Source organism: Pseudomonas sp. MF08817 (genome assembly GCF_059862705.1).
This window is the reverse complement of record NZ_JCBCUY010000019.1, coordinates 1-57,671: the sequence shown is the minus strand read 5'-3', so window position 1 is coordinate 57,671 and position 57,671 is coordinate 1. Positions and strand designations below refer to the sequence as shown.

Sequence of the window (57,671 nt, the reverse complement as noted above, 5' to 3'; positions counted from 1 at the left end):
CGATGACCAAGGGCGAACGGTCGACGATGGCCGGGAAGATCACGCTGCACAAGGCGGGCGCGTCCACCACGTTGACCGGCACGCAGCGCCCTGTAGCGTCGCTGGACACCTGGGCGTTGAGTGGTTCGTCGTCGGTGGCGGCGATCACCAGCACGCAGCCATCGAGGTCGGCCTCCTGGTAACCACGCAACAGCACTTCACCGCCACTGCCCTGCACCAGTTCACGCAACTGGGTTTCGACCTGGGGAGCAACCACCCGCAGCACCGCGCCGGCCTCGGCCAGCAGGCGGGACTTGCGCAAGGCAATCTCCCCGCCGCCGACCACCAGCACACGCCTGCCACGCAGGTTATGGAACAGTGGCAGATAGTTCATTTAGCCGATGACCTCGATGCCGCCCATGTAGGGCTTGAGTACTGCTGGCACACGGATCGAGCCGTCGGCCTGTTGGTAGTTTTCCAGCACCGCCACCAGGGTGCGGCCCACCGCCAGGCCGGAGCCGTTGAGGGTGTGCACCAACTCAGGCTTGCCGGTTTCCGGGTTGCGAAAGCGCGCCTGCATGCGCCGGGCCTGGAAATCGCCGCAGTTGGAGCACGAGGAGATTTCGCGGTACTTGTCCTGGCTCGGGATCCACACTTCGAGGTCGTAGGTCTTGACCGCGCTAAAGCCCATGTCGCCGGTGCACAGGGCCAGGGTGCGGTAAGGCAGCTCCAGCAGTTGCAGGACTTTCTCGGCGTTGGCGGTGAGGCCTTCTAGGGCCTGCATGGAGGTGGACGGCTCGACGATCTGCACCATCTCCACCTTGTCGAACTGGTGCTGGCGGATCATGCCGCGGGTGTCACGCCCCGAAGCGCCCGCTTCACTGCGGAAACACGGCGTGTGGGCGACGAACTTCAACGGCAACTGCTTGGCGTCGATGATCTCGCCGGCGACGATGTTAGTCAGCGACACTTCGGCGGTGGGGATCAGGTACAGGTCGGCTTCGCCTTCGCGGCTGATCTTGAACAAGTCTTCCTCAAACTTGGGCAACTGACCGGTGCCTTGCAGGGCCGGGGCCTGGACCAGGTAAGGCGTGTAGGCCTCTTCGTAGCCGTGTTCGTTGATGTGCAGGTTAATCATGAACTGCGCCAGGGCGCGGTGCAGGCGCGCAATCGGCCCGCGCAGCAAGGCGAAACGGGCGCCGGAGAGCTTGGCGGCGGTCTCGAAGTCGAGCCAGCCGAACTGCTCGCCCAGGGCCACGTGGTCTTTGATCGGGAAGTCGAAGACCGTCGGCGTGCCCCAGCGGCGCACTTCGACGTTGTGGTCTTCGTCGGCGCCAACCGGTACCGACTCATGGGGCAGGTTGGGGATGTTCAGCAACATGGCGTCCAGGGCGTTCTGGATTTCATCCAGTTCGACCTTGCTGGCACTCAACTGGTTGCCCATGTTCTCGACGTTGGCCATCAGCGGCGCGATGTCTTCGCCGCGCTGCTTGGCCTGGCCGATGCCCTTGGAGACTGCGTTGCGCTCGGCCTGGAGTTTTTCGGTCAGGGTCTGGACGGTCTTGCGCTGTTCTTCCAGCGCTTCGATGCGGGCCACGTCCAGGACAAAGCCCCGGGAAGCCAGGCGATCCGCTACGTCCTGCAGGTTGCTACGTAACAGTTTGGAATCGAGCATGTCGGTCTCTCGTCTATCAAAGTTTGGTCAGGGACAGGCCAGCCCAGGTCGCGAGCAGCCCGCCGAATACGCTGATTGCCGCGTAGCCCAGGGCCAGCGGCGCTTGCCCGGTTTCCAGCAAGCGCACCGTATCCAGTGAAAAGGATGAAAACGTTGTGAGGCCGCCCAGAAAGCCGACCATCAACCCGGCACGTACCTCGACGGGCACCTCCGGGCGAATCAAAAACAGACCGTATAGGACGCCGATCAGCAGACAGCCGACGATATTAACGGCCAGCGTCGCCGTATAGAAGTGCCGCGGCCAATTGGCGCTGACCCAATTGCCGGCGGCAAAGCGCAATAAGGTGCCGGCCACGCCGCCCGCCGAGACGGCAAGGACCAGGGGGATCACGGTTTTCTCCGTTGCCGGGGGCTGGCCTGGTCCTGGGCCGCGAGGTGGCGCAGCTTCTCGCCGATCTTCAGTTCCAGGCCCCGGGGCACGGGTTGGTAGAAGGGTTGCGGCGCCAGTTCATCGGGAAAGTAGTCTTCGCCGGCGGCGTAAGCGTCCGGCTCGTCGTGGGCGTAGCGGTACTCGTCGCCATAGCCCAGTTGCTTCATCAGCTTGGTCGGGGCATTGCGCAGGTGCAGTGGCACTTCCAGGGAGCCATGCTCGGCGGCGCTGCGCATCGCTGCCTTGAAGCCCATGTACACCGCGTTGCTTTTCGGCGCGCAGGCCAGGTAAGTGATGGCCTGGGCCACCGCCAACTCGCCTTCCGGGCTGCCCAGGCGCTCCTGCACGTCCCAGGCCGCCAGGCATAGGCTCAGGGCACGGGGGTCGGCATTACCGATGTCTTCGCTGGCCATGCGCACCACGCGGCGCGCCAGGTACAGCGGGTCGCAGCCACCGTCGAGCATGCGGGCGAACCAGTACAGGGCGCCGTCCGGGTTGGAGCCGCGCACGGATTTGTGCAGCGCCGAGATCTGGTCGTAGAAGGCCTCGCCGCCCTTGTCGAAGCGCCGCCGTGTGTCGCCCAGCAGGCTTTGCAGCAAGTCTTCGTCGATCTGCGTGCCGTCTTCGGCCAGGTCGGAGGCGTTTTCCAGCAGGTTGAGCAGGCGCCGGCCGTCACCGTCGGCGGCGGCCAGGAGCATCTTGAAGCCTTCGTCGCTCAGGCTCAGCCGACGCTGGCCCAGGCCTTTGTCCTCGCTGAGGGCACGCTGCACCAGTTTGTGCATAGCGGCCTCGTCCAGGCTTTTAAGCACATAGACCCGGGCGCGGGAGAGCAAGGCATTGTTGAGCTCGAACGAGGGGTTTTCGGTGGTAGCACCGATGAAAATCAGCGTGCCGTCTTCGACATAGGGCAGGAACGCGTCCTGTTGGGACTTGTTGAAGCGGTGCACTTCGTCGACAAACAGGATGGTGCGCTTGCCGTATTGCCCGGCCTGCTGCTTGGCCACGTCCACCGCCTGGCGGATTTCCTTGACCCCGGCCAGCACCGCCGAGACGGTTTCGAAGTGGGCGTCAGAGACCTGCGCCAGCAGCCGCGCAAGGGTGGTTTTGCCGACCCCAGGCGGCCCCCAGAAGATCATCGAGTGCAGCGCGCCCTGCTCCAGCGCCTCGCGCAGGGGTTTGCCGCGCGCCAGCAAGTGCTCCTGGCCGACGTACTCGTCCAGGTTGGTCGCGCGCAGCCGCGCGGCCAGTGGCTGGGCGATCGGGTCACTTCGAAACAGGTCCATCACTACTTAGCAAACCTCGCTGGGTACGGGTGGCAGGTGCCCACAGGGCCTGCGCCTTACTCCTGGATCACATCGGCACCCTTGGGGATGTCGAACTTGAACTTGGACGCGGGGATCGGTTCATTGGCCTTGACCGCGGTAAACAGGATGTTGGTGCGCTGGCCGACGCTGTCGATCAGCTGCATGTCGTTGACCAACCCATTGCGAAACGACAGGCGCAGGCTGTCGAACAGGGTGTCCTTGGTCTTGGGCTTGAGGGTGAAGTCGATCACCCCGCTTTGTTCCTTGGCGCTGATCTCGAAGCTTTCGCTGATCTTGGACACGTCGCCGGAGAGCAACAGGGCCGGGGTCTGGGTCAGGCGCTGGTCGAGTTTTTTGATGGTCACCTGCTCCAGGTCCGGGTCCCACAGCGAGACCTTCTGGCCATCGGAGACCATCAGTTGTTCTTGCGGCGCATCGGTGTGCCAGTAGAACAGCCCCGGGCGCTGCAATGCCATCTGGCCGGCGGTTTCCTGCAACTGGGTGCCGCTGCCATCGAGGGTCAGTTGGGAGAACCGCGCCGTCAGGGTCTGGGACTTTTCCAGCAATTGGGTCAAGCGTGCCACGTCCTTGTCATCGGCGTGGGCGGTCAGCGTGGTCAGGGCCAGTACCGGCAGCAACAGCATGCGGATCAGACGCATGGGAGTCCTCATAGAATTCGTGGGAAGGCGAACGGCGTGCTGGCACGCCGCCCTGTGGCAAATCAGTGCTTAGTCGCGCGAAGGGCCCGGGGCCAGGACTTCACGCGAGCCGTTGGTGTTCATGGAGGTCACGACCCCGGCCATTTCCATGGCCTCGATCATACGCGCGGCACGGTTGTAGCCTATTTTCAGCTTACGCTGCACGGCAGAGATGGAGGCGCGACGGCTTTCGAGCACGAACTGTACCGCTTCGTCGTACAAGGCGTCGGTTTCGGCATCTTCTTCCCCGCCACCACTGCCGCCATCAAAACCGCTGCCGGCCTCTTCGATGCCATTGAGAATGTCATCGTTGTATTCCGGTGCGCCGCGCAGTTTCCAGGCCTCTACCACGCGGTGCACCTCGTCATCGGAGACGAAAGCGCCGTGCACGCGGATCGGCAGACTGGTGCCGGGCGGCATGTAGAGCATGTCGCCGTGGCCCAGCAGTTGCTCGGCGCCACCCTGGTCGATAATGGTGCGCGAGTCGATCTTGCTCGATACCTGGAATGCCATGCGCGTGGGGATGTTGGCCTTGATGAGGCCGGTAATCACGTCCACCGAAGGACGCTGGGTGGCGAGGATCAGGTGGATACCGGCGGCACGGGCCTTTTGGGCGATACGGGCGATCAGCTCTTCGACCTTTTTGCCGACGATCATCATCATGTCGGCGAATTCATCGACCACGACCACGATGGTCGGCAGCTTGGTCAGCAACGGCGCTTCGTCGTGGATGCTCTGGCGGTTGTACAACGGGTCGGTCAGCGGCGTGCCTGCGTCCTGAGCTTCCTTGACCTTATGGTTGAAGCCCGACAGGTTGCGCACCCCCATCTTCGCCATCAGTTTGTAGCGCCGCTCCATCTCGGCCACGCTCCAGCGCAGGGCGTTGGCAGCGTCCTTCATGTCGGTGACCACCGGGCACAGTAGGTGCGGGATGCCTTCGTAGATCGACAACTCGAGCATTTTCGGGTCGATCATGATGAGCTTGGCGTCTTCAGGGCCGGACTTGAACAGGATCGACAGAATCATCGCGTTGACGCCCACCGACTTACCGGAGCCTGTCGTACCGGCCACCAGCAGGTGGGGCATCTTCGCCAGGTCGGTGATAACCGGTTTGCCGCCGATGTCATGGCCCAGGGCCAGGGTGACCGGGGATTTCGCGTCGTCGTACTCCGGTGTCGACAGCACCTCGGAGAAGCGCACGATCTGGCGGTCTTCGTTGGGGATCTCGATGCCGACGGTGGTCTTGCCGGGAATCACTTCCACCACCCGCACACTGGTCACGGCCAGGGAACGGGCCAGGTCCTTGGCCAGGTTGGAGATGCGGCTGACCTTGACACCTGCGGCGGGCTGGATTTCGTAGCGGGTAATCACCGGGCCTGGGTGAATCGAATCCACAGAAACTTCAACACCAAACTCCTTGAGTTTGATTTCCAGCAAATGACCGACGGCGGCCAAAGACTCGGGGGAATAATTGAGTTGCTTCTTTTCAGCCGGGTCCAGGATAGAGATTGGTGGCAAAGTGCCTTCAACTGCACTGTCGACAAACAACGGTGCCTGTTTCTCTTTTTGAACACGCTTACTCGGTTCCGGCGTTTTGGCCGGAGCCGGTGCAATAACCGGCGGAACTTGTTTTTCCCGCTCGGACATATGCTTACTCAAGGCTTGTTCACGCTCGATCAAACGCTCTTTGACCTTGGCTTGTTCGCGCTTATCGGTGACCGTAGGCGCCACCACTTCGTTGACCCGGGTATCGACCTCGCGCAACTGCGCAACCAGTTGTTTGCGTTCGACACGGGCCGCCCACCAACGGTTGGCCGCGCCCTGGAACAACTCGAAGAGGTCCAGGGTGATCTTGCCGGTCACGTCCATGACCTTGAACCACGAAAGGTCGGTAAATACTGTCAGGCCGAATAGGAACAACGCGATGAACATCAGCGTACTGCCCTGGATGTTCAGCGCGTTCTTCGCGAGGTCGCCCAGGCTCTCGCCCAACGCACCGCCGGCCCCAGCCGGCAAGCCGGTGGGCGCGTGAAAGTGGATGTGGGCCAGGGCTGCGCCCGACAGCACAAGGAACACCAGGCCGATCAGGCGCCAGGAAAACAGCCAACCGCTCCACAGCCAGGGTTCGTGGCGCTGGCGAAATATTTGGTAGGTCTTGATGGCCAATAACAACGGGAAGATATAGGCGAAGTAACCCAGGATCATGAACAGGATATCGGCGCTATAAGAACCGGCGGGGCCGCCGAAGTTCTGCACGTCATCAATCTTGCTGTTATGGCTCCAGCCCGGATCGTCCTTGCCGTAAGTCAGCAATGCCATCATCAGAAACAGGCACAATGCGCCAATGGCAATCAGTGCACCTTCCTTTAACCGGTAGTGCAATTGCTGGCGCCAGAGAGGAACTACTGCTTTAGGTGCTGCCGTGGATTTCTTCAAAACGCGTCTTTTCCTGCGCCGTAGCGCGACCAACTGTTGATTGACTATAAAAACTGCCCAATCCGGGCAGGCAACAAGTTAACAAGCATAACTGAAACTATTTTTAACACTGTGCTCTTCATTCTTGAAGCAAAGTGCGCGCCGAATGGCCATTGTACGGGTTTGCACGGGCGATGCCACGTCGCGACGGCTTGGGTGTAGCATAGCCAGCAGGCCGGCAGATGCGGGCCAATTTGAGCACGCATTGTCTTTTGTGACAAAGGCTTATGAGAGGTTTTATGAACGGGGCAGAGCATTTGCGCCGGATCCCGGGCCCTGAAGTGCCAGTACCGTACTACCGCCTCGAAGCCACCCCGAGTTCGACCCTGATGGCCGTGTAGAGTTGCAGATACCCAACAACCCTCGTCTTCGCCGACACAGCCCCTACTGTCTGTATCGGCCCTGCTATAAGCCTGAATGCCATGCTGACCTGGTTACAACGCAACTCCCTCGCCTTCCCGCCGCTGGAAAAAGCCATGCGCGAGCCCAACGGCCTGCTGGCCGCCGGCGGCGACCTGAGCGCCGATCGCCTGATCCAGGCTTACCGCCATGGTTGCTTCCCATGGTTCTCCGAAGGCCAGCCCATCCTCTGGTGGTCGCCAGACCCGCGCACCGTCCTATTTCCGAGCGAACTACATATTTCCCGCAGCTTGGCCAAGCTGCTGCGCCAGCAACGCTACCAGGTAACGTTCGACCAAGACTTCGCTGCCGTCATCCAGGCCTGCGCAGCGCCCCGGGAATATGCCGACGGCACCTGGATCACCGAGGCGATGCAGAACGCCTACGTGGAGCTGCACAAGCGCGGGTATGCCCACTCGGTCGAGGTCTGGGACCAGGGCGTGCTCGTCGGCGGGCTCTATGGGCTGGCGATGGGGCAACTGTTTTTTGGCGAGTCTATGTTCAGCCGCGCCGACAACGCCTCCAAGTTCGGCTTCGCCACCCTGGTCAAGCACCTTGAGCGGTCAGGCTTTGTCCTCATCGACTGTCAGATGCCCACCGAACACCTGCACAGCCTCGGCGCCCGTGCCCTCCCCCGCCGCGAGTTCGCAGGCTACCTGGCCCGCCATCTTGACCAGCCCAACAGCGCCACCTGGGTTCCCTAGGCGCCTTTTACCAAGCTGGCTTACACTTACCCAAAGCTTATTCCGAGGGTTGACCATGACCGAGTTGGCGCGCCTGAAGTTCTATGCCACTCAGCCTCACTCTTGCAGCTACCTGCCCGAAGAGCAGGCGACTACGCTTTTTCTCGACCCTAGCCAGCCCATGGATGTGCATGTGTATGCCGACCTGTCGGAGATGGGCTTTCGCCGCAGCGGCGACCACCTCTACCGGCCCCACTGCCAGAACTGCAACGCCTGCGTCCCCGCACGCATCCCCGCAGCGCAATTTTTGCCCAACCGCCAGCAGAAACGCATCTTCAAGCGCAATGCGGATTTGCATGTGCAACCGGCCAAGCCCACGTTCAGCGAAGAATACTTCGACCTTTACCAACGCTACATCGAGCAACGTCACGCCGACGGCGACATGTACCCACCCAGCCGCGAACAGTTTTCAACCTTTCTGGTCCGCGAACTGCCCTTCTCCAGATTCTATGAGTTCCGTCTTGACGGTCGCCTACTCGCGGTAGCGGTCAGCGACCTACTGCCCAACGGGCTCTCGGCGGTGTACACCTTTTATGAGCCCAAGGAAGAGCGGCGCAGCCTCGGGCGCTATGCCATCCTCTGGCAAATCGCCGAGGCCCGGCGCCTGGAGCTGGATGCGGTGTACCTCGGCTACTGGATCAAGAACTGCAAAAAGATGAACTACAAGACCCAATATCGCCCCATCGAGCTGCTCATTAATCAACGTTGGGTGACCATGAGTTAGAAGCCCTTGGCTTAAACCCCATTTTTCGGGCACAATGCACGCCGCTTTTGCCTGGCGCAGTTGCACCGGGCCATTCATTGGATACCGAGGGCTTTACTGCATGTCGAAAGAAGACAGCTTCGAAATGGAAGGCACTGTCGTCGACACCCTGCCCAACACCATGTTTCGCGTGGAGTTGGAAAATGGGCACGTCGTAACCGCGCATATCTCCGGCAAGATGCGCAAGAATTACATTCGTATTCTTACCGGTGACAAAGTGCGCGTCGAGCTGACGCCCTATGACTTGAGCAAAGGTCGCATCACTTACCGCGCTCGCTAAGCAAGTCAATACAAGACGCCCGGTTCATACCGGGCGTTTTTGTTTGCGCAAATTAACAGACAACAAAAAGGCGCATTCAAGCGCCTTTTTGTTTTACTGCCCGCTCACTATCAAGCCATTTCAGCCGTGGTTTCGAACTCGAAGGTCAGCTCGCCATCCTTCAGATCGATATGTACCACGCCGCCATGCTCGGCCAACTCGCCAAAGAGAATCTCTTCGGCCAGGGGGCGCTTGATCTTGTCCTGGATCAAACGAGCCATCGGGCGGGCACCCATTTGCACATCGTAGCCACCCTCGGCCAGCCACCCCCGCGCCGCATCCGTCACCTCCAACAGCACACGCTTGTCCTCCAACTGCGCCTGAAGCTCGGTAAGGAATTTGTCCACCACACTTTTGATGACTTCGTGGCTGAGGCGACCGAACTGGATAATGGTATCCAGGCGGTTGCGGAACTCCGGCGTGAAACTCTTCTTGATCGCTTCCATGGCGTCAGAAGAGTGATCCTGGAAAGTGAAGCCAATAGACGCGCGCGCTGCCGTTTCCGCACCCGCATTGGTTGTCATGATAAGGATCACATTACGGAAATCTGCCTTGCGCCCGTTGTTGTCCGTCAGCGTCCCGTGGTCCATGACCTGCAACAACAGGTTGAAGACTTCCGGGTGCGCCTTCTCGATCTCATCGAGCAACAACACGCAATGCGGTTGCTTGGTGATAGCCTCGGTCAACAAACCGCCCTGGTCGAAACCGACATACCCGGGAGGTGCGCCGATCAAGCGGGACACGGTATGCCGCTCCATGTACTCGGACATGTCGAAGCGCACCAACTCGATACCCATGGCCTTGGCCAACTGCCTGGCAGCTTCGGTCTTGCCAACACCGGTCGGCCCCGCGAACAGGAAGGAGCCTACGGGCTTGTCGGGCGATTTGAGCCCTGCGCGAGACAACTTGATCGCGGTCGACAATGAATCGATAGCGGCATCCTGGCCGAACACGGTGAGTTTCAGATCCCGTTCAAGATTGCGCAGCAGTTCCTTATCAGAACTGGTGACATGCTTAGGCGGAATACGAGCGATTTTGGCCACAATATCTTCAACCTGCGGCACCTCAATACGCTTCACGCGCTTCTCGACCGGTTGCAGGCGCTGATAGGCGCCCGCCTCGTCGATAACGTCGATGGCTTTGTCGGGCATATGCCGATCATTGATGTAGCGCGATGCCAGCTCGGCAGCCGCGCGCAATGCCTCATCGCTGTACTCGATATTGTGATGCTGCTCAAAACGCCCTTTAAGGCCGCGCAAAATTCCAATGGTGTCTTCTACCGAAGGCTCTGACACGTCAACCTTCTGGAAGCGCCGCGCCAAGGCGCGATCCTTCTCGAAAATACCGCGAAACTCCTGAAACGTAGTGGAACCGATGCAACGAATGTCGCCCGAAGACAACAACGGCTTGAGCAGATTCGAGGCATCCATCACGCCACCAGAGGCCGCACCAGCACCAATGATGGTGTGGATCTCATCAATAAAAAGGATGGCCTGCGGACGTTTTTTCAGCTCACCCAACAACGCTTTGAAACGCTTCTCGAAATCGCCGCGGTATTTGGTCCCGGCGAGCAGCGCCCCCAGGTCCAGGGAGTAGACAACGCTGTTAGCCAGCAGGTCTGGCACCTGATTATCGACAATGCGCTTGGCCAAGCCTTCAGCGATCGCGGTTTTACCCACACCCGCCTCGCCGACCAACAGAGGATTGTTCTTGCGTCGACGCGCCAGTATCTGGGCGACGCGCTCCACTTCCAGCTCACGCCCTACCAGCGGGTCGATACGACCCTGACGCGCGAGTTCATTGAGGTTGCTGGCGTACGCATCCAGAGGATTGCCTGAAGAGGAAGACTCACCGCCCTCATCGTCCTGCATATCTTGCTCACCTTCAGAGTGATCGCCATGCCCCGGCACTTTTGAAATGCCATGGGCGATGTAGTTGACGACATCAATGCGCGCAACGCTCTGCTGCTTGAGCAGAAACACGGCCTGACTCTCTTGCTCACTAAAGATGGCGACTAGCACGTTGGCGCCAGTCACTTCCCGCTTGCCCGAGCTCTGTACATGGAAGACAGCACGCTGCAGAACCCGCTGAAACCCCAGGGTTGGCTGGGTTTCGCGATCCTCGTCATGGACAGGGATCAACGGAGTGGTGGAGTCGATGAACTCCTGCAGATCGTGCTTGAGTTTGTCGAGGTTGGCGCCGCACGCACGTAACACAGTGGCGGCGGCCTCGTTATCCAAAAGGGCCAACAAAAGGTGCTCGACCGTCATGAACTCATGACGCTTTGAGCGAGCCTCCTTGAAGGCGAGATTGAGAGTGACTTCGAGCTCGCGGTTTAACATAGCTTCACCTCATACCCAAGTGGTCGGAGTTAACCGTCCTTCTCGATTTCACAGAGTAGCGGATGCTGGCTTTCCCTGGCGTACTGGTTGACCTGCATGGCCTTGGTCTCGGCGATGTCGCGGGTAAACACTCCACATACTGCCCGTCCTTCTGTATGAACGGCCAGCATGACCTTGGTCGCCAGCTCGCGATTCAGGTTAAAAAACACCTCGAGCACTTCGACGACGAAATCCATCGGTGTGTAGTCATCATTGAACAAAACCACCTTGTACATCGGTGGCGCCTGTAGGGCAGGCTTAGCCTCCTGTACAGCAATGCCTGCGGAATCGTCGTCGTGTAGGTCCGGGCGATCCTGATTGAATGTTAGTCGAATCTGGCTGATTGCATGCATGGAAAGAAAGGTTCGTCAGTTGTGCAAATACAGTGGTGGGGGCTCCCCGGGAGGATTTCAACTCCATCCGCCCAGTCACCTTGACTATCAGCAAAACGGTGTTACAACCAATAGGAGCCCACATTGGGTAATAAAGGTCCGCACCGTCAACCGGATTTTCCGTTTTGAGTGCAGATTAACTGGATGATACTCCAGTGATGGAGTCTGTTGCAGAGGGATATGAGTATGGCAAGCGGCAAGGTCAAATGGTTTAACAATGCCAAGGGGTATGGATTTATCAACGAAGAAGGCAAGACAGAAGACCTGTTTGCCCATTATTCAGCTATCGAGATGGATGGATACAAGACCCTGAAAGCGGGTCAGCCAGTGAAGTTCGAAATCATCCAGGGCCCCAAGGGACTGCATGCCATCAAAATCAGCGCCAATATCGATACCCCCAACGCCGGCACAAGCAGCCCGACACCAAGAAAAGAAGCCGCTGCAACCTAAGAACAACCAAACATTCAGATATAAAAAACCGGCCATATCAATCAAATGAAATGGCCGGTTTTTGCTTAGCGCAGATCAGCTCACATATGAGAGATCAGGGCATCGCCGAACGCAGAAGACGACAGCAGTTTGGCACCGTCCATCAGGCGTTCGAAGTCATAGGTCACAGTCTTGGCCGAGATGGCGCCATTGGTGCCCTTGATGATGAGGTCGGCCGCTTCGGTCCAGCCCATGTGACGCAGCATCATTTCCGCCGACAGGATCAGCGAACCCGGGTTCACCTGGTCTTTGCCTGCGTACTTCGGGGCCGTACCGTGGGTGGCTTCGAACATGGCGATGGTGTCAGACAGGTTGGCGCCCGGAGCGATACCGATACCGCCCACTTCCGCCGCCAGGGCGTCGGACAGGTAGTCACCGTTGAGGTTCAGGGTGGCGATCACATCGTACTCGGCCGGGCGCAGCAGGATCTGCTGAAGCATGGCGTCGGCAATGGCATCCTTGACGATGACGTTCTTGCCGGTTTTTGGGTTCTTGAACTGCATCCAAGGACCACCATCAAGCAGGGTCGCGCCGAATTCTTCAGCCGCCACTTCATAGGCCCATTCCTTGAAGGCACCTTCGGTGAACTTCATGATGTTGCCTTTGTGCACGATGGTCAGCGAGTCACGGTCGTTATCGACTACATACTGCAGTGCCTTGCGAGCCAGACGCTTGGTGCCCTGCAGGGAAACCGGCTTGATACCGATGCCGCAGTTTTCGTCGAAACGGATCTTGGTCACGCCCATTTCGTCTTTCAGGAACTTGATGACCTTGGTCGCTTCCGGCGAACCCGCCTTCCACTCGATACCGGCATAAATGTCTTCGGAGTTTTCGCGGAAGATCGTCATGTCGACGTCGCCAGGCTTCTTGACCGGGCTAGGCACGCCTTCAAACCAACGCACAGGGCGCAGGCAAACGTACAGGTCCAGTTGCTGGCGCAGGGCCACGTTCAGGGAACGGATACCGCCGCCGACTGGCGTGGTCAACGGGCCCTTGATGGAGACAACGTAGTCTTTGACGGCGTCCAGGGTTTCCTGAGGCAGCCAGGTGTCCTGATCGTAGACCTGAGTGGCCTTCTCACCGGCGTACACTTCCATCCAGGAGATTTTGCGCTCGCCACCGTAAGCTTTCTTAACAGCCGCATCGACAACCTTAATCATGACCGGGCTGATATCGACGCCAATGCCATCACCTTCGATAAAAGGGATGATCGGGTTGTTAGGAACATTGAGAGAATGGTCTGCATTGACGGTGATTTTGTCGCCGACTGCTGGAACCTGAATCTTCTTGTATCCCATGCTGGACTCCGTTGTGTGGATTGAACATCTGGCTGCGCAGGAGCGTAACCCAGTTGAATCTGGACGGGAACCTTATGTTCCACTCATCTGGGACCGAACCTGTACTTTTGGCGCCCTACAAGCTGCAAAGCAACGAGGGAACCGACAAAGTGCAGCACCAGGGCGCGCAGTGTAAGGCCCCCACCGGGCACGAGCCTTTAGACCAAAGGACAACCCCCCGCCCGCATTCGCCGCCAGCGTAGTACTAAAGACCTATGTATAATGCGCCGGTGACCACTGGGTCACAGAACACAACCCTGTCAGGAATGAGACTTTCAGCCCTGAAGAGGCCGCGCTGCTACCGCAAACCGGCCGTCCGACGTTTGATTGATGCACCCAACATCATCGCGAAGAAACCTCGACTTTCGGCTCATGGATGACTTTGAACGAAAGCGCCTATCACGCGCATCTCGAGTTTCCGAGCACGCTTAGCCAGAAGAGAGTTAATCCGAATATGCCCACCCGCTCGAAGATCATCTACACCTTCACCGACGAAGCTCCCGCCCTCGCCACTTACTCCCTGCTCCCGATCATCGAAGCCTTCACCGCTTCGGCCGATATCGCCGTGGAAACCCGTGACATCTCTCTTGCAGCACGCATCCTCGCCAGCTTCACCGAGCAACTGAGCACGGACAAAGCGGTGTCGGACGACCTGGCAGAACTGGGCGACCTGGCCATCACGCCAGAAGCCAACATCATCAAGCTGCCCAACATCAGTGCTTCGGTCCCCCAGCTCAAGGCTGCGATCAAGGAGCTCCAGGCCAAAGGCTTCGAGCTGCCGGACTACCCGGAAGCGCCGGCCAACGACGCCGACAAAGAAACCCGCGCCCGCTACGACAAGATCAAGGGCAGCGCCGTGAACCCGGTGCTGCGCGAAGGCAACTCCGACCGCCGCGCCCCGCTGTCGGTCAAGAACTACGCCCGCAAGCATCCGCACAAAATGGGCGCCTGGGCTGCGGACTCCAAGTCCCACGTGGCCCACATGAGCAACGGCGACTTCTACGGCAGCGAAAAAGCCGCACTGATCGAAACCAAGGACAGCGTCAAAATCGAACTGATCGCCCAGGACGGCAGCGTCAGCGTCCTTAAGGAAAAGACCGCCGTGCAAGCCGGCGAGATCATCGATTGCGCCATCATGAGCAAAAAGGCCCTGCGCGCCTTCATCGCCGCGCAAATTGAAGACGCCAAAAAACAAGGCGTACTGCTGTCGGTGCACTTGAAAGCCACCATGATGAAAGTCTCCGACCCGATCATGTTCGGCCAGATCGTTGCCGAGTTCTATCAGGACGCCCTGAGCAAGCACGCTGATGTGCTGCGCGAAATCGGCTTCAACCTGAACAACGGCATCGGCGACCTTTACGCGCGCATCAAGGCCCTGCCGGTGGAGCAACAAGCCCAGATCGAAGCCGACATCCAGGCTGTGTACGCAGTCCGCCCGGCACTGGCGATGGTCAACTCCGACAAAGGCATCACCAACCTGCACGTACCGAGCGACGTGATCGTCGACGCCTCGATGCCCGCCATGATCCGTGACTCCGGCAAGATGTGGGGCACCGACGGCCAGTTGCACGACACCAAGGCCGTGATCCCGGATCGCTGCTACGCCACCATCTACCAAGCGGTAATCGAAGACTGCAAGCAACACGGCGCCTTCGACCCGACCACCATGGGCAGCGTGCCGAACGTGGGCCTGATGGCGAAAAAGGCCGAAGAGTACGGCTCCCACGACAAGACTTTCCAGATCAAGGCTGACGGCGTGGTTCGCGTCACCGACAGCAAAGGCAACCTGCTGTTGGAGCAAGCGGTCGAGGCCGGTGACATCTTTCGCATGTGCCAGACCAAGGACGCACCGATCCAGGACTGGGTCAAACTGGCGGTCAACCGTGCCCGCGCCAGTGCAACCCCGGCGATTTTCTGGCTGGACCCGATGCGCGCCCATGATGGCGTCGTGGTCGAGAAAGTTCAGGCCTACCTGAAGGATCACGACACCTCGGGCCTGGACATCCGCATCATGTCGCCGGTCGAGGCGATGGCGTTCACCCTCAAGCGTATCCGCGCGGGGCAGGACACCATCTCGGTCACCGGCAACGTACTGCGCGACTACCTGACCGACCTGTTCCCGATCATGGAACTGGGCACCAGCGCCAAGATGCTGTCGATCGTGCCGCTGATGAACGGTGGCGGCCTGTTCGAGACCGGCGCTGGCGGCTCCGCGCCCAAACATGTGCAGCAACTGCTGGAAGAGAACTTCCTACGCTGGGACTCCCTGGGTGAGTTCCTCGCCCTGGCCGCTTCCTTGGAGCACCTGGGCACCACCTACGACAATCCCAAGGCGCAGGTGCTGGCCAAAACCCTGGACCAAGCCACCGGTAAGTTCCTGGACAACAACAAGTCGCCTTCGCGCAAAGTCGGCAACATCGACAACCGCGGCAGCCACTTCTACCTGGCGCTGTACTGGGCCCAGGCCCTGGCCGCCCAGACCGAAGACAGCGCCCTGCAAGCGCAATTCGCCACCCTGGCCCAGACCCTGGCCGAGAACAAGGCAACCATCGTTGCCGAGCTCAACGCGGTCCAGGGCAAGCCAGTGGATATCGGCGGCTACTACCACGCCACCCCGGCGCTGTTGCGCAAGGCAATGCGTCCAAGCAAGACCTTCAACGACGCCATCGCGGCCCTGGTATCGGACAGCCTGGCTGCCTGATTGCCCCCCCCCCGCGCCGCCACCACAAACCCCGGCCCCGTGCCGGGGTTTGTGCTTTGCGGACCTTGATTGCCCTACATGAACGAGCTTGCGCGTGATAACGGTTTATCATCCCGCAGCGGTATCGGCCGGCACATTGCTATCGCCTGCAGGTTCACCCCACAAAAAGTCCACCTAACATCCCCTGCATAAACCTGAAATCGAGGAAGTTCTATGGATTGGCAGCCCCACATCACCGTCGCCACCATCGTCGAAGACAACGGCCGCTTCCTGATGGTCGAAGAGTCCAAGGGCGGCCGCGCCGTGCTCAACCAACCCGCCGGCCATCTGGACCCGAACGAAACCCTGATTGAGGCCGCCGTTCGCGAAACCCTGGAAGAAACCGGCTGGGACGTCGAACCCACCGCGGTGGTTGGCCTCTACCTCTACACCGCCCCCAGCAACGGCGTGACCTACCAACGTGTGTGCTTCGCCGCCAAGCCCCTCAAACACCACCCCGATTATCAACTCGACGACGGCATCATCGGTGCCCGCTGGCTGACCCGCGACGAATTGATAGCCCGACGCGAGCACTGGCGCAGCGAGCTGATTATCCGCTGCATCGACGATTATCTGGCCGGCTCGCGCCACAGCCTGGCGCTGATCCGCCCTTCTCTTTAGCCTTGCGGGCTACGGCCTGCTAGAATCGCGTCCTTTTTCAAGACACCCGTTGAATTCCTATGCGTGAGCCAGCCCCTTCTGACACACAAAAGAAGCGCGTCATCGTCGGCATGTCCGGCGGCGTGGATTCTTCCGTTTCCGCCCTCCTGCTGATCGAGCAGGGCTATGAGGTGGAAGGCCTGTTCATGAAGAACTGGGAAGAAGACGATGGAACGGACTACTGCACCGCCATGGACGACCTGGCCGACGCCCAGGCCGTTTGCGACAAGATCGGCATCAAGCTGCACACCGCCAACTTCGCCGCCGAATACTGGGACAACGTGTTCGAGCACTTCCTGGCCGAATACAAGGCCGGGCGCACGCCTAACCCGGACATCCTGTGCAACCGCGAAATCAAGTTCAAGGCGTTCCTCGACTACGCCTTGATGCTGGGTGCCGACCTGATTGCTACAGGCCACTACGTGCGCCGCCGCGATATCGATGGCCGTACCGAGCTGCTCAAGGGCCTGGACCCGAACAAAGACCAGAGCTACTTCCTCCACGCCGTGGGTGGCGAGCAGATCGCCAAGACCCTGTTCCCGGTCGGCGAGCTGGAAAAACCCGCGGTGCGCGCTATCGCTGAAAAGCACGAGTTGGCCACCGCCAAGAAAAAGGACTCCACCGGGATCTGCTTTATCGGCGAACGCCGCTTCAGCGACTTCCTCAAGCAGTACCTGCCCGCACAACCGGGCGAGATCAAAACCACCGAAGGCGAGGTCATCGGCCGCCACCATGGCCTGATGTACCACACCATCGGCCAGCGCCAGGGCCTGGGCATCGGCGGCCTAAAAGATGCAGGCGATGAGCCCTGGTACGTACTGGTCAAGGACCTGGAGCACAACGAACTGATCGTCGGCCAGGGCAACAATCACCCCTGGCTGTTTTCAGGCGCCCTGCTCGCCTCCGACATCTATTGGGTCAACCCGATCGATCTGAGCGCACCGCGCCGGCTCACCGCCAAAGTGCGCTATCGCCAGAGCGATCAGCCCTGCACCCTGGAAAAAACCGCCGATGGCTATCGCGCTACCTTTGATGAACCGCAACGGGCGGTCACACCGGGGCAATCGGTGGTGTTCTATGACGGTGAAATCTGCCTGGGTGGCGGCGTGATCGAAGTCGCCGAACCCTGGAGCAACCCGGCATGAGCCCGACTCAGGAGCAACTGACAGCCCTGGGCGGCGTGTTCCTTGCCGCGGTACTGGTGGACAAGATTGCCAAGACCGGGCAGGTCACCGAGGCGGGCCTGAGCTGCATGCTCGGCAGCCTGCTGATCCGCGACCCCAAGGACACCCTGGAAGTCTACGGCGGCGATGACCTGAACCTGCGCGAAGGTTACCGCGCCCTCATCGGCGCCCTTGAGCGCGACCCTAACACCTTGCAGCGCGAGCCACTGCGCTACGCCCTGTCCATGCTGGGTCTGGAGCGGCAACTGGCCAAGCGCGACGACCTGCTGGAAACCATCGGCAAACGCCTGCCGCAGATCCAGGCGCAGGTAGAGCATTTCGGCCCCGCCCATGAAAATGTCATCGCTGCGTGCGGCGCGCTGTACCAGGACACCCTGAGCACCCTGCGCCAGCGCATCCAGGTGCACGGCGACATGCGCAACCTGCAGCAGCCCAGCAATGCCTCGAAGATCCGCGCCCTGCTCCTGGCCGGCATTCGCTCGGCGCGCCTGTGGCGGCAACTGGGTGGGCATCGCTGGCAACTGGTCATCAGCCGACGCAAGCTGCTCAAAGAGCTCTACCCGCTGATGCGCAGTAGCTGAACCTGTATTTGTAGCCCTTAACGCGTAATACGTCGGTCAGTTGGCAACGGACCGACGATTTTTTTCATGTATGATACGCGCCCCATTTCGTTGCCCGACTGTCCGAGAACACCCCATGCAGCTCTCTTCGCTCACTGCGGTTTCCCCTGTTGACGGCCGCTACGCCGGCAAAACTCAGGCCCTGCGCCCTATTTTCAGCGAGTACGGCCTGATCCGCGCCCGCGTCCTGGTTGAAGTGCGTTGGCTCCAACGCCTGGCCGCCCATCCCGCCATCAGCGAAGTGCCGGCGTTCTCCGCGCAAGCCAACGCCGTGTTGAACACCCTGGCGGAAAATTTCTCCCTGGAACACGCCGAGCGTGTGAAAGAGATCGAGCGCACCACCAACCACGACGTTAAAGCCATCGAATACCTGCTCAAAGAGCAAGCGGCCAAGCTGCCGGAACTGGCCCAGGTCAGCGAGTTCATCCACTTTGCCTGCACCAGTGAGGACATCAACAACCTGTCCCACGCCCTGATGCTGCGCGAAGGCCGTGATGACGTGATGCTGCCCCTGATGCGCCAGACCGCCAATGCCATCCGCGAACTGGCGATCCGCTTCGCCGACGTGCCGATGCTGTCGCGCACCCACGGCCAACCGGCTTCGCCGACCACCCTGGGCAAAGAGCTGGCCAACGTCGTGTATCGCCTGGAGCGCCAGATCGCCCAGGTTGCCGCCGTGCCGCTGCTGGGCAAGATCAACGGCGCCGTGGGCAACTACAACGCCCACCTGTCGGCCTACCCCGAGATCGACTGGGAAGCCAACGCTCGCGCCTTCATCGAAGACGAACTGGGCCTGGGCTTCAACCCCTACACCACCCAGATCGAACCTCACGACTACATCGCCGAACTGTTCGATGCCATCGCCCGCTTCAACACCATCCTGATCGACTTCGATCGCGATATCTGGGGCTACATCTCCCTGGGCTACTTCAAGCAGCGCACCATCGCCGGCGAAATTGGCTCCTCGACCATGCCCCACAAGGTCAACCCGATCGACTTCGAGAACTCCGAAGGCAACCTGGGCATTGCCAACGCGCTGTTCCAGCACCTGGCGAGCAAGCTGCCGATTTCCCGCTGGCAGCGCGACCTGACTGACTCCACCGTACTGCGTAACCTGGGCGTCGGCTTTGCCCACAGCGTGATCGCGTACGAAGCGAGCCTCAAAGGCATCAGCAAGCTGGAACTCAACGAGCAGAAAATCGCCGCTGACCTGGACGCCTGCTGGGAAGTCCTGGCCGAGCCGATCCAAACGGTCATGCGTCGCTACAACATCGAAAACCCGTATGAAAAACTCAAAGAGTTGACGCGCGGCAAAGGCATCAGCCCACAAGCGCTGCAAACTTTCATCGATGGCCTGCAAATGCCGGCCGCCGCGAAAGCCGAACTCAAGCTGCTGACGCCGGCCAACTACATCGGCAACGCCGTGGCCCAAGCCAAACGCATCTGATCGCCGCTTGACCCCTTGAGACGCCCGGCAGCGCCGGGCGTTTTTATTCCCGTCTGAAAAGTGCTTTTTTTCAATAGGTTACACATGAATCCTGATATTCCTCTTCAACTTCTGGGCGGCATCACGGCACGGGAATTCCTGCGCGACTACTGGCAGAAGAAGCCCCTGCTGATCCGCCAAGCCATCCCCGATTTCGAAAGCCCGATCGACGCCGACGAACTGGCCGGCCTGGCCCTGGAAGAAGAGGTCGAATCGCGCCTCATCATCGAGAACGGCGAACGCCCCTGGGAATTGCGCCGCGGCCCTTTCGCCGAAGACGAATTCAGCAAACTACCGGAGCGCGACTGGACCCTGCTGGTGCAAGCAGTCGACCAATTCGTACCGGAAGTCAGCGAACTGCTGGAACACTTCCGCTTCCTGCCGAGCTGGCGCGTGGACGACGTGATGATTAGCTTCGCCGCGCCGGGCGGCAGCGTCGGCCCGCATTTCGACAACTACGACGTGTTCCTGCTGCAAGGCCACGGCAAGCGCAACTGGAAAATTGGCCAGATGTGCACCTCCGAAAGCCCGATGCTGCAACACGCCGATCTGCGCATCCTGGCCGAATTTGAAGAAACCGACGAATGGGTCCTGGAACCAGGCGACATGCTCTACTTGCCGCCGCGCCTGGCTCATTGCGGCGTGGCCGTGAATGACTGCATGACCTACTCCGTGGGTTTCCGCGCGCCAAGCGCCGCCGAAGTGCTGACCCATTTCACCGACTTCCTCAGCCAGTTCCTGCCTGATGAAGATCGCTACACCGACGCCGACGCGCAACCGGTCAGCGACCCGCACCAGATCCAGCACGACGCCCTCGACCGCCTCAAGGGCCTGCTGGCCGAGCACATGAGCGACGAACGCTTGCTGCTGACCTGGTTCGGCCAGTTCATGACCGAGCCACGCTACCCGGAACTGGTGGCTGGCCCCGAGGATCTGGAGGAGGAAGAGGTGCTCAACGCCCTGGAACAAGGCGCCATCCTGATCCGCAATCCAAGCGCACGCCTGGCCTGGTCGGAAGTCGACGACGATCTGCTACTGTTCGCCAGCGGTCAGAGCCGTTACCTGCCAGGTAAATTGCGCGAACTGTTGAAAATGATCTGCGCCGCCGATGCCCTGCACGCCGACAACCTCGGCCCATGGCTGAGCGACGAAGATAGCCGCGGCCTGCTGTGTGAACTGGTCAAGCAAGGAAGCCTGGGGTTTGCCGATGAATAAGATTCACGTACGTGTCGCAGACTGGCAAAAGGACAACGCTGAGATCCGGCGCATTCGTGAAGCGGTGTTCATCGCCGAGCAATCCGTCCCGCCAGAACTGGAATGGGACGCTGATGACAGTGGCGCGGTGCATTTCCTGGCCTACGAGGGCGACTTCCCCATCGGCACCGCCCGCTTGCTGCCCAGCGGCGAGATTGGCCGTGTATCGGTGCTCAAGGACTGGCGCGGGCTGAAGGTGGGCGATGCCCTGATGGAAGCGGTAATCGGCGAAGCCGAGAAACGCGGGCAGACCAAGCAGACCCTCAGCGCACAGGTGCACGCTGCGCCGTTTTATGAGCGCCTGGGCTTCAACATCGTCAGCGAAGAATTCCTAGAAGTAGGCATTCCTCACGTCGATATGGTGCGCGAAGCCTGACCCGCCACGCGATTGCCTTCCCACGCCCGCCCAAAAACACCCTGCTATCCACCGATGCCAGGGTGTTTTGCGTTCTACGATTCAACTTGCCCCCTCGCAGGCCGACAAACTGGCAGAATCAGCCTTTGAATCGCAGAGATAACGGACATGTCCCTACGCACCCTATTCACCGCCGCGCTCCTGGCCGCTAGCTTTTCGGTGATGGCCGCCACCGAAGTCCTGCCATTGAACAATCGCACCAGCGCCGACCTGCTACCGGTGGCGCAGAACTTCCTTGGCAAGGAGGGCACCGTCAGCGCCTACGGCAATCAACTGATCGTCAATGCCGAGCCAGAAAAAATCCAAGGCCTGCGCACCCTGCTCGAGCAGTTGGACACACCGGCCAAGCGCCTGCTGATTACCGTCGACACCAGCGAAAACAGCCAACAGACCAGTACCAGCCAGACCCGTATCATCACCCGCAGCACCGCCAGCCGTGACGGCGGCGTGCAGCAAATCCAGGCCAGCGAAGGCGTCCCGGCCTTGATCCAGACTGGCCAAAGCGTGCCGCTGACCAGCACCCAGACCGATGCCTATGGCCGCCTGCAAAGCCAGACCGAGTACCGCAACGTCACCCAGGGCTTCTACGTCACTGCCAGTGTCACCGGCGACACCGTGCACCTGGCCATCAGCACCAACCGCGACCGTATGAGCCAGGAGCGCCCGGATGTAGTGAACGTGCAGAGCACCGACACAACCGTCAGTGGGCGCCTGGGCGAATGGATCACCCTGGCCGGAATCAACCGCCAGACTCAAGCCGATATTCAAGGCCAGACCCGCAACTACGGGACCCAAGGCCGGGATGACATGAGCCTGCGGGTTAAAGTCGAGACTTTGGACTAGAACATCGAAACCTGACTGATTAGTCGTATTAGACCAAAGATGTAGTGCCGCAAAAAAAGCACTACAAAATGTTTGACGAGGCAAAAAACCAAAGGCATGATGGCCTCGCTCCCGCTAATCAGAGGCCCTGGCAAGGGCCTTCGGATCGATGCTCACACCTTACCGACCTGAGCCGATTCGTGTCTGTACCGCCCACAAGGTGTGTTTGACGAGGTTGCGACTGGAACGAAGTTGTCCCGAGGGACGGAAGCGTAACTAGGTAACCCGGCATCACACTGACAAACGTATAAAGGCCCACGACGCCCGAATGCGCTCGCCAGAACGCCTTTACCTGCTCACTTCCTCCTCGAGCCCATCGTTCATCCCGTCGCCTTCCCCGCCAGACCCGACTTGACTACCTAAGCTTCTGGTCAGCGAGCAGCATGAATTTTCCACCCAAGAACGACTTTCAACAAAGACGCGACGAGGTTTATCTCCATGGCACTGACACGCGAACAGCAAATTGCAGCCCTCGAAAAAGATTGGGCTGAAAACCCACGCTGGAAAGGCGTGACACGCGCTTACTCCGCTGCTGACGTCGTGCGTCTGCGTGGCTCGGTTCAGCCTGAGCACACCCTGGCACGCATGGGCGCCGAAAAGCTGTGGAACCTGGTTACCCAGGGCGCCAAGCCTTCCTTCCGCCCTGAGAAAGATTTCGTCAACTGCATGGGCGCCCTGACTGGTGGCCAGGCTGTGCAACAAGTCAAGGCCGGCATCCAGGCGATCTACCTGTCGGGCTGGCAAGTAGCCGCAGACAACAACTCCGCCGAGTCGATGTACCCGGACCAATCGCTGTACCCGGTTGACTCGGTTCCAACCGTGGTCAAGCGCATCAACAACTCGTTCCGTCGCGCCGACCAGATCCAGTGGAAAGCCGGCAAGAACCCAGGCGACGCTGGCTACATCGACTACTTCGCGCCGATCGTTGCCGACGCTGAAGCCGGTTTCGGCGGCGTTTTGAACGCTTACGAGCTGATGAAGAGCATGATCGAAGCAGGCGCCGCTGGCGTTCACTTCGAAGACCAACTGGCCTCCGTGAAAAAATGCGGCCACATGGGCGGCAAGGTACTGGTTCCAACCCAGGAAGCCGTGCAGAAGCTGACCGCTGCCCGCCTGGCGGCCGACGTTGCCGGCACCCCGACTATCATCCTGGCACGTACCGACGCGAACGCGGCTGACCTGCTGACTTCCGACTGCGACCCGTACGACCAGCCATTCGTGACTGGCGAACGCACCCAGGAAGGCTTCTACAAAGTACGCGCCGGTCTCGACCAGGCGATCGCTCGCGGCCTGGCCTACGCGCCTTACGCTGACCTGATCTGGTGCGAAACCGCCAAGCCAGACCTGGAAGAGGCTCGTCGCTTCGCCGAAGCGATCAAAAAGGAATACCCAGACCAACTGCTGTCGTACAACTGCTCGCCTTCCTTCAACTGGAAGAAAAACCTGGACGACGCGACCATCGCCAAATTCCAGCGCGAACTGTCCGCCATGGGCTACAAGCACCAGTTCATCACCCTGGCCGGCATTCACAATATGTGGCACAGCATGTTCAACCTGGCGCACGACTACGCCCGCAACGACATGACCGCCTACGTGAAGCTGCAAGAGCAGGAATTCGCTGACGCCGCCAAGGGTTACACCTTCGTGGCTCACCAGCAGGAAGTGGGCACTGGCTACTTCGACGACATGACCACCGTGATCCAGGGTGGCACCTCTTCGGTTACCGCACTGACCGGCTCCACCGAAGAAGAACAGTTCCACTGATTGGTTTCACCTGAGCAAACGGCCAGGGCATAACGTATAGAAAGCTAACTGCCCTGCTGCATCTCTGACGCCCCGACTGGTTCGGGGCGTTTTTTTTGCCTACAGATTGGTCCAAGCGACCATGCAGGAACGCTGACCTGGCAAGCAATACGCAAAAATCGCCATCCAGAATTGATCCAACGCAGTATTTGCCAGCGCAAAACAGGCTAAAACGAGCGTGCCCACAACTTGCTGTTGCGGGCATATAAAGACAACTTCCCGGCTACTTCCCCGATTAACAGTTTAAAAACCATCACAAATAGTATTGATTATCATTTAGCGGCAAATCCATTCATTACAACCTCTACAAAACATAATTAACGAAATCCGTTGTAATGCCCGCCACACATGGCTTTGCGGACCTCTGAGGTGAGCTATGTCCTTATTCCAATGAATAATTTCGCTATAGGAATTTTACTTGCTCGGTGTTTAGCCATAAAATCACCGCGATTGATTGCGCTGCGACATATCGTCACTGCTTTATTTCTTTATCAAGCTCAGAGACCTTTGCTCTCTGTTAAGGATTACCAGCATGCCCGAAGCGACAGGACTCATGGCCCACAACTGGGGCTTTGCCATTTTCCTTCTTGGGGTTATCGGCCTCTGTGCCTTCATGCTCGGCGTATCCAGCCTCCTGGGGTCAAAAGCCTGGGGTCGCAGCAAAAACGAACCGTTCGAGTCCGGCATGCTACCTACAGGTGGCGCCCGCTTGCGGCTCTCAGCCAAATTCTATCTGGTCGCGATGTTGTTCGTGATCTTCGATATCGAAGCCCTCTTTCTCTTTGCCTGGTCTGTGTCCGTCCGCGAAAGCGGCTGGACCGGATTCGTCGAAGCCCTCGTTTTCATAGCAATTCTGTTGGCAGGCCTTGTCTACCTATTCCGAGTGGGCGCCCTTGACTGGGCTCCGGAAGCTCGTCGTAAGCGGCAAGCGAAGCTGAAACAATGAGGCTTTGGCGATGCAATACAATCTCACCAGGATCGACCCGGATGCTCCTAACGAGCAGTACCCGATCGGCGAACGGGAAACCGTTTCCGATCCGTTAGAAGATCAAGTCCACAAAAACATCTTCATGGGCAAGCTCGAGGACGTGCTCAACGGCACCGTCAACTGGGGCCGCAAGAACTCCCTGTGGCCGTATAACTTCGGCCTCTCGTGCTGCTACGTGGAAATGACCACCGCCTTCACGGCACCCCACGATATCGCACGCTTTGGCGCCGAAGTGATCCGGGCGTCACCGCGCCAGGCTGACTTCATGGTCATTGCCGGCACCTGCTTCATCAAGATGGCGCCGATCATTCAGCGTCTCTACGAGCAAATGCTCGAACCGAAGTGGGTTATCTCCATGGGTTCGTGCGCCAACTCCGGCGGCATGTACGACATCTACTCCGTGGTTCAAGGAGTGGACAAGTTCCTGCCCGTGGACGTCTACGTGCCTGGCTGCCCGCCTCGCCCAGAAGCGTTCCTGCAAGGTTTGATGCTGTTGCAGGAGTCGATCGGACAGGAGCGTCGCCCACTTTCCTGGGTGGTCGGGGATCAAGGCGTATACCGCGCCGAGATGCCGTCCCAGAAGGAACAGCGCCGCGAACAGCGTATTCAGGTGACCAACCTGCGCAGCCCAGACGAAGTCTGATCCAGCTCTAGCTTCTCTAATAGAAACGAGAACCTGGCTTCATTCTTTACGTTGACCCAAAGCGATAAAAAACCATGACTACAGGCAGTGCTCTGTACATCCCGCCTTATAAGGCAGACGACCAGGATGTGGTCGTCGAACTCAATAACCGTTTTGGCCCCGAGGCGTTCACCGCCCAGGCGACCCGCACCGGCATGCCGGTGCTGTGGGTTGCCCGCGCCAAACTCGTCGAAGTCCTGACCTTCCTGCGCAACCTGCCCAAGCCGTACGTCATGCTCTATGACCTGCATGGCGTGGACGAGCGCCTGCGCACCAAGCGTCAAGGGCTGCCCAGCGGCGCCGACTTCACCGTGTTCTATCACCTGCTGTCGATCGAACGTAACAGCGACGTGATGATTAAAGTCGCCTTGTCCGAGGGTGACCTCAGCCTGCCGACCATCACCAGCATCTGGCCGAACGCCAACTGGTACGAGCGGGAAGTGTGGGACATGTACGGCATCGATTTCGCCGGCCACCCGCACCTGACGCGCATCATGATGCCGCCGACCTGGGAAGGTCACCCGCTGCGCAAGGACTTCCCGGCGCGGGCCACCGAATTCGACCCCTACAGCCTGAACCTGGCCAAGCTGCAGCTTGAAGAAGAAGCCGCACGCTTCAAGCCCGAAGACTGGGGCATGAAACGCTCCGGCGCTAACGAGGACTACATGTTCCTCAACCTGGGCCCCAACCACCCTTCGGCCCACGGTGCCTTCCGCATCATCCTGCAGCTGGACGGCGAAGAAATCGTCGATTGCGTCCCGGACATCGGCTACCACCACCGTGGCGCCGAAAAAATGGCCGAACGCCAGTCCTGGCACAGTTTCATCCCGTACACCGACCGTATCGACTACCTCGGCGGCGTGATGAACAACCTGCCGTACGTACTCTCGGTAGAAAAACTGGCCGGTATCAAGGTGCCGGAGAAGGTCGACACCATCCGCATCATGATGGCCGAGTTCTTCCGCATCACCAGCCACCTGCTGTTCCTGGGCACCTATATCCAGGACGTGGGCGCGATGACGCCGGTGTTCTTCACCTTTACCGACCGGCAGAAAGCCTACACCGTGATCGAAGCCATCACCGGTTTCCGCCTGCACCCGGCCTGGTACCGCATCGGTGGCGTCGCCCACGACCTGCCGCGCGGCTGGGAAAAACTGGTCAAGGACTTCATCGAATGGATGCCCAAGCGCCTGGACGAGTACCAGAAAGCCGCGTTGGACAACAGCATCCTGCGGGGCCGTACCATCGGTGTCGCCGCCTACAACACCAAAGAGGCCCTGGAGTGGGGCGTCACTGGTGCGGGGCTGCGCTCCACCGGTTGCGATTTCGACCTGCGCAAGGCACGCCCATACTCCGGCTACGAGAACTTCGAGTTCGAAGTGCCGCTGGCAGCCAATGGCGACGCCTATGACCGTTGCATCGTGCGCGTCGAAGAAATGCGCCAGAGCCTCAAGATCATCGAGCAGTGCATGCGCAACATGCCAGCCGGCGCGTACAAGGCGGATCACCCGCTGACCACGCCGCCGCCCAAAGAGCGCACCCTGCAGCACATCGAGACCCTTATCACGCACTTCCTGCAGGTTTCGTGGGGCCCGGTCATGCCGGCCAACGAGTCCTTCCAGATGATCGAAGCGACCAAGGGCATCAACAGTTATTACCTGACGAGCGATGGCGGCACCATGAGCTACCGCACCCGGATTCGCACCCCAAGCTTCCCGCACCTGCAGCAGATCCCTTCGGTGATTAAAGGCAGCATGGTCGCGGACTTGATCGCGTACCTGGGTAGTATCGATTTCGTTATGGCCGACGTGGACCGCTAAGCATGAACAGCACGCTTATCCAGACAGACCGTTTCGCCTTGAGCGAAACCGAGCGCTCGGCCATCGAGCACGAGCTGCATCACTACGAAGACCCGCGCGCGGCGTCAATCGAAGCGCTGAAAATCGTCCAGAAGGAACGTGGCTGGGTGCCTGACGGCGCGCTCTACGCCATCGGCGAGATCCTTGGCATCCCCGCCAGTGACGTCGAAGGCGTGGCCACCTTCTATAGCCAGATCTTCCGCCAACCGGTGGGCCGCCACATCATTCGCGTCTGCGACAGCATGGTCTGCTACATCGGCGGCCATGAGTCCGTAGTCAGCGAAATCCAGAACACTCTCGGGATTGGCCTGGGCCAGACCACCGCCGACGGTCGTTTCACCCTGCTGCCTGTCTGCTGCCTCGGCAACTGCGACAAGGCACCGGCGTTGATGATTGACGACGACACTTTCGGTGATGTCCAGCCTACTGGCGTCGCCAAACTGTTGGAGGGCTACGTATGACCCTGACTTCCTTCGGCCCGGCCAACCGCATCCAGCGCTCGGCCGAAACCCACCCGCTGACCTGGCGCCTGCGTGACGACGGCGAAGCCGTATGGCTGGACGAGTACCAGGCCAAGAACGGTTATGCGGCCGCCCGCAAGGCGTTTGCCGACATGGCCCAGGACGATATCGTCCAGACCGTGAAGGACGCCGGCCTCAAGGGCCGCGGCGGCGCCGGCTTCCCTACGGGTGTGAAGTGGGGCCTGATGCCCAAGGACGAGTCCATCGATATCCGCTACCTGCTGTGCAACGCGGATGAAATGGAACCCAACACCTGGAAAGACCGCATGCTGATGGAGCAACTGCCCCATCTGCTGATCGAAGGCATGCTCATCAGCGCCCGCGCGCTGAAAACCTACCGCGGCTACATCTTCCTGCGCGGCGAATACACCACCGCCGCCAAGCACCTCAACCGTGCCGTACAGGAAGCCAAGGCCGCCGGCCTGCTGGGCAAGAACATCCTCGGCTCAGGTTTTGATTTCGAGCTGTTCGTGCACACCGGTGCCGGGCGCTACATCTGCGGTGAAGAAACCGCCCTCATCAACTCCCTCGAAGGCCGCCGCGCCAACCCTCGCTCCAAGCCGCCCTTCCCCGCCGCCGTGGGCGTGTGGGGCAAGCCCACGTGCGTAAACAACGTCGAAACCCTGTGCAACGTGCCGGCGATCATTGCCGACGGCGTGGACTGGTACAAATCCCTGGCCCGCGAAGGCAGCGAAGACATGGGCACCAAGCTCATGGGCTTCTCCGGCAAGGTCAAGAATCCGGGCCTGTGGGAACTGCCGTTCGGCATCACCGGCCGCGAGCTGTTCGAGGACTACGCCGGCGGCATGCGCGACGGCTTCAAGCTCAAGGCCTGGCAGCCTGGTGGTGCCGGTACCGGGTTCCTGCTGCCGGAACACCTGGACGCGCAAATGTACGCCGGCGGCATCGCCAAAGTGGGCACCCGCATGGGTACCGGCCTGGCGATGGCGGTAGACGACAGCGTCAACATGGTTTCGCTGCTGCGCAACATGGAGCAGTTCTTCGCCCGTGAATCCTGCGGTTTCTGCACCCCTTGCCGCGATGGCCTGCCCTGGAGCGTCAAGCTGCTGATGGCCATCGAGAAAGGCGAAGGCCAGCCCGGCGACATCGAGACCCTGCTGGGTCTGGTTGGTTTCCTCGGCCCAGGCAAGACCTTCTGTGCTCACGCACCGGGCGCCGTGGAGCCATTGGGCAGCGCGATCAAATACTTCCGTCCAGAGTTCGAAGCCGGCATCGCGCCCACCAGCGCCGCCGTCCCGCCCCTGGCAAGGCCGATCGTAGTCGGCGCGTAACGCTTAAACAGGCGAAGGGTCCGTGCCCCTCGCCTTTCGTGCGATGACGCCGCTAGCGGCTGTGTTGATTCGCACGCACAACAAGATTCCATTAGCCACGCCCGCTGACACCGGGCCAACGAAGAACTTTGAACCATGGCCACTATCCACGTAGACGGCAAAGCGCTCGAAGTCGACGGGGCGGACAACCTGTTACAGGCATGTCTGTCGCTAGGCCTCGATATCCCATACTTCTGCTGGCACCCTGCCCTGGGCAGCGTTGGCGCTTGCCGCCAGTGCGCGGTCAAGCAGTACACCGACGAAAACGACACCCGTGGTCGGATCGTTATGTCCTGCATGACCCCTGCCACCGACAACACCTGGATCTCCATCGACGATGATGAATCCAAGGCCTTTCGCGCCAGCGTTGTCGAATGGCTGATGACCAACCACCCCCACGACTGCCCGGTCTGTGAGGAAGGCGGTCACTGCCACCTGCAAGACATGACGGTAATGACCGGCCACAACGAGCGCCGTTACCGCTTCACCAAGCGTACCCACCAGAACCAGCAACTAGGCCCGTTCATTTCCCACGAGATGAACCGCTGCATCGCCTGCTACCGCTGCGTGCGCTTCTACAAGGACTACGCCGGCGGCACCGACTTGGGCGTATTCGGCGCCCACGACAACGTGTACTTCGGTCGCGTTGAAGACGGCGTGCTGGAAAGCGAGTTCTCCGGCAACCTCACCGAGGTCTGCCCGACCGGTGTGTTCACCGACAAGACTCACTCCGAGCGCTACAACCGCAAGTGGGACATGCAATTCGCCCCAAGCATCTGCCATGGCTGCTCCAGCGGTTGCAACATCTCCCCGGGCGAGCGCTACGGTGAACTGCGCCGCATCGAGAACCGCTTCAACGGCTCGGTGAACCAGTATTTCCTGTGCGACCGTGGCCGTTTCGGCTATGGCTACGTCAACCGCGAAGACCGCCCGCGCCAGCCGTTGTTGGCCGGTGGCGCCAAGTTGAGCCTGGACGAAGCGCTGGACAAGGCCGCCGACCTGCTGCGCGGCCGCAATATTGTCGGCATCGGCTCACCCCGCGCCAGCCTGGAAAGCAACTACGCCTTGCGTGAGCTGGTCGGTGCCGAGCACTTCTACAGCGGTATCGAAGCCGCTGAACTGGAGCGCATCCGCCTCGTCCTGCAGGTACTGAACGACAGCCCGCTGCCCGTGCCGAACATGCGCGACATCGAAGACCACGACGCGATCTTCGTGCTCGGTGAAGACCTGACCCAAACCGCCGCCCGTATCGCCCTGTCGCTGCGCCAGTCGGTCAAAGGCAAGGCCGAGGAAATGGCCGACGCCATGCGCGTCCAGCCCTGGCTCGACGCCGCGGTGAAAAACATCGGCCAGCACGCGCTCAACCCGCTGTTTATCGCCAGCCTGGCTGAAACCAAGCTCGACGACATCGCCGAAGAGTGCGTCCACGCCGCTCCCGACGACCTGGCACGCATCGGTTTCGCCGTGGCTCACGCCCTGGACGCCAGCGCCCCGGCCGTCGAAGGCCTGGACAGTGAAGCGCAGGCTCTGGCCCAACGCATCGCTGACGCCCTCCTTACCGCCAAGCGCCCACTGGTGATCGCCGGTACGTCCCTGGGCTCCAAAGCCCTGATCGAAGCGGCCGCCAACATCGCCAAGGCCCTCAAGCTGCGCGAGAAGAACGGCTCCATCAGCCTGATCGTGCCGGAAGCCAACAGCCTCGGCCTGGCCATGCTCGGTGGCGACTCCCTGGATGCAGCCCTGGACGCAGTGATCGGCGGCCAAGCCGACGCCATCGTGGTCCTGGAAAACGACCTGTTCACCCGCACCGACGCAGCCAAGGTCAACGCGGCCCTGGACGCGGCCAAAGTGCTGATCGTCGCCGACCACCAGAAAACCGCCACCAGCGAGCGCGCCCATCTGGTCTTGCCAGCGGCGAGCTTCGCCGAAGGCGACGGCACCCTCGTCAGCCAGGAAGGCCGCGCCCAGCGCTTCTTCCAAGTCTTCGACCCGCAATACATGGACGCCAGCATCCTGGTGCACGAAGGCTGGCGCTGGCTGCATGCCCTGCGCGCCACCCTGCTGAACCAGCCGATCGACTGGACCCAACTGGACCACGTCACCGCGGCCTGTGCCGCCAGCACACCGCAACTGGCGCGCATCGTCGATGCAGCACCGTCCGCGGCGTTCCGCATCAAGGGCCTGAAACTGGCCCGCGAACCGCTGCGCTACAGCGGTCGCACGGCCATGCGCGCTGACATCAGCGTGCACGAACCGCGCACCCCGCAGGACAAGGACACCGCGTTCGCCTTCTCCATGGAAGGCTACTCGGGCTCCGCCGAACCCCGTCAGCAGGTGCCGTTCGCCTGGTCGCCGGGCTGGAACTCGCCACAGGCCTGGAACAAGTTCCAGGACGAAGTCGGCGGCCACCTGCGCGCCGGCGACCCGGGCACCCGCCTGATCGAAAGCCGTGGCGATGCACTGGGCTGGTTCGCCAATGTGCCCCGCGCCTTCAACCCGGCCCCGGGCACCTGGCAAGCCGTGCCGTTCTTCCACCTGTTCGGCAGCGAGGAGAACTCCTCCAAAGCCGCCCCGGTGCAGGAACGCATCCCGGCTGCCTACGTGGCCCTGGCCAAATCCGAGGCAGATCGCCTGGGCGTGAATGACGGTGCCCTGCTGAGCTTGAACGTGGCGGGCACGACCCTGCGCCTGCCACTGCGCATCAACGAAGAACTGGGCGCGGGCCTGGTGGGCCTGCCTGCCGGTATCGCAGGCATTCCACCGGCGATTTTCGGCAAGCCCGTTGACGGTCTGCAGGAGGCAGCGCAATGAGTTGGTTCACCCCTGAAGTGATCGACACGATCATTGCGGTCATCAAGGCGATCGTGGTGCTGTTGGCCGTGGTCGTTGCCGGCGCCCTGCTCAGCTTCATCGAGCGGCGTTTGCTGGGCTGGTGGCAGGACCGCTACGGTCCGAACCGCGTAGGCCCGTTCGGCATGTTCCAGATCGCCGCCGACATGATAAAGATGTTCTTCAAGGAAGACTGGACGCCGCCGTTCGCCGACAAGGTGATCTTCACCCTGGCGCCAGTGGTGGCCATGAGTGCCTTGCTGATCGCTTTCGCGATCATCCCGATCACCCCGACCTGGGGCGTGGCGGATCTGAACATCGGCCTGCTGTTCTTCTTCGCCATGGCGGGGCTTTCGGTCTACGCGGTGCTGTTCGCCGGTTGGTCGAGCAACAACAAGTTTGCCCTGCTAGGCAGCTTGCGGGCCTCGGCCCAGACCGTGTCCTACGAAGTGTTCATGGGCCTGGCGCTGATGGGCATTGTGGTGCAGGTCGGCTCGTTCAACATGCGCGACATCGTGGAATACCAGGCGCAAAACCTGTGGTTCATCATTCCGCAGTTCTTCGGCTTCTGTACCTTCTTCATCGCTGGCGTGGCCGTGACTCACCGTCACCCCTTCGACCAACCGGAAGCGGAACAGGAACTGGCCGACGGCTACCACATCGAATACGCCGGCATGAAATGGGGCATGTTCTTCGTCGGTGAATACATCGGCATCATCCTGATCTCGGCGCTGTTGGTGACCCTGTTCTTCGGTGGCTGGCACGGTCCATTCGGCATCCTGCCGCAACTGGCCTTCGTCTGGTTCGCCTTGAAGACCGCGTTCTTCATCATGCTGTTCATCCTGCTGCGCGCTTCTATTCCGCGCCCGCGCTATGACCAGGTGATGGATTTCAGCTGGAGATTCTGCCTGCCGCTGACCCTGATTAATTTGCTGGTGACTGCTGCGGTTGTGTTGTGGAACACGCCAGCGGGCGCGGTTCAGTGAGGATTTGACCCATGTTCAAATATATTGGCGACATCGTTAAGGGTACCGGTACCCAGTTGCGAAGCCTGGCGATGGTGTTCGGCCACGGCTTTCGCAAACGCGACACCCTGCAATACCCGGAAGAAGCGGTGTACCTGCCGCCGCGCTATCGCGGTCGCATTGTCCTGACCCGCGACCCCGACGGCGAAGAGCGCTGCGTAGCCTGCAACCTGTGCGCCGTGGCGTGCCCGGTGGGCTGCATCTCGCTGCAAAAGGCCGAGACCGAGGACGGGCGCTGGTACCCGGAGTTTTTCCGCATCAACTTCTCGCGCTGCATTTTCTGCGGCCTCTGCGAGGAAGCCTGCCCGACCACCGCAATCCAGCTCACACCGGATTTCGAAATGGCCGAGTTCAAGCGTCAGGACCTGGTTTACGAGAAAGAAGATCTGCTGATCTCCGGCCCCGGCAAAAACCCTGACTACAACTTCTATCGCGTTGCCGGTATGGCCATCGCCGGTAAGCCTAAGGGCGCCGCGCAGAATGAAGCCGAACCGATCAACGTGAAGAGCTTGCTGCCTTAAGGAAGAAAGATGGAATTCGCTTTCTATTTCGCGTCGGGTATCGCTGTAGTTTCCACGCTTCGCGTGATTACCAACACCAACCCCGTGCACGCCCTGCTCTACCTGATTATTTCGCTGATCGCCGTGGCGATGACCTTTTTCAGCCTCGGCGCGCCATTTGCCGGGGTCCTGGAAGTGATCGCCTACGCCGGTGCCATCATGGTGCTGTTCGTGTTCGTGGTGATGATGCTGAACCTGGGCCCGGCCTCGGTTCAGCAAGAACGCGTCTGGCTCAAGCCTGGCATCTGGATCGGGCCGGTAATTCTCGGCACCCTGCTGCTGGCCGAACTGCTGTATGTGCTGTTCGCCAACCCGAGCGGTGCCAGCATCGGTCAAACCACCGTGGACGCCAAGGCCGTGGGCATCAGCCTGTTCGGTCCGTACCTGCTGGTGGTCGAACTCGCCTCGATGCTGCTGCTCGCCGCAGCCGTCACGGCGTTCCACTTGGGCCGCAATGAGGCGAAGGAGCAATAACATGCCTGCTATTCCCTTGGAACACGGCCTGGCCGTCGCCGGTATCCTGTTCTGCCTTGGCCTGGTCGGCCTGATGGTACGGCGCAACATCCTGTTCGTGCTAATGAGCCTGGAAATCATGATGAACGCCGCGGCATTGGCCTTCATCGTAGCGGGGGCCCGTTGGGCGCAGCCGGATGGACAGATCATGTTCATCCTGGTCATCAGCCTGGCAGCCGCCGAGGCCAGTATTGGCCTGGCAATCCTGCTGCAGCTGTATCGCCGCTTCCACACGCTTGATATCGATGCTGCCAGTGAGATGCGCGGATGAACCTTCTCTTTCTGACTTTCGTATTTCCCCTGATCGGTTTTCTGCTGCTGTCGTTCTCTCGCGGCCGCATTTCGGAAAACCTCGCCGCGCTGATTGGCGTCGGTTCCATTGGCCTGTCTGCCATCGTCACCGCTTATGTGATCTGGCAGTTCAACGTCGCACCGCCACCCGGCGGCCACTACACCCAGGTGCTGTGGCAGTGGATGGCGGTCGAAGGCTTCACCCCCAACTTCGCTCTGTACCTGGATGGCCTGTCGGTGACCATGCTCGGCGTGGTGGTGGGCGTGGGCTTCCTGATCCACCTGTTCGCATCCTGGTACATGCGCGGTGAAGCCGGTTACTCGCGCTTCTTCGCCTACACCAACCTGTTCATCGCCAGCATGCTGTTCCTGATCCTGGGCGATAACCTGTTGTTCCTGTACTTCGGCTGGGAAGGCGTGGGCCTGTGCTCGTACCTGTTGATCGGTTTCTACTACAGCAACCGCAACAACGGCAACGCAGCGCTCAAGGCCTTTATCGTCACCCGCATCGGCGACGTGTTCATGGCCATCGGCCTGTTCATTCTGTTCCAGCAACTGGGCACCCTGAATATCCAGGAACTGCTGGTGCTGGCACCGCAGAAATTCCAGGCCGGCGACTTCTGGATCACCCTGGCGACCCTGATGCTGCTGGGCGGTGCGGTCGGTAAATCGGCGCAACTGCCACTGCAAACCTGGCTGGCGGATGCGATGGCCGGCCCGACCCCGGTGTCGGCGCTGATCCACGCGGCGACCATGGTGACCGCCGGTGTCTACTTGATCGCCCGTACCCACGGTCTGTTCACCCTCGCGCCGGACATCCTGCACCTGGTGGGCGTGGTCGGTGGCGTGACCCTGGTGCTGGCCGGTTTTGCTGCACTGGTACAGACCGACATCAAGCGCATCCTCGCCTACTCGACCATGAGCCAGATCGGCTATATGTTCCTGGCCCTGGGCGTCGGCGCGTGGGAAGGCGCGATCTTCCACCTGATGACTCACGCGTTCTTCAAGGCCCTGCTGTTCCTCGCCTCCGGCGCGGTGATCGTGGCCTGCCACCATGAGCAGAACATCTTCAAGATGGGCGGCCTATGGAAGAAGCTGCCGCTGGCCTACGCCAGCTTCATCGTCGGCGGCGCGGCCCTGGCGGCCCTGCCACTGGTCACCGCAGGCTTCTACTCCAAGGACGAAATCCTCTGGGAAGCGTTCGCCAGTGGTAACCATGGCCTGCTCTACGCTGGCCTGGTGGGCGCGTTCATGACGTCGCTGTACACCTTCCGCCTGATCTTCATTGCGTTCCACGGTGAAGCCAAAACCCAAGCCCACGCCGGCCATGGCATTGCCCACTGGCTGCCGCTGTCGGTGCTGATCGTGCTGTCCACCTTCATCGGCGCCATGATTACCCCGCCGCTGGCCGGTGTGCTGCCACAAAGCGTCGGCCATGCTGGCGGCGACGCCAAGCACAGCCTGGAAATCGCCTCGGGCGCCATCGCCCTGGCCGGCATCCTGCTGGCTGCCCTGCTGTTCCTGGGCAAGCGCCGCTTCGTCAGCGCCATCGCCAACAGCAGCCTGGGCCGCGTACTTTCGGCCTGGTGGTTCGCGGCTTGGGGCTTCGACTGGATCTACGACAAGCTGTTCGTCAAGCCGTACCTCGCTATCAGCCACCTGCTGCGCAAAGACCCACTGGACCAGACCATTGGCCTGATCCCGCGTGCCGCCAAAGGGGGCCACAACGCCCTGAGCCGCACCGAAACCGGTCAACTGCGTTGGTATGCCGCGTCCATGGCGGCCGGTGCTGTGCTGGTGATCGGCGCCATCGTTTTGGTAGCGGTCTGATATGAACCTTGCGACATTGCGAAAGGAATTGAGCCCGTCATGATTCTGCCTTGGCTAATCCTGATCCCCTTTATCGGCGGCTTCCTGTGCTGGATGGCGGAGCGTTTCAGCTCCACCCTGCCACGCTGGATTGCATTGCTGACCATGACCCTGGAACTCGCGCTCGGCCTCTGGCTGTGGACCCAGGGTGACTATTCACTGGCCCCGGCGCCTGGTGCCGACCCGACCTGGGCGCTTGAGTTCAAGCACCTCTGGATCGAGCGCTTCGGCATCAGCGTGCACCTGGCCCTCGACGGCCTGTCGCTGCTGATGATCCTGCTCACCGGCCTGCTGGGTATCCTCTCGGTACTGTGCTCGTGGAAGGAAATCCAGCGTCACGTGGGCTTCTTCCACCTGAACCTGATGTGGATCCTGGGCGGTGTGGTCGGCGTGTTCCTGGCGCTGGACCTGTTCATGTTCTTCTTCTTCTGGGAAATGATGCTGGTGCCGATGTATTTCCTCATCGCGCTCTGGGGTCACAGCTCCTCGGACGGCAAGAAGACGCGGATCTACGCAGCGACCAAGTTCTTCATCTTCACCCAGGCCTCGGGCCTCATCATGCTGGTGGCGATCCTCGGCCTGGTGCTGGTCAACTTCAACAACACCGGCGTGATTACCTTCAACTACGCCGACCTGTTGAAGACCCAGATGTCGGCAACCACCGAATACATCCTGATGCTCGGTTTCTTCATCGCCTTCGCGGTGAAGCTGCCGGTGGTGCCGTTCCACTCCTGGCTGCCTGACGCTCATGCCCAGGCACCGACCGCCGGTTCCGTGGACCTGGCCGGCATCCTGCTCAAGACCGCTGCCTATGGTCTGCTGCGTTTCGCCCTGCCGCTGTTCCCCAATGCCTCGGCCGAGTTCGCGCCAATCGCCATGACCCTGGGTCTGGTGGGGATCTTCTACGGTGCATTCCTGGCCTTCGCCCAGACCGACATCAAGCGCCTGATCGCCTTCTCCAGCGTTTCCCACATGGGTTTCGTGCTGATCGGCATCTACTCCGGCAGCCAGATCGCCCTGCAAGGCGCGGTGATCCAGATGCTGGCCCACGGTGTCTCGGCGGCAGCGCTGTTCATCCTCAGCGGCCAACTGTACGAACGCCTGCACACCCGTGACATGCGCGAGATGGGTGGCCTGTGGTCCCGCATCGCCTACCTGCCGGCTATCAGCCTGTTCTTCGCGGCCGCCTCCCTGGGCCTGCCAGGCACCGGTAACTTCGTCGGCGAGTTCCTGATCCTGATCGGCACATTCGTCAGCGCCCCGTGGATCACCGCGATCGCCACCAGTGGCCTGGTGTTCGGCTCGGTCTACTCGCTCATCATGATCCACCGTGCCTACTTCGGCCCGTCCAAGTCGGATGCGGTGCTACATGGCCTGGACGCACGCGAACTGATTATGGTGCTGGGCCTTGCGGTGCTGTTGATCTACATCGGCGTCTACCCGCAACCGTTCCTCGATACCTCCGCCGCCACCATGCAAGGTGTGCAGCAATGGTTCGGTACCGCCTTCACTCAACTCGCTTCGGCCCGGTAAGAGCGCTATGGAATTCACGAGTCAACACTTTATCGCGCTGGCGCCGCTGCTGATTACCAGCCTCACCATCATCGTGGTGATGCTGGCGATCGCCTGGCGTCGTAACCACTCACAGACCTTCCTGATTTCAGTGGCCGGTCTCAACCTGGCGTTGCTGTCGATCCTCCCGGCGTTGAAAGTCGCGCCCCTGGCCGTGACGCCCCTGCTGTTGGTGGACAACTTCGCCTGCCTGTACATGGCGCTGATCCTGGTCGCCACCCTGGCCTGCGTCACCCTCGCCCACGCCTACCTCGGCGAAGGCGGCACCGGTTACCCAGGCAACCGCGAAGAGCTGTACCTGCTCATCCTGATGTCCGCCGCCGGCGGCCTGGTGCTGGTCAGCGCGCAACACCTGGCCGGCCTGTTCATCGGCCTGGAACTGCTCTCGGTACCGGTTTATGGCTTGGTGGCCTACGCCTTCTTCAACAAGCGCTCCCTGGAAGCCGGCATCAAGTACATGGTGCTGTCGGCGGCCGGTTCCGCGTTCCTGTTGTTCGGCATGGCCCTGCTCTACGCCGAAGCGGGCAGCCTGAGCTTCAGCGGTATCGGCTTGGCGCTGGAAGCCACGGGCGTGCCGGCACCGATCGCCCAGCTAGGTCTGGCGATGATGCTGATCGGCCTGGCCTTCAAGCTGTCGCTGGTACCGTTCCACCTCTGGACCCCGGACGTCTACGAAGGCGCCCCGGCCCCGGTGGCGGCGTTCCTGGCCACCGCGGCGAAAGTCGCGGTGTTCGCGGTAATGGTGCGTCTGTTCCAGATTTCCCCGGCAGCCAACACCGCCGTGCTGAGCAACGTGCTGACGGTCATTGCCATCGCCTCGATCCTGTTCGGTAACCTGCTGGCGCTGACCCAGAGCAACCTCAAGCGTCTGCTGGGTTACTCCTCCATCGCCCACTTCGGTTACCTGCTGATCGCCCTGGTGGCCAGCAAGGGCCTGGCGCTGGAAGCCATCGGCGTCTACCTGGTCACCTACGTCATCACCAGCCTGGGCGCGTTCGGCGTGATTACCCTGATGTCCTCGCCATACAAGGGCCGCGACGCGGATGCCCTGTACGAGTACCGCGGCCTGTTCTGGCGCCGTCCGTACCTGACCGCCGTATTGACCGTGATGATGCTGTCCCTGGCCGGCATTCCCCTCACAGCAGGTTTCATCGGTAAGTTCTACATCATCGCCACCGGCGTCGAAGCCCACCAATGGTGGCTGCTGGGCGCCCTGGTCATGGGTAGCGCCATCGGCGTCTTCTACTACCTGCGGGTGATGGTGACGCTGTTCCTGGTCGAGCCGAGCCTGCGTCGCCACGATGCCCAGTTGCATTGGGAACAGAAGGCAGGTGGCGTGATGCTGCTGGCCATCGCCGCCCTGGCATTCTTCCTCGGCGTGTACCCGCAACCCCTGCTGGAACTGGTGCAGCAGGCCGGTCTCGCTGGCTGACCGCTACCGCGCCAATACAAACGGCACCTTCGGGTGCCGTTTTTGCGTCTGGGCAATGCTGCAGGAATAGTCTGGGTGCCAGGCGTAAAAAACCTCGGCGGCGGCATTCTCCCGGTATCTGCCACCACGCGGTGCTGAATCTTCTCCTGGCCCGCCCCGCAAAGCCCTGCGTTCAAAGTCGAGTTTCATACGAAGGCTTACCTGCGGTGCCGGTTTTCTGCGCGCGCTCCCCCGCCCTAACCCCCTGTCCAGGCCTGTAATCAGCCCTTTTCCCCTGCATAAAAGCCCCATCACATAACCCCGAGGCACTTCAACTGCGCAATTGAAAGTACTTTTTAGAGCACGGATTAATAATGCACCCAGACACTTTTTGTCATTTTTGACCAAGGCAAGTTCCTCCTTTAAGTTGTTTTCGTGGCTGCAACAGCGCACCACTCAATAACAAGAGGATTACATCATGGGTTATATGTCTCAGTTCAACGCCAATACCATCGCCGATATCGAACAACAAGAACTGCAAAGCGAAGAGCAACTAAAAGACGAACTGCAACTGACTGAAGCAGAACAGTCCGAACTGGAAGCCGAGTAACCCCTCTGGGGGAAGTGCCCGCCGCTTCCCCCTTGCCTTCAGGGATCCCACCATGGACGCCAATACCGTAACCGAACGCGAACTGAGCCTGGCGCAAGCCCATCAGCGCCTGCACCAAGAGCTCGCCACCCTGAAACTGCAGGCCAATACCCGCACTCTGGGCAACCACATCGTCTCGGTGCAGGCCACCCTCGGGCACTGCCCGCAACAACCGCAGGCCCGCGGAGGCGGCAAGGGTTTGCTCGAACACGCCCGGGTCGGCGCACTGTATGAAGCCCTGGAACACTATCTAAGCGAACAGTGCGACACTCTGGCCATACACTTTAAAGATGCCAGTTACTTGCGCAACAATGCACTTTTCCATGACGACAGCGTTTTAAATCCACTGATCGAAAACAATGCGCAAGGCTTCGCCTGCCGAACTTACACCAGCCACCTGGACAACCGCAGCTTTTCCTATCCGCTCGTACTTAGTTCCAACCTTTATGCACAAAACCCCGTGCCGGGCGACGCCACGGACTACCGCAGCCTGCGCCGCTATGGCAGCAACAGCGGCACCGCCATTGGCGCAACCCCTGATGAAGCCGTGCTGCACGCCATCAACGAGTGCATCGAGCGCGACGCTGTTTCGCTGTTTTTGCTCGACCACTTCTATTACCAGAACCCTGTGCCGCTAAAACGGGTGGTGCGACCGCCCCTGGCCGAACCCTGTGGCCAACGCTGGGCCCAAGTGGAAGCGGAGATCGGTGCGCCAGTGGTGCTGCTGGACATCAGCAGCGAATTCATCGCCAAAACTTACCTGGCGTTCAGCCTCGCCCCGAGCCCGCTGCCCCGGGTGTTCGGCTCGGGCACGTCCCTGGACGGCCAACACGCCGCCTGGCGGGCGTTGAGCGAATTGACCCAGGTCCACCTCAACAGTGCGCAGGCCCAAATGCAGCAGCAACTGCGCGCCGCCCAAGGGGCGCTGCGCCGCTTTTCGCGCTTGCAGCGCTGCCTGCAATTCGACGCACCGAGCCTGCTGGCACGTGCCCGCCAGTGCGAGGTCGAACTGCCCAACGCCGCGCCACAGCCCACCCTGGCCCGGCAGATTCACCTATTGGCCGAAGACCTACACCGTCACCACCGCACGCTCGGCGTCTCAACCCTGTACCACAGCGCGTTGGGCACGACCCTGGCAAACGTGGTCATTCCCGGGCTGGAACGGTTCTATATCGTTTCCAGCGGCAACGTGGTGGTGCCGCAGGAGCGTGGCCGACGCCTGGCCCCCACCTCGGCACAAGGAATCGCCGCCCATGGCTGAACAGGCGTTGCAGCCACCGGCCCTGCCGGGGCAATGGGCCCATTTCATGGAGCCCCTAGGGCCGGGGCTCAATCAGTTCTTTATCGTCAAGGTGGGGGGCCGAGACTGGATCGGGCGCAAGGTGCTGCAAAAAAACGACAAGGGGCTCTGGAAGTCCTCCAGCATTATCGAACCCGACATGCTGTTCGGTCGGCTGGGACATCTGCATTGGAGCAACGAAGGCGTGGAGTGCAGCTTCCTGACCGCTAGCGCCACCGAAAAGCACCGGGTGTTCGCCCGCGCCCTGACCCGGGCGGGCAACGAGCTGTATTTTCCATTCCCGGTGCTCGAAACCAGCGGCCAGGAATTCACCTGCCCCGCCGATTACTGGCAATGCAACCCATCACTGGCCAGCCGTCTGGACGCGGAGGAAGAGCATTTTCGCCAGCACTGCATCCGCATCCTCAAGACCCTGACCTGCCCCGGCGCCACCCTTTACGACCCGGCCTGCTCCACGGGCACCTTCATCGCCAGCCTCGCCACCGCCCTACCCGGGCGGCGTTGCGTGGGGGCCGACTGTTCGGCCTCGATGATTAGGCACGCCAGTGCTCGCCATCGGGCGCCGGGCCTGGAGTTCCACCTGATGGACGCGACGCGGGGCGCTGTCGCCGGGCTGACCTGCGATGTGTTGATCCTGCGGTTTCTCAATGCCGAGGTGGTGACCCGCGCCACCGCCACACGCCTGCTGGTGCATTTGTGCGGTTGCCTTAACCCGGGGGCGCGAATCATCGTTTTCGGCCATACCCCGGTGCTGCCAGACATTCCGTTGATGGCCCGGCAATTGGGGTTGAACCTGGTCTCCTGCGTAGCGGCGCGCCCGGGGCGCACCGAACTGTTCCAGTTCTACCTACTGGAGGCCTTGGCCCCATGAGGCCCTCGCTAGACACGGGTTACTACGCTACGGAGGACGGCCACTGCCTGTACTGGGAACGCCACGGGCCCAGCCACGCCGCGCCGGTTTTTTTCCTCCACGGCGGCCCCGGGGGTTATTGCAGCCCACAGCACCTTAGGTTTTTCGACCTTGAACAGTGGCAGGTAGTTGTGTTCGATCAACGCGGCTGCGGGCGCTCGCGCCCCCGGGGCGAAACCCGCAACAACAGCACCGCTCACTCGGTTGCCGATATCGACGCCCTGCGCCGGCACCTGGGCCTGGCACGCATCAACCTGCTGGGGGTGTCCTGGGGCAGTTGGCTGGCGGTGCAATACCAACAGCAATTTGCCGAGCATGTGGCGCGTTGCGTGCTGGTGTCGCTGTTTGTGCCCAGTGCCGAGCACGTCGCCGAGCACGAACGGATGATGAACCAACGCCTGGGCCAGTTGCAGGCAAGATGGGATATGGCAGCGGTGCTGGCCGACCTGCGCCAGGGCAACCCACAGGTGCGGCGCCGGGCGGCGCTGCACTGGGCACAGGCGAACGCCAGCACCCTGGCCGCCAAAGCCCTGCACGCTTTTGTCGACGATCACGCCATCGACGCCATGACCCTGGAACTGCATTTCCATCAGCAGGGCTACTTCTTTGACGAAGGCCAGCCCATCAGGCTGTCCGCCGACACCCTGGCCATCCAGGGCATCCACGACCGTTGCGGCATGGCCAGCCTGCGCTGGTTGCGCCAGCACGGCACCTTGCCTGCACGCCTGCTGCGCGCCGGGCACAACGCCCTGGCGCCCAACCTGCTGCGGGCGGTGCGCCAAGCCCTCGACGCCCCGCCGCCATTGCTGCCGTAGCAAGCGGGCTCGCCCGCGCTGGGGTGCGCAGCAGCCCTAAAAACTCAGCCCGCCGATACACCGCATGAGGAGGGCTTGGCCCTCCTGCGCGGGCAAGCTCGCTTGCTACTTGCGCGCCGCCTCCCAGGATTTGAGCAGTTCGCCATAGGCCACGGTTTCACCCTTGGGTTTTTCGTTGGCCAGTTTCGGCTTGGGCGCACCGGGTTGGTCGAACCAGTATTGCGCGTCCCGCTCCGGGTTCATTTTCGGCCCGCAGGTCGGTTGCACCTTGGAGCGCTCAAGCCGGGTCATGATCGCGTCCTGGTCCTTGGCCAGGCCATCGAGGGCTTGTTGCGGGGTTTTCTCGCCGCTGGCCGCCTCCGAAATATGGCTCCACCACAGCTGCGCCAGGCGCGGATAGTCCGGCACGTTGGTGCCGGTCGGCGTCCATTGCACCCGCGCCGGGCTGCGGTAGAACTCCACCAGCCCGCCGAGTTTCGGTGCCAGGTCGGTCATGGCCTGGGAGTTGATGTCCGACTCACGGATCGGCGTCAAGCCGACGATAGTTTTCTTCAGCGACACGGTTTTCGAGGTCACGAACTGCGCGTACAGCCACGCCGCCAACTTCTGTTTTTCCGGGGTGGATTTGAGGAAGGTCCAGGCCCCCACGTCCTGATACCCCAGCTTCATGCCCTCCTCCCAGTACGGCCCGCGCGGCGACGGCGCCATGCGCCATTTCGGCGTGCCGTCGGCGTTCATCACCGCCAGGCCGGGTTTGGTCATGTCGGCAGTGAAGGCCGTGTACCAGAAGATCTGCTGGGCGATGTTGCCCTGGGACGGCACCGGCCCCGATTCGGAGAAGGTCATGCCCGCCGCTTCCGGTGGCGCGTAGGCCTTCATCCAGTCCACGTATTTTTGCGTCGCATAGACCGCCGCCGGGCCGTTGGTATCGCCACCGCGGGTCACGCTCGACCCCACCGGGTGGCAGTCCTCGACGCGAATCCCCCACTCGTCCACCGGCAAGCCGTTGGGCAGGCCCTTGTCACCGCCACCGGCCATGGAGAACCAGGCATCGGTGAAGCGCCAGCCCAGGGAAGGGTCTTTCTTGCCGTAGTCCATGTGCCCGTAAACCCGCTTACCGTCGATCTCCTTGACGTCTTCGGTGAAGAACTTGGCGATGTCTTCATAGGCCGACCAGTTCACCGGCACGCCCAGCTCGTAGCCGTACTTTTCCTTGAACTTAGCCTTCAGGTCCGCCCGCTCGAACCAGTCGGCGCGGAACCAGTACAGGTTGGCGAACTGCTGGTCGGGGAGCTGGTAGACCTTGCCGTCCGGCGCGGTGGTGAAGGAAATACCGATGAAGTCCTTCAGATCAAGGGTGGGAGAGGTGTAGTCCTTGCCTTCATTGGCCATCAGGTCGGTGATGGATTGGGTCTTGCCGTAGCGAAAGTGCGTACCGATCAAGTCCGAATCATTGACCCAGCCGTCATAGATGTTCTTGTCCGATTGCATCTGGGTTTGCAGCTTTTCCACCACGTCGCCTTCTTGCAACAGATCGTGGGTCAACTTGATCCCGGTGATTTCGCTGAAAGCCTTGGCCAGCACCTTGGACTCGTATTCATGGGTGGTCAGGGTTTCCGAGACGACGTTGATCTTCATCCCGCGAAACGGCTCGGCCGCCTTGATAAACCACTGCAACTCCTGCAGTTGCTGCTCCTGGCTGAGGGTGGATGGCTTGAACTCGCTGCCGATCCATTTTTTCGCCGCCTCTTCGTAGGCGTCGGCCCAGGCCGCCGCGCTCAAGGTGCACAGGGCCAGGGCGGCTGCCACTGAAATGCTATGTCGCAGCTTGTTGTTTTTGTCGAACATAGAGACCTCCGGTTTGGGTTTCAGGGCATGCTCGCCGAACTAGCCCCATCGCATCACAGCCAACAGCCACACCAGGGACAGCGCACACGCGCCCCAGATGCTCCAGTCGGTGACGCCAATGACCAGCAAATGCAGGTAGGCGCTGCCGAGAAGACCGATAAACAGGCGATCACCACGGGTGGTGCTGATCGGCAAAAAACCACGCCGTGGCACGCTGGGCGAGCGCAACTCCCAGGTGGTCATGGCCACCAGCACCAGGGCAATGGCGGTGAAAAACAGCGCGGTGGGGGTGGTCCAGGCCATCCATTGCATCATCGTTTCCTCACACCCGGCCCAGGGCAAAGCCCTTGGCCACATGGTTGCGGACAAACCAGATCACCAGCATGCCCGGCAAAATCGTCAGCACCCCGGCCGCCGCCAGCACGCCCCAGTCGATGCCCGAGGCGGACACGGTGCGGGTCATCACCGCCGCGATAGGCTTGGCGTTGACCGAGGTCAGGGTGCGCGCCAGCAGCAGTTCGACCCAAGAAAACATGAAGCAAAAAAACGCCGTCACGCCGATGCCGGAGCCAATCAGCGGGATGAAAATTTTCACGAAGAACCGGGGAAAGCTATAGCCGTCGATGTAGGCCGTTTCGTCGATTTCCTTGGGCACCCCCGACATGAAGCCTTCGAGGATCCACACCGCCAACGGCACGTTGAACAGGCAATGGGCCAGGGCCACGGCAATATGGGTATCGAATAGGCCAATGGAGGAGTACAGCTGGAAAAACGGCAGCAAAAACACCGCCGGCGGCGCCATGCGGTTGGTCAGGAGCCAGAAGAACAAGTGCTTGTCGCCCAAAAAGCGATAGCGCGAGAAGGCGTAGGCCGCCGGCAGTGCCACCCCCAGGGAGATCACCGTGTTAAGGCTTACGTAGTACAGCGAGTTGAGGTAGCCGGTGTACCAACTGGGGTCGGTGAAGATGACCTTGTAGTTGGCCAGGGTGAAGTCCTGGGGAAACAGGGTCAGGCCGCCGAGGATTTCGGTGTTGCTCTTGAAGGACATGTTCAGTAGCCAGTAGATCGGCACCAGCAGGAACAGGATGTAGAGCAGCAACGGCAGGGCTTTTTTCAATGGCATGGCAGGGGCCTCAACGCTGGCTGTCAGCGTGGGTCATGGCGGTGTAGAACAGCCACGACACCAGCAGGATTATCAGGAAGTACACCAGGGAAAACGCCGCCGCCGGGCCCAGGTCGAACTGGCCGACGGCCATCTGGGTCAGGGTCTGGCTGAGGAAGGTGGTGGCATTGCCCGGCCCGCCACCGGTCAGCACGAACGGCTCGGTGTAGATCATGAAACTGTCCATGAAGCGCAGCATCACCGCGATCAACAGCACGCTTTTCATCTTCGGCAACTGGATGTGGCGAAACACCGCCCAGGCCGACGCCCGGTCGATACGCGCAGCCTGGTAGTACACGTCCGGAATGGCCCGCAACCCCGAATAACACAGCAGGGCCACCAGGGACGTCCAGTGCCACACGTCCATCACCAGCACCGTGACCCAGGCGTCGAGGGTGTTGGCCGCGTAGTTGTAGTCGATACCCAGGGCATTGAGGCTCGACCCCATCAGGCCGATGTCGGCGCGGCCGAATATCTGCCAGATAGTGCCCACCACGTTCCACGGAATCAGCAGCGGAATCGCCAACACGATCAGCACCAGCGACGACCAACGGCCCTTGGCCGGCATGGTCAGGGCGATGCCGATGCCCAGGGGGATTTCGATCAGCAACACACAGGCCGAATAGATGAACTGACGCAACAGCGAGTCGTGCAGGCGCGGGTCCAGCAGCACCTGGCGATACCAGTCGGCGCCGACAAAATAGCGGCTGGACTGGTCGAAAATGTCCTGCACCGAGTAGTTGACCACCGTCATCATCGGGATCACCGCACTGAACGCCACCAGCAGGAACACCGGCAATACCAGCCACCAGGCCTTGTTGTTCTGCACCTTGCTCATGGCTGCACCTGCAGCAGGTAGTCGTCGGCATAGACCATCAGCCACTGCGCCGGAAAACTGATGGACGCCCGCCCCTCGGGCAGCGGCTTGTCCTCGGCCAGGCGTACTTTGAGCACCGCGCCGTCCAGGTCAAGGGTGAGCACTTTGTAGGTGCCCAGGTCTTCGACATGCAGGACTCCGGCCTGCAAGGCGTCCTCGCAAGGCTCATCCCACAGGTGAATGAATTCCGGGCGGATGCCGACTTTCAGGGTTTTGTAGGCGGTTTCGCCAATACGCCGCTGTAATGCCTCGGGCAGCGCCAGATGGGTACCGGCGAACCCCACGCCACCGGGCTCGGCCCGCACCTCAATCAGATTCATCCCAGGGCTGCCGATGAAATAGCCGACAAAGGTATGGCTAGGGCGCTCGAACAGTTGCCGCGGCGTACCGAACTGCACGATCTGCCCGCCATACATCACGGCGATCTTGTCGGCGAAGGTGGACGCTTCCAACTGGTCGTGGGTGACGTAGACCATGGTGATGTTGAACTGCTCGTGGATCTGCTTGAGCTTGCGCCGCAGCTTCCATTTCAGGTGCGGGTCGATCACCGTCAGCGGCTCGTCGAACAGGATCGCCGACACGTCGTCGCGCACCAGGCCACGGCCCATGGAGACTTTCTGCTTTTCATCGGCGCTGAGGTTGCGTGCCTTCCTGCCCAGCAACGGCGTGAGGTCAAGCACCTCGGCGATCTCCTGCACCTTAGTGCGCACCTGCGCCTCGGCCATGCCCTGGTTGCGCAGGGGGAAGGCCAGGTTGTCGAACACGGTCATGGTGTCGTACACCACCGGAAACTGGAAAACCTGGGCGATGTTGCGCCGCTCGGGGGTCAACTCATTGACGATCCGCCCGTCGAACAACACCTGGCCCTCGGAGGGGCTGAGCAACCCGGAAATGATGTTGAGCAAGGTGGACTTGCCGCACCCCGAAGGCCCCAGCAGCGCGTAGGCGCCGCCTTGCTCCCAGGTATGGTTCATTTCCCGTATCGCGTAGTCCTCAGGCCCATTGGGCGTAGGGCTGTAGCTGTGAGCCAGGTGCTGCAAGCAGATCTGAGCCATCAGGCGACCCTCGCGATACGCCGCCCTGGCGCCTGGAGCAAGCGCCCCTGGGCATCGAAGACGAAGAGCTTGTGGGTGGGGATGTAGATGCGGATCGGCGCATCGACGTCGTACTCGTGCACGCCGGGCAGGTGCAGCACCAGCAGGAAATGCTCGTTGCGCACGTGCAGGAAGGTTTCCGAGCCGCTGATTTCCGCCACCTCCACGGTGACCGCCAGCTCCAGGTCGTCATCGTTGCCAGGCAGCAGCGAGATATGGCTGGGGCGCACGCCAAAGCGGAACTCACCCTCGCCCACCGGGCGCAAGTCGAGGTTAAGGGGGAAATGCACGAAGTTGGCGAAACTCACCTCATTGCCCGCTATACGCCCCGGTATCAGGTTAATCGGCGGCTCGGAAAACAGTTCGGCAGCCAGCACCGTGCGTGGCTGGTGATAGACCTCGGCGGTCGGGCCGCTCTGGACCACCCGGCCCTCGTGCAAAATCGTGGTCGTGCCGCCCAGGGCCAGGGCCTCGTTGGGCTCGGTGGTGGCGTAGATGGCAATGGTATGGCGCGCCTGGAACAACTCGCGCATCTCCTGGCGCAGTTCTTCGCGCAACTTGTAGTCGAGGTTGACCAGGGGTTCGTCGAACAGGATCAACCCAGCGTCCTTGACCAGGGCCCGAGCCATCGCCGTGCGCTGCTGCTGGCCACCGGAAAGCTCCAGTGGATAGCGCGGCAAGAACTTCTCGATACGCAGCATGCGCGCCGTTTGCAGGACTTTTTCCTCGATCACCGCCACCGCTACGCCGGCCTGGCGCAGGGGCGAGGCGATGTTCTCGAACACCGTCAGGGTCGGGTAGTTGATGAACTGCTGGTAGACCATCGACACATTGCGCCGGCGCACCGGTTGGCCGGTAACGTCGATCTCGTTCATCAGCACCCGGCCGCTGTCGGGCCGGTCCAGGCCGGCCATCAAGCGCATCAGGCTGGTCTTGCCGGATAAGGTACGGCCCAGCAGCACGTTGAAGGAACCGGGTTCAAACCGCAGCGAACAATCGTCGATCCATACCTGGCCTTCGACGGTGCGGCAGACGTGCTCCAGGGTCAGGGACATGGCTGGGCCTTTTATGCTTGCAGTTAAGCGACCGCAGCCACACAGCGACATTCATGCCAAAAATCGCAAGCCATTGATCCTGCATGTTTTTCCCGCAACCCAGGGAACACCGCTGTTCGAGGCTGAACACAAATGAACAGTGGCCGCTGAACACTTGAACAGTGCGCGGTTTGACAATGAACAATCCTGAACAACACTCCATGGACGCTTTTGCACGCTTGGCGCCCTAACAACAATAAGAACGTCACTCAGAGGCTGTTCCCATGGCCGCACCGGCTCCACCCCTGCCCCACGACGCCATCGTGCGCGACTCCTGGTCGCGCTGCCGGGCCTTCGGCCTCAGCCATCAGAGCGCACCGTGCTTTGAGCCGCCGGCAGAGCCGGCCCTCGCCCAACTGTTGGAAAGCCACCAACCCCTGGTCCACATCACCCGCCAGGAGGTGCTGCCTTATTACGAAAACATCCTGAGTAACTCCAACTGCCTGATGATGCTGGCCGACCGCCAGGGCCAAGTACTCACGGCCTGGGGCACCCAGCGTTTTATCCAGCCGGCCCTGGCCCGAGGCTTCCAGGCCGGGGCCAGTTGGCGCGAATGCAGTACCGGCACCAACGCCATTGGCACCGCGCTGGCCTGCGGCCAAGCGGTGCATATCGAGCACGATGAACACTTTCTCAAGGCCAATCGCTTCATGACCGGCTCGGCGGCGCCGATTTTCGACGCCGCCCGCCAGGTGATTGGCGTATTGGACGTGTCCAGCGACAGCTACCTGCCGCCCTCCCACACCCTGGGCATGGTGCGGATGATGAGCCAGAGCGTGGAAAACCGCCTGATCCTCGACCTGTTCCACGACGAACACTGGCAGCTGACCTTTAACACCGGCCCCAACAACCTTGACAGCCAATGGGCCGGGTTGCTGGTGTTCGACGAGGACGGCCGGGTGTTGGCAGCCAACCGCCGCGCCGACAACCTGTTGGGCGTGAACCTGGCCCAAGGCCAAGTCGATTACCTGTTCAACGTCGCCCTGGCCGAGTTACGCAACCACGGCGATGGCCTGCCCTTCGCCCTGCACGCCGCTGGCCGCAGCCGCTTCCAGTGCCTGCTCAAACGCCCGCGGCCCAAGCCCGCGCCCCGCCAACCCGCGCCGGCCGCCGCGCACCTGGGCCTGGACAGCCTGCACGGCGGCGACCCGCGCATGGAAAAAGCCGTGCGCCAGGCCGAACGCCTAATTGAAAAAGACATTCCCCTGCTGATCCATGGCGAGACAGGCGTGGGCAAGGAAGTCTTCGTCAAGGCCCTGCACCAGGCCGGCTCACGTCGGGCAAAACCGCTGATTGCCGTGAACTGCGCGGCGATCCCCGCCGAACTGGTGGAGTCGGAATTGTTTGGCTATGAGAAAGGCGCATTCACCGGCGCCCACCACAAGGGCAGCATCGGCCTGATCCGCCAAGCGGACAAAGGCACCTTGTTTCTCGATGAAGTCGGCGATATGCCGCTAGCCACCCAGGCGCGGCTGCTACGGGTGCTGCAGGAGCGCTGCGTGCAACCGGTGGGCTGTAGCCAGTTGTACCCGGTCGATATTCGCATCCTGTCGGCAACCAACCACCCATTGCGCGAGCAGGTACAGCAGGGCCGCTTTCGCGAAGACCTGTACTACCGCATCGGCGGCCTGACCCTGCAACTGCCGCCGCTGCGCGAGCGCACCGACAAACAGGTGCTGTTCACACGTCTGTGGGAACAGCACCGCGAACCCCATCAGTGGGCCGGCCTGAGCCCCGAAGTGCTGGAACTGTTCGAGCGCCACCCCTGGCCCGGCAACCTGCGCCAGGCCAGCAGCGTGATCCAGGTGGCCCTGGCCATGGCCCAACACCAGCCGATCCGGGTGGAGCATCTGCCAGACGAGTTCTTGCTCGACCTGCACATGGCGCCACACGACACCCCGCCATTGCGGCCGATCGACCTCAACGACCCTCAAGCCCTGGCCCGCGAACTGCAAGCCACGGGCGGCAATATCTCCCACCTCGCCAGACGCCTGGGGGTCAGCCGCAACACGCTGTACAAGCGGTTGCGCCAGATGCGTTAGCGGTTTTGGCCCATAAACAGGCTGTCGGGAAGTCGGCCTGAAAATGGTCATCGCGGGCTCGCGCGCGATGGCAGAAGCCACCACACCCCAAAACCCGAGCCTTCAAACCAAAAAAAACCCGCACAAGGCGGGTTTTTGTTGGCGGCGAGGCTGGCGATCAGTCCGCCAGGCGCCAGGTCGTGCCGCCCTTGCCGTCTTCCAGCACCACGCCCAGGGCGGTGAGCTGGTCGCGGATGCGGTCGGATTCGGCCCAGTCCTTGTTGGCGCGGGCGTTCAGGCGCGCCTGGATCAGCGCGTCAACCTGCGCTGCGTCCACCCGGCCTTCGGCACCGGCCTGAAGGAAGTCGTCGGCTTCAAGCTGCAACACCCCCAGCACGCAGGCCAGTTCCTTCAGGCGTGCGGCCAAGCCAGCCGCGGCGTCCAGGTCGCTCTCGCGCAGGCGGTTGATCTCGCGCACCATCTCAAACAGCACGGCGCAGGCTTCCGGGGTGCCGAAGTCGTCGTTCATCACCTGGGTGAAACGCTCGACAAACCCTTCGCCACCGGCCGGCGCCACGTTCGGCAGGCCTTTCAACGCATGGTAGAACCGCTCCAGGGCGCCCTTGGCGTCCTTGAGGTTGTCTTCGGAGTAGTTGATAGCGCTGCGGTAGTGGCTCGACACCAGCAGGTAGCGCACCACTTCCGGGTGGTACTTGGCCAGCACGTCGCGAATGGTGAAGAAGTTGTTCAAGGACTTGGACATCTTCTCGCCATTGATGCGGATCATGCCGCAGTGCATCCAGGCATTGGCGTAGGTCTTGCCGGTGGCGGCTTCGCTCTGGGCGATTTCGTTCTCGTGGTGCGGGAACTCCAGGTCGCTACCGCCGCCATGGATGTCGAAGGTCTCGCCCAGGCAGCAGGTGGACATCACCGAGCATTCGATGTGCCAGCCCGGCCGCCCGGCGCCCCACGGCGACTCCCAGCTCGGCTCGCCGGGCTTGGTGGCTTTCCACAGGACGAAATCCAGCGGGTCCTGCTTCGACTCGTCGACCTCGATCCGCGCGCCGATGCGCAGGTCTTCGATCTTCTTGCGCGACAGCTTGCCGTAGCCCATGAACTTGGCGACGCGGTAGTACACGTCGCCATTACCGGGGGCGTAGGCGTAACCCTTGTCGATCAGGGCCTGTATCATCGCGTGCATGCCCGGGATGTGGTCCGTGGCCCGCGGTTCCATGTCGGGCTTGAGGATATTGAGGCGGGCCTCGTCCTCGTGCATGGCGGCGATCATGCGCTCGGTGAGCGCGTCGAACGACTCGCCGTTTTCGTTGGCGCGGTTGATGATCTTGTCGTCGATGTCGGTGATGTTGCGCACGTACGTCAGGTCATAGCCGCTGAAACGCAACCAGCGGGTCACCAGGTCGAAGGCGACCATGCTGCGGCCATGGCCGATGTGGCAGTAGTCGTACACGGTCATGCCGCACACGTACATGCGCACCTTGTTGCCATCGAGCGGCTTGAAGGCTTCTTTGCTCTTGGTGAGCGTGTTGTAGATCGTTAGCACGTTAGCTTCCTTGAATCACTGACCCCAGGAGTCACGCAGGGTCACGGTACGGTTGAATACCGGGTGACCGGGTTTCGAGTCCTTGATATCCGCGCAGAAGTAGCCTTCGCGCTCGAACTGGAAACGGTCTTCCGGCTGTGCATTGCCAAGCGATGGCTCGGCACGACAACCGGTGAGGACCTGCAGGGAGTCAGGGTTGATGTTGTTCAGGAAGCTTTCGCCGTCTTCGGCCTTCTCCGGGTTGGCGGAGCGGAACAGACGGTCATACAGGCGCACTTCGCACTCGACGCTGGCGGCGGCCGGCACCCAGTGCACCACGCCTTTCACCTTGCGCCCTTCGGGGTTTTTACCCAGGGTTTCGGGATCATAGGAGCAACGCAGTTCGACGATGTTGCCCTCGGCGTCCTTGATCGCTTCGTCGGCGCGAATCACGTAGCTGCCGCGCAGGCGCACTTCACCGGCCGGTTCCAGGCGCTTGTAGCCTTTTGGCGGTTCTTCCATGAAATCGTCGCGGTCGATGTAGATCTCGCGGGCAAACGGCAGTACGCGCACGCCCATGTCTTCTTTGGGGTGGCACGGCAGTTCGAGGTTCTCGACCTGACCTTCTGGGTAGTTGGTGATGACCACTTTCAGCGGGCGTAGCACGCACATGGCGCGCGGGGCGCTGTGGTCGAGGTCGTCACGGATGCTGAATTCCAGCATGCCGAAATCGACGATGCCATCGGAACGGTTGGTGCCGATCATTTCGCAGAAATTGCGGATCGACTTGGGCGTGTAGCCACGGCGGCGGAAACCCGAAAGCGTGGACATGCGCGGGTCATCCCAACCGTGGACGTGCTGCTCGTCCACCAACTGCTTGAGCTTGCGCTTGCTGGTGATGGTGTAGTTCAGGTTCAGGCGGCTGAATTCGTACTGGCGCGGGTGCGCGGGCACCGGCAGCTTGTCCAGGAACCACTCGTACAGTGGACGGTGGCTTTCGAATTCCAGGGTGCAGATCGAGTGGGTGATGCCTTCGATGGCGTCCGACTGACCGTGGGTGAAGTCGTAGTTGGGGTAGATGCACCAGGTGTCGCCGGTCTGGTGGTGGTGGGCGTGGCGGATGCGGTACATGATCGGGTCGCGCAGGTTCATGTTCGGCGAGGCCATGTCGATCTTGGCCCGCAGCACCCGGGCGCCGTCCGGGAACTCACCGGCGCGCATGCGGGCGAACCAGTCCAGGTTCTCTTCTACCGAACGCTCGCGGAACGGGCTGTTCTTGCCCGGCTCGGTGAGGTTGCCGCGGTACTCCTTGGCTTGCTCGGGGGTCAGGTCGCAGACATAGGCGTTGCCGGACTTGATGAGCTCCACCGCCCAGTCGTGCAGTTGCTCGAAATACTGCGAGGCGTAGCGCACTTCGCCGGACCACTCAAAGCCCAGCCACTTGATGTCGCTCTGGATGGCGTCGATGTATTCCTGGTCTTCCTTGGCTGGGTTGGTGTCGTCAAAACGCAGGTGCGTGACGCCACCGAACTCTTGGGCCACGCCGAAGTTCACACAGATCGACTTGGCATGGCCGATGTGCAGGTAGCCGTTGGGCTCCGGCGGAAAGCGGGTGACGATCTGAGTGTGCTTGCCCGAGTCCAGGTCCGCCTGGATGATCGGGCGCAGGAAGTTGACCGGCACGGCTGGGCCGGTCTTGGCATTCGAGGTCGGGTCGACAGTGGGCTTGCTCATAGGATCCTTGGGCGTACAGGTGCTTGGCCTTCATGGGGCCGGACAAAACAAAGCGGCTATCATAGCCGATGCTGTCAAGCCGCTGACAGAGAAGCCCGGTAAAACAGCCGCGTTTAATGCATCTGTTTTGAAAAACCCCCTCGAAATCCACGCCGGCCACGCTAAACTGCGCAGCCTGCGCCGCTGGCGGCTAAACCGGTTGGGGGCCCGCGCCCCGAAACCCATGCATTCATTGAACGAGTAGCGAACATGACCCAAGTCAAACTGACCACCAACCACGGCGACATCGTGCTGGAGCTGAACGCCGAGAAAGCCCCGATCACCGTGGCCAACTTCATCGAATACGTAAACGCCGGCCACTACGAAAACACCGTATTCCACCGCGTCATCGGTAACTTCATGATCCAGGGCGGCGGTTTCGAACCCGGCATGAAAGAAAAGAAAGACAAGCGCCCAAGCATCCAGAACGAAGCCGACAACGGTCTTTCCAACGACAAGTACACCGTCGCCATGGCCCGCACCATGGAGCCGCATTCGGCCTCCGCGCAGTTCTTCATCAACGTCGCCGACAACAGTTTCCTCAACCACAGCGGCAAGAATGTGCAGGGTTGGGGTTATGCCGTGTTCGCCAAAGTGATCGAAGGCACTGACGTGGTCGACAAGATCAAGGGCGTGGCTACCACCATGAAATCCGGCCACCAGGACGTACCGGCCGAAGACGTAGTGATCGAGAAAGCCGAGATCATTGAGTGATATTGCTGATTTCAGATTTGCATCTGGAAGAGGAGCGCCCGGACATTACCCGGGCGTTTCTGGATTTGCTCGGCGGGCGTGCCCGCTCGGCCCAGGCGTTGTACATTCTGGGCGACTTTTTTGAAGCCTGGATCGGCGACGACGCCATGACGCCGTTCCAGCGTTCCATCTGCCAGGCGCTGCGGGACTTGAGCGACCATGGCACCCAGATTTTTCTGATGCACGGCAACCGCGATTTCCTGCTGGGCCAAGCGTTCTGCAAGGCCGCTGGCGCCACCTTGCTCAAGGACCCCAGCGTCGTGCAACTCAATGGCGAACCGGTGCTACTGATGCACGGCGACAGCCTGTGTACCCGCGATATCGGCTATATGAAGCTGCGCCGCTACCTGCGCCACCCCATTACCCTGTTTATCCTGCGTCACCTGCCCCTGGGCGCCCGCCACAGGCTGGCGCGTAAACTGCGCAGTGAAAGCCGTGCGCAAACCCGCATGAAAGCCAACGACATCGTTGATGTCACCCCTGAAGAAGTGCCGCGCATCATGCAGCACTACGGGGTCAAGACCCTGGTTCACGGCCACACGCACCGCCCCGCCATCCACAAGTTGCAACTGGGCGAACACGCCGCCAAGCGCATCGTACTGGGAGACTGGGACAAGCAAGGCTGGGCATTGCAGGTGGATGAGCAAGGGTTCCAACTGGCAGCCTTCGATTTCGTCAAACCGCAGCCCGGCGCCTGACACTTGCGCTTGCACAGGCGAGCATCATGGCACCCCCATTATCAGTACACCGCTGCCGCTGATGGCCCCGGCGGCCGGTAGGGAGCCCGCTCGCCTAACGAGCGTGAATGTCACATCGTCGCCCCCGCTGCTGTTGGTAATCTGAGTCAGGAACGAACCGTTCACCCGAACCGCCGACCCGCCACGAACCATTGCCGTGCCCACATCCGCATTGCTCATGCTCAACAGGCGGTCATTGAACGCTGTGGGGGTTCCTTTATACGTAATGGTGATCGGCGAGGTAATCCCGGGCTGCGGGCAGGCGTAGGTAAGTCTGCGGCTGCTGCTAATGGGACTGCTCAGTGGATCGGTGCCGATTGCCCTCTGGTGGACGTCGCCGAAGTTGATCTCGATCGGGTTGTTATTGTTGATGGTGCAAGTTGAGGGTGAGACGGTGAAGTTGTTGTTGGCAATGTACCTGACCGCAAGACTCACCGAACGGTTATCTTCATTGTTGGTCTGGGTCATACGTAACAAGCCGAGGTTGTCCCCTACTCTAATGTCGATAGGATTGCTCGGATTGTTACGCATCAAAATGTAAGGCGTAACATTGATGGGATAAGCAATTGCATTGTCAGGCATCGAAATCACCCTAATGCCAATAGGAACAGGGCTGTTTTGGAACGTTCCGTTTACTCGTAATCCAGTGCCCTCTAGAGCGAATTTGGGGCCAGGTTCCCAAGGGGTCCCGGCATTGCTGCCAGTTGCCCAATAGTCTACCCCCCAAGATGGAGTCTGGGGACCGATCGTGTAGCGACACTCGAGCCGCGCCCCTTCGAGCAAGATATACGGCTGGGCCGTATCCAATCGGACATTTACGGGAACCTCAAGATTTATATTCCCGGTGATTAACGTGGTCCAGGGTCCGCCATTCACACGGCAATCAACGGCTCTCGCGATCGGCGTAACACATATCAGGACGAGAAGCACAATGGCTGTATTTAGTCGTTTCATGTTGATCTCTCGTTGCTCTTCTATCCGAACACCTCCCAGCGAACATCAGCCCGCACGTTAAAGCCGCCCAGAAGAGAGTTGAGGTTTGTCTTAGGCTGTTTGTCTATGTATGACGGTTCACAGCTACGGATAATCCAGGGCGGCGGCAAAAACTGAGTGCAACACCTGACCTTTCCGGTACGGTGCTGCCCCTATGTCCTATTCCGAACTCAGCGTTGAAGAACGCGCCACCATTCAAATCGGCAATGCCCAAGGCTTCAGCCTG

At 61.0% G+C, this 57,671-nt stretch carries 51 protein-coding genes (1 of these 51 running past the window's edge); 33 read left to right on the top strand and 18 right to left on the bottom strand.

Annotated features, from left to right (window positions below; genetic code table 11):
* The 6 genes from cysG to ftsK all read right to left on the bottom strand — a co-directional run.
* On the bottom strand, positions 1 to 373 hold the beginning of the coding sequence (gene cysG / locus AC19YR_RS13650) for a siroheme synthase CysG (RefSeq protein ID WP_095109930.1). Its footprint begins 1,025 nt before the window's first position; the window shows 373 of its 1,398 coding nt (coding positions 1-373); it begins with the start codon at positions 371 to 373; its stop codon lies beyond the left edge, outside the window.
* Positions 374 to 1,654 (bottom strand): serine--tRNA ligase, encoded by a 1,281-nt coding sequence (gene serS / locus AC19YR_RS13645; RefSeq protein ID WP_500598826.1) that lies wholly within the window; start codon positions 1,652 to 1,654, stop codon positions 374 to 376.
* Between the two features lie 16 nt (positions 1,655 to 1,670).
* Complete coding sequence (gene crcB, locus AC19YR_RS13640) at positions 1,671 to 2,045, bottom strand: fluoride efflux transporter CrcB (RefSeq protein ID WP_095109932.1); 375 nt, start codon at positions 2,043 to 2,045, stop codon at positions 1,671 to 1,673.
* Positions 2,042 to 3,367: a replication-associated recombination protein A gene (locus AC19YR_RS13635; RefSeq protein ID WP_500598824.1), complete on the bottom strand. Its 1,326-nt coding sequence runs from the start codon at positions 3,365 to 3,367 to the stop codon at positions 2,042 to 2,044. Before AC19YR_RS13635 ends, crcB begins: the two co-directional genes overlap by 4 nt.
* Positions 3,368 to 3,423: 56 nt before the next feature.
* Positions 3,424 to 4,047, bottom strand: coding sequence for an outer membrane lipoprotein periplasmic chaperone LolA (lolA, locus tag AC19YR_RS13630; protein ID WP_095109934.1), 624 nt, complete (start codon positions 4,045 to 4,047; stop codon positions 3,424 to 3,426).
* A gap of 69 nt (positions 4,048 to 4,116) precedes the next feature.
* A complete protein-coding gene (gene ftsK / locus AC19YR_RS13625; protein ID WP_371856241.1) occupies positions 4,117 to 6,555 on the bottom strand; it encodes a DNA translocase FtsK in 2,439 nt (812 codons plus the stop codon).
* A 428-nt stretch (positions 6,556 to 6,983) separates the two neighbouring features.
* Here ftsK and aat point away from each other — a divergent pair, with 428 nt between their 5' ends.
* The 3 genes from aat (at position 6,984) to infA (ending at position 8,746) form a co-directional block, all read left to right on the top strand.
* A complete protein-coding gene (aat, locus tag AC19YR_RS13620) occupies positions 6,984 to 7,664 on the top strand; it encodes a leucyl/phenylalanyl-tRNA--protein transferase (protein WP_500598823.1) in 681 nt (226 codons plus the stop codon).
* A gap of 55 nt (positions 7,665 to 7,719) precedes the next feature.
* On the top strand, positions 7,720 to 8,427 hold the full coding sequence (locus AC19YR_RS13615; protein WP_095109937.1) for an arginyltransferase: 708 nt from the start codon (positions 7,720 to 7,722) through the stop codon (positions 8,425 to 8,427).
* Positions 8,428 to 8,527: 100 nt separating this feature from the next.
* The gene (infA, locus tag AC19YR_RS13610; protein WP_002553999.1) at positions 8,528 to 8,746 is read left to right on the top strand and encodes a translation initiation factor IF-1; all 219 of its coding nucleotides are present in this window, start codon (positions 8,528 to 8,530) and stop codon (positions 8,744 to 8,746) included.
* Positions 8,747 to 8,856: 110 nt separating this feature from the next.
* Here the strand turns inward: infA and clpA are convergent, their stop codons facing one another.
* Together clpA and clpS are read right to left on the bottom strand one after the other, a co-directional pair.
* Complete coding sequence (gene clpA, locus AC19YR_RS13605; RefSeq protein ID WP_095109938.1) at positions 8,857 to 11,127, bottom strand: ATP-dependent Clp protease ATP-binding subunit ClpA; 2,271 nt, start codon at positions 11,125 to 11,127, stop codon at positions 8,857 to 8,859.
* A 29-nt stretch (positions 11,128 to 11,156) separates the two neighbouring features.
* Positions 11,157 to 11,519 (bottom strand): ATP-dependent Clp protease adapter ClpS, encoded by a 363-nt coding sequence (clpS, locus tag AC19YR_RS13600; protein ID WP_015094394.1) that lies wholly within the window; start codon positions 11,517 to 11,519, stop codon positions 11,157 to 11,159.
* A 225-nt stretch (positions 11,520 to 11,744) separates the two neighbouring features.
* Here clpS and cspD point away from each other — a divergent pair, with 225 nt between their 5' ends.
* On the top strand, positions 11,745 to 12,008 hold the full coding sequence (gene cspD, locus AC19YR_RS13595; protein WP_176465138.1) for a cold shock domain-containing protein CspD: 264 nt from the start codon (positions 11,745 to 11,747) through the stop codon (positions 12,006 to 12,008).
* Positions 12,009 to 12,088: 80 nt separating this feature from the next.
* Here cspD and icd read toward each other — a convergent pair whose 3' ends face one another.
* On the bottom strand, positions 12,089 to 13,345 hold the full coding sequence (icd, locus tag AC19YR_RS13590; RefSeq protein WP_095109940.1) for an NADP-dependent isocitrate dehydrogenase: 1,257 nt from the start codon (positions 13,343 to 13,345) through the stop codon (positions 12,089 to 12,091).
* Between the two features lie 493 nt (positions 13,346 to 13,838).
* On the opposite strand from icd, the gene AC19YR_RS13585 reads away from it, so the two are divergent.
* The 26 genes from AC19YR_RS13585 to AC19YR_RS13460 all read left to right on the top strand — a co-directional run bounded on the left by AC19YR_RS13585 (position 13,839) and on the right by AC19YR_RS13460 (position 43,553).
* A complete protein-coding gene (locus AC19YR_RS13585) occupies positions 13,839 to 16,085 on the top strand; it encodes an NADP-dependent isocitrate dehydrogenase (RefSeq protein ID WP_500598820.1) in 2,247 nt (748 codons plus the stop codon).
* 213 nt (positions 16,086 to 16,298) lie between these two features.
* Positions 16,299 to 16,745, top strand: coding sequence for an NUDIX hydrolase (locus AC19YR_RS13580; RefSeq protein WP_500598818.1), 447 nt, complete (start codon positions 16,299 to 16,301; stop codon positions 16,743 to 16,745).
* A gap of 59 nt (positions 16,746 to 16,804) precedes the next feature.
* Positions 16,805 to 17,929, top strand: a complete 1,125-nt coding sequence (gene mnmA / locus AC19YR_RS13575) for a tRNA 2-thiouridine(34) synthase MnmA (RefSeq protein WP_500598816.1) — start codon at positions 16,805 to 16,807, stop codon at positions 17,927 to 17,929.
* Entirely contained in the window at positions 17,926 to 18,549 is a 624-nt protein-coding gene (gene hflD / locus AC19YR_RS13570; protein WP_095109944.1) for a high frequency lysogenization protein HflD, read from the top strand. The genes mnmA and hflD overlap by 4 nt, the downstream gene beginning before the upstream one ends.
* 115 nt (positions 18,550 to 18,664) lie before the next feature.
* On the top strand, positions 18,665 to 20,035 hold the full coding sequence (purB, locus tag AC19YR_RS13565; RefSeq protein ID WP_095109945.1) for an adenylosuccinate lyase: 1,371 nt from the start codon (positions 18,665 to 18,667) through the stop codon (positions 20,033 to 20,035).
* An 84-nt stretch (positions 20,036 to 20,119) separates the two neighbouring features.
* Entirely contained in the window at positions 20,120 to 21,289 is a 1,170-nt protein-coding gene (locus AC19YR_RS13560) for a ribosomal protein uL16 3-hydroxylase (protein WP_500598814.1), read from the top strand.
* On the top strand, positions 21,282 to 21,704 hold the full coding sequence (locus AC19YR_RS13555) for a GNAT family N-acetyltransferase (protein WP_095109947.1): 423 nt from the start codon (positions 21,282 to 21,284) through the stop codon (positions 21,702 to 21,704). The genes AC19YR_RS13560 and AC19YR_RS13555 overlap by 8 nt, the downstream gene beginning before the upstream one ends.
* A gap of 147 nt (positions 21,705 to 21,851) precedes the next feature.
* Entirely contained in the window at positions 21,852 to 22,586 is a 735-nt protein-coding gene (locus tag AC19YR_RS13550; protein ID WP_500598812.1) for a secretin N-terminal domain-containing protein, read from the top strand.
* A 477-nt stretch (positions 22,587 to 23,063) separates the two neighbouring features.
* Positions 23,064 to 24,389 (top strand): isocitrate lyase, encoded by a 1,326-nt coding sequence (gene aceA, locus AC19YR_RS13545; protein ID WP_095109949.1) that lies wholly within the window; start codon positions 23,064 to 23,066, stop codon positions 24,387 to 24,389.
* A gap of 571 nt (positions 24,390 to 24,960) precedes the next feature.
* Complete coding sequence (locus AC19YR_RS13540; protein ID WP_077045930.1) at positions 24,961 to 25,374, top strand: NADH-quinone oxidoreductase subunit A; 414 nt, start codon at positions 24,961 to 24,963, stop codon at positions 25,372 to 25,374.
* 10 nt (positions 25,375 to 25,384) lie between these two features.
* Positions 25,385 to 26,059: a NuoB/complex I 20 kDa subunit family protein gene (locus AC19YR_RS13535; RefSeq protein ID WP_095109950.1), complete on the top strand. Its 675-nt coding sequence runs from the start codon at positions 25,385 to 25,387 to the stop codon at positions 26,057 to 26,059.
* A 74-nt stretch (positions 26,060 to 26,133) separates the two neighbouring features.
* The gene (gene nuoC, locus AC19YR_RS13530; RefSeq protein ID WP_095109951.1) at positions 26,134 to 27,918 is read left to right on the top strand and encodes an NADH-quinone oxidoreductase subunit C/D; all 1,785 of its coding nucleotides are present in this window, start codon (positions 26,134 to 26,136) and stop codon (positions 27,916 to 27,918) included.
* A gap of 2 nt (positions 27,919 to 27,920) precedes the next feature.
* A complete protein-coding gene (nuoE, locus tag AC19YR_RS13525) occupies positions 27,921 to 28,418 on the top strand; it encodes an NADH-quinone oxidoreductase subunit NuoE (protein WP_095109952.1) in 498 nt (165 codons plus the stop codon).
* Positions 28,415 to 29,770, top strand: a complete 1,356-nt coding sequence (gene nuoF / locus AC19YR_RS13520) for an NADH-quinone oxidoreductase subunit NuoF (RefSeq protein ID WP_095109953.1) — start codon at positions 28,415 to 28,417, stop codon at positions 29,768 to 29,770. Before nuoE ends, nuoF begins: the two co-directional genes overlap by 4 nt.
* Positions 29,771 to 29,905: 135 nt before the next feature.
* A complete protein-coding gene (gene nuoG / locus AC19YR_RS13515) occupies positions 29,906 to 32,620 on the top strand; it encodes an NADH-quinone oxidoreductase subunit NuoG (RefSeq protein WP_500598808.1) in 2,715 nt (904 codons plus the stop codon).
* On the top strand, positions 32,617 to 33,624 hold the full coding sequence (gene nuoH / locus AC19YR_RS13510; protein WP_095109955.1) for an NADH-quinone oxidoreductase subunit NuoH: 1,008 nt from the start codon (positions 32,617 to 32,619) through the stop codon (positions 33,622 to 33,624). Before nuoG ends, nuoH begins: the two co-directional genes overlap by 4 nt.
* An 11-nt stretch (positions 33,625 to 33,635) precedes the next feature.
* Positions 33,636 to 34,184, top strand: a complete 549-nt coding sequence (gene nuoI / locus AC19YR_RS13505; protein WP_095109956.1) for an NADH-quinone oxidoreductase subunit NuoI — start codon at positions 33,636 to 33,638, stop codon at positions 34,182 to 34,184.
* 9 nt (positions 34,185 to 34,193) lie between these two features.
* Entirely contained in the window at positions 34,194 to 34,697 is a 504-nt protein-coding gene (nuoJ, locus tag AC19YR_RS13500) for an NADH-quinone oxidoreductase subunit J (protein ID WP_095109957.1), read from the top strand.
* A 1-nt stretch (position 34,698) separates the two neighbouring features.
* On the top strand, positions 34,699 to 35,007 hold the full coding sequence (gene nuoK, locus AC19YR_RS13495; protein WP_038612823.1) for an NADH-quinone oxidoreductase subunit NuoK: 309 nt from the start codon (positions 34,699 to 34,701) through the stop codon (positions 35,005 to 35,007).
* A complete protein-coding gene (gene nuoL, locus AC19YR_RS13490) occupies positions 35,004 to 36,857 on the top strand; it encodes an NADH-quinone oxidoreductase subunit L (RefSeq protein ID WP_500598805.1) in 1,854 nt (617 codons plus the stop codon). The genes nuoK and nuoL overlap by 4 nt, the downstream gene beginning before the upstream one ends.
* A 39-nt stretch (positions 36,858 to 36,896) precedes the next feature.
* Positions 36,897 to 38,429, top strand: a complete 1,533-nt coding sequence (gene nuoM, locus AC19YR_RS13485; protein ID WP_095109959.1) for an NADH-quinone oxidoreductase subunit M — start codon at positions 36,897 to 36,899, stop codon at positions 38,427 to 38,429.
* Between the two features lie 7 nt (positions 38,430 to 38,436).
* Entirely contained in the window at positions 38,437 to 39,900 is a 1,464-nt protein-coding gene (gene nuoN, locus AC19YR_RS13480) for an NADH-quinone oxidoreductase subunit NuoN (protein ID WP_095109960.1), read from the top strand.
* 457 nt (positions 39,901 to 40,357) lie between these two features.
* Positions 40,358 to 40,489, top strand: a complete 132-nt coding sequence (locus AC19YR_RS13475) for a hypothetical protein (RefSeq protein WP_256576621.1) — start codon at positions 40,358 to 40,360, stop codon at positions 40,487 to 40,489.
* A gap of 52 nt (positions 40,490 to 40,541) precedes the next feature.
* Entirely contained in the window at positions 40,542 to 41,789 is a 1,248-nt protein-coding gene (locus AC19YR_RS13470) for a YcaO-like family protein (protein WP_500598802.1), read from the top strand.
* Entirely contained in the window at positions 41,782 to 42,699 is a 918-nt protein-coding gene (locus tag AC19YR_RS13465; RefSeq protein WP_500598801.1) for a class I SAM-dependent methyltransferase, read from the top strand. Before AC19YR_RS13470 ends, AC19YR_RS13465 begins: the two co-directional genes overlap by 8 nt.
* Complete coding sequence (locus AC19YR_RS13460) at positions 42,696 to 43,553, top strand: alpha/beta fold hydrolase (RefSeq protein ID WP_500598800.1); 858 nt, start codon at positions 42,696 to 42,698, stop codon at positions 43,551 to 43,553. Before AC19YR_RS13465 ends, AC19YR_RS13460 begins: the two co-directional genes overlap by 4 nt.
* Positions 43,554 to 43,658: 105 nt before the next feature.
* On the opposite strand, the gene AC19YR_RS13455 is transcribed toward AC19YR_RS13460, so the two are convergent.
* The 6 genes from AC19YR_RS13455 to AC19YR_RS13430 are packed head-to-tail and all read right to left on the bottom strand — an operon-like array spanning position 43,659 to position 49,589.
* The gene (locus tag AC19YR_RS13455) at positions 43,659 to 45,401 is read right to left on the bottom strand and encodes an ABC transporter substrate-binding protein (protein WP_095109964.1); all 1,743 of its coding nucleotides are present in this window, start codon (positions 45,399 to 45,401) and stop codon (positions 43,659 to 43,661) included.
* A gap of 39 nt (positions 45,402 to 45,440) precedes the next feature.
* Entirely contained in the window at positions 45,441 to 45,713 is a 273-nt protein-coding gene (locus AC19YR_RS13450; protein WP_500598799.1) for a DUF2160 domain-containing protein, read from the bottom strand.
* A gap of 10 nt (positions 45,714 to 45,723) precedes the next feature.
* Entirely contained in the window at positions 45,724 to 46,524 is an 801-nt protein-coding gene (locus AC19YR_RS13445) for a carbohydrate ABC transporter permease (protein ID WP_095109966.1), read from the bottom strand.
* A gap of 10 nt (positions 46,525 to 46,534) precedes the next feature.
* Positions 46,535 to 47,401: a carbohydrate ABC transporter permease gene (locus tag AC19YR_RS13440; protein ID WP_095109967.1), complete on the bottom strand. Its 867-nt coding sequence runs from the start codon at positions 47,399 to 47,401 to the stop codon at positions 46,535 to 46,537.
* Positions 47,398 to 48,495 carry an ABC transporter ATP-binding protein gene (locus tag AC19YR_RS13435; RefSeq protein ID WP_500598798.1) on the bottom strand — a complete coding sequence of 366 codons (1,098 nt, stop codon included), beginning with the start codon at positions 48,493 to 48,495 and terminating at the stop codon, positions 47,398 to 47,400. Before AC19YR_RS13435 ends, AC19YR_RS13440 begins: the two co-directional genes overlap by 4 nt.
* On the bottom strand, positions 48,495 to 49,589 hold the full coding sequence (locus tag AC19YR_RS13430; protein ID WP_500598797.1) for an ABC transporter ATP-binding protein: 1,095 nt from the start codon (positions 49,587 to 49,589) through the stop codon (positions 48,495 to 48,497). The genes AC19YR_RS13435 and AC19YR_RS13430 overlap by 1 nt, the downstream gene beginning before the upstream one ends.
* A gap of 263 nt (positions 49,590 to 49,852) precedes the next feature.
* Here AC19YR_RS13430 and AC19YR_RS13425 point away from each other — a divergent pair, with 263 nt between their 5' ends.
* On the top strand, positions 49,853 to 51,670 hold the full coding sequence (locus AC19YR_RS13425; RefSeq protein WP_500598796.1) for a sigma-54-dependent Fis family transcriptional regulator: 1,818 nt from the start codon (positions 49,853 to 49,855) through the stop codon (positions 51,668 to 51,670).
* A 157-nt stretch (positions 51,671 to 51,827) separates the two neighbouring features.
* On the opposite strand, the gene cysS is transcribed toward AC19YR_RS13425, so the two are convergent.
* The gene (gene cysS / locus AC19YR_RS13420) at positions 51,828 to 53,210 is read right to left on the bottom strand and encodes a cysteine--tRNA ligase (RefSeq protein ID WP_500598795.1); all 1,383 of its coding nucleotides are present in this window, start codon (positions 53,208 to 53,210) and stop codon (positions 51,828 to 51,830) included.
* A gap of 15 nt (positions 53,211 to 53,225) precedes the next feature.
* Positions 53,226 to 54,923 (bottom strand): glutamine--tRNA ligase/YqeY domain fusion protein, encoded by a 1,698-nt coding sequence (locus tag AC19YR_RS13415; protein WP_500598793.1) that lies wholly within the window; start codon positions 54,921 to 54,923, stop codon positions 53,226 to 53,228.
* Positions 54,924 to 55,172: 249 nt separating this feature from the next.
* Between AC19YR_RS13415 and AC19YR_RS13410 the strand changes: the two genes are divergently transcribed.
* A complete protein-coding gene (locus AC19YR_RS13410; RefSeq protein ID WP_095109973.1) occupies positions 55,173 to 55,676 on the top strand; it encodes a peptidylprolyl isomerase in 504 nt (167 codons plus the stop codon).
* Positions 55,673 to 56,413, top strand: coding sequence for a UDP-2,3-diacylglucosamine diphosphatase (locus AC19YR_RS13405; RefSeq protein ID WP_095109974.1), 741 nt, complete (start codon positions 55,673 to 55,675; stop codon positions 56,411 to 56,413). Before AC19YR_RS13410 ends, AC19YR_RS13405 begins: the two co-directional genes overlap by 4 nt.
* Positions 56,414 to 56,437: 24 nt before the next feature.
* Here AC19YR_RS13405 and AC19YR_RS13400 read toward each other — a convergent pair whose 3' ends face one another.
* Complete coding sequence (locus tag AC19YR_RS13400) at positions 56,438 to 57,406, bottom strand: fimbrial protein (protein ID WP_095109975.1); 969 nt, start codon at positions 57,404 to 57,406, stop codon at positions 56,438 to 56,440.
* Positions 57,407 to 57,671 lie beyond the last annotated feature (265 nt).

Bases quoted from the DNA above. Each gene is read 5' to 3' on its own strand.
- serS (WP_500598826.1), bottom strand. From the start codon at position 1,654: ATGCTCGATTCCAAACTGTTACGTAGCAACCTGCAGGACGTAGCGGAT.
- AC19YR_RS13635 (WP_500598824.1), bottom strand. From the start codon at position 3,367: ATGGACCTGTTTCGAAGTGACCCGATCGCCCAGCCACTGGCCGCGCGG.
- lolA (WP_095109934.1), bottom strand. From the start codon at position 4,047: ATGCGTCTGATCCGCATGCTGTTGCTGCCGGTACTGGCCCTGACCACG.
- aat (WP_500598823.1), top strand. From the start codon at position 6,984: ATGCTGACCTGGTTACAACGCAACTCCCTCGCCTTCCCGCCGCTGGAA.
- AC19YR_RS13615 (WP_095109937.1), top strand. From the start codon at position 7,720: ATGACCGAGTTGGCGCGCCTGAAGTTCTATGCCACTCAGCCTCACTCT.
- infA (WP_002553999.1), top strand. From the start codon at position 8,528: ATGTCGAAAGAAGACAGCTTCGAAATGGAAGGCACTGTCGTCGACACC.
- clpA (WP_095109938.1), bottom strand. From the start codon at position 11,127: ATGTTAAACCGCGAGCTCGAAGTCACTCTCAATCTCGCCTTCAAGGAG.
- clpS (WP_015094394.1), bottom strand. From the start codon at position 11,519: ATGCATGCAATCAGCCAGATTCGACTAACATTCAATCAGGATCGCCCG.
- cspD (WP_176465138.1), top strand. From the start codon at position 11,745: ATGGCAAGCGGCAAGGTCAAATGGTTTAACAATGCCAAGGGGTATGGA.
- icd (WP_095109940.1), bottom strand. From the start codon at position 13,345: ATGGGATACAAGAAGATTCAGGTTCCAGCAGTCGGCGACAAAATCACC.
- AC19YR_RS13585 (WP_500598820.1), top strand. From the start codon at position 13,839: ATGCCCACCCGCTCGAAGATCATCTACACCTTCACCGACGAAGCTCCC.
- AC19YR_RS13580 (WP_500598818.1), top strand. From the start codon at position 16,299: ATGGATTGGCAGCCCCACATCACCGTCGCCACCATCGTCGAAGACAAC.
- mnmA (WP_500598816.1), top strand. From the start codon at position 16,805: ATGCGTGAGCCAGCCCCTTCTGACACACAAAAGAAGCGCGTCATCGTC.
- hflD (WP_095109944.1), top strand. From the start codon at position 17,926: ATGAGCCCGACTCAGGAGCAACTGACAGCCCTGGGCGGCGTGTTCCTT.
- purB (WP_095109945.1), top strand. From the start codon at position 18,665: ATGCAGCTCTCTTCGCTCACTGCGGTTTCCCCTGTTGACGGCCGCTAC.
- AC19YR_RS13560 (WP_500598814.1), top strand. From the start codon at position 20,120: ATGAATCCTGATATTCCTCTTCAACTTCTGGGCGGCATCACGGCACGG.
- AC19YR_RS13555 (WP_095109947.1), top strand. From the start codon at position 21,282: ATGAATAAGATTCACGTACGTGTCGCAGACTGGCAAAAGGACAACGCT.
- AC19YR_RS13550 (WP_500598812.1), top strand. From the start codon at position 21,852: ATGTCCCTACGCACCCTATTCACCGCCGCGCTCCTGGCCGCTAGCTTT.
- aceA (WP_095109949.1), top strand. From the start codon at position 23,064: ATGGCACTGACACGCGAACAGCAAATTGCAGCCCTCGAAAAAGATTGG.
- AC19YR_RS13540 (WP_077045930.1), top strand. From the start codon at position 24,961: ATGCCCGAAGCGACAGGACTCATGGCCCACAACTGGGGCTTTGCCATT.
- AC19YR_RS13535 (WP_095109950.1), top strand. From the start codon at position 25,385: ATGCAATACAATCTCACCAGGATCGACCCGGATGCTCCTAACGAGCAG.
- nuoC (WP_095109951.1), top strand. From the start codon at position 26,134: ATGACTACAGGCAGTGCTCTGTACATCCCGCCTTATAAGGCAGACGAC.
- nuoE (WP_095109952.1), top strand. From the start codon at position 27,921: ATGAACAGCACGCTTATCCAGACAGACCGTTTCGCCTTGAGCGAAACC.
- nuoF (WP_095109953.1), top strand. From the start codon at position 28,415: ATGACCCTGACTTCCTTCGGCCCGGCCAACCGCATCCAGCGCTCGGCC.
- nuoG (WP_500598808.1), top strand. From the start codon at position 29,906: ATGGCCACTATCCACGTAGACGGCAAAGCGCTCGAAGTCGACGGGGCG.
- nuoH (WP_095109955.1), top strand. From the start codon at position 32,617: ATGAGTTGGTTCACCCCTGAAGTGATCGACACGATCATTGCGGTCATC.
- nuoI (WP_095109956.1), top strand. From the start codon at position 33,636: ATGTTCAAATATATTGGCGACATCGTTAAGGGTACCGGTACCCAGTTG.
- nuoJ (WP_095109957.1), top strand. From the start codon at position 34,194: ATGGAATTCGCTTTCTATTTCGCGTCGGGTATCGCTGTAGTTTCCACG.
- nuoK (WP_038612823.1), top strand. From the start codon at position 34,699: ATGCCTGCTATTCCCTTGGAACACGGCCTGGCCGTCGCCGGTATCCTG.
- nuoL (WP_500598805.1), top strand. From the start codon at position 35,004: ATGAACCTTCTCTTTCTGACTTTCGTATTTCCCCTGATCGGTTTTCTG.
- nuoM (WP_095109959.1), top strand. From the start codon at position 36,897: ATGATTCTGCCTTGGCTAATCCTGATCCCCTTTATCGGCGGCTTCCTG.
- nuoN (WP_095109960.1), top strand. From the start codon at position 38,437: ATGGAATTCACGAGTCAACACTTTATCGCGCTGGCGCCGCTGCTGATT.
- AC19YR_RS13475 (WP_256576621.1), top strand. From the start codon at position 40,358: ATGGGTTATATGTCTCAGTTCAACGCCAATACCATCGCCGATATCGAA.
- AC19YR_RS13470 (WP_500598802.1), top strand. From the start codon at position 40,542: ATGGACGCCAATACCGTAACCGAACGCGAACTGAGCCTGGCGCAAGCC.
- AC19YR_RS13465 (WP_500598801.1), top strand. From the start codon at position 41,782: ATGGCTGAACAGGCGTTGCAGCCACCGGCCCTGCCGGGGCAATGGGCC.
- AC19YR_RS13460 (WP_500598800.1), top strand. From the start codon at position 42,696: ATGAGGCCCTCGCTAGACACGGGTTACTACGCTACGGAGGACGGCCAC.
- AC19YR_RS13455 (WP_095109964.1), bottom strand. From the start codon at position 45,401: ATGTTCGACAAAAACAACAAGCTGCGACATAGCATTTCAGTGGCAGCC.
- AC19YR_RS13450 (WP_500598799.1), bottom strand. From the start codon at position 45,713: ATGCAATGGATGGCCTGGACCACCCCCACCGCGCTGTTTTTCACCGCC.
- AC19YR_RS13445 (WP_095109966.1), bottom strand. From the start codon at position 46,524: ATGCCATTGAAAAAAGCCCTGCCGTTGCTGCTCTACATCCTGTTCCTG.
- AC19YR_RS13440 (WP_095109967.1), bottom strand. From the start codon at position 47,401: ATGAGCAAGGTGCAGAACAACAAGGCCTGGTGGCTGGTATTGCCGGTG.
- AC19YR_RS13435 (WP_500598798.1), bottom strand. From the start codon at position 48,495: ATGGCTCAGATCTGCTTGCAGCACCTGGCTCACAGCTACAGCCCTACG.
- AC19YR_RS13430 (WP_500598797.1), bottom strand. From the start codon at position 49,589: ATGTCCCTGACCCTGGAGCACGTCTGCCGCACCGTCGAAGGCCAGGTA.
- AC19YR_RS13425 (WP_500598796.1), top strand. From the start codon at position 49,853: ATGGCCGCACCGGCTCCACCCCTGCCCCACGACGCCATCGTGCGCGAC.
- AC19YR_RS13415 (WP_500598793.1), bottom strand. From the start codon at position 54,923: ATGAGCAAGCCCACTGTCGACCCGACCTCGAATGCCAAGACCGGCCCA.
- AC19YR_RS13410 (WP_095109973.1), top strand. From the start codon at position 55,173: ATGACCCAAGTCAAACTGACCACCAACCACGGCGACATCGTGCTGGAG.
- AC19YR_RS13400 (WP_095109975.1), bottom strand. From the start codon at position 57,406: ATGAAACGACTAAATACAGCCATTGTGCTTCTCGTCCTGATATGTGTT.